Here is a 43,750-nt window from a genome sequence, read left to right on the forward strand (position 1 = left end):
ACCCCGACGACGCCCGCCATGCCCGCCCCGGCCCCCATGCAGGCGCCCAATGCGGCGGCCACGCCGACGCCAGCGGCACCGGCCTCGGCAGCATCACGCTAGCGCCTTACGCTCCATGTAAAAAAGCCCTGCAATGCAGGGCTTTTTCTTTGTACGCGTACAGCAAGGCTGTAGCGGCGTGGCCGCCGGCCGGTCAAGCCGGCATCAGTTGGCCCGCCCCTTGCCCAACCTCCAGCAACGCCGGTGCCGCGAGGAATTCAAAGCGGCGAATCTCGCTCAGCGCTTCGCTGAGCGTCATCTCGCCGGATCGCATCAGGCACCCGGTCAGGTGCTCCGTCAGGCCGGTGTATTGCGCCAGGACAGCCTTGGTTTCGCTGTAAAGCCGTTCGCTCTGGGCCTCCATGATGTTGCGCGTTTCCTCGTCCGGCGGCGCCGTGCCGCCGTCCTTGACCAGCGCGGCATAGTTCAGCCGGGTCTTGCGGTACATGCCCATTTCGGCCACCGCATGGTGCAGCAGCCGGGTCACGCGCGTGATGTCGTTGTGGGCGCCGCCCGTGGTGCCGTCCTCTCCGAAGAAAAGCTCTTCATTGGCCATGCCGCCCAGCAGCACGCGCACTTCATGCTCCATGTCGCCTTTTGTCTTGAGGAGGTTGCTGTCCTGTTTGTGCAGCACAAAGCCCAGTGCGTTGTTGCGCGGATTGGCTTTGAGTGAAATCTTGATGGTGTTCATGTCGGCTTGCAGGGCATCCCAGCTGCCGCCTGCCAGCTTGCGCTGGTGGTGAAAGTCCATCAGGAAGTGGCCCCACTCGTGCACGGCGATGATGCGCCGGTCCCGCTCGCGCTCCTGGGTGGTGTTGTCGTTGACATTGCCGACCAGCACGCGCTCGGCAGCCTGCATCAGGGTGTGCGCGCCTATCATCTGGCCCGACTGCACAGCGAGTATGCCCGCCTGGTTGACCATGGTTTCCAGGTCCGCCGGGCTGCAGCCCTCGGTCAGCTCGACAAAATGGCGCAGGTCCAGGCCCGGCAGGACCTTGTCGGCACGCTGGCGCAGGTAGTGGCCGGTGATGGCCAGGCGCTCCTGCTGGTTGGGCATGCGGAAGTCGACCTTCATCTGGAAGCGGCGCAGCATGGCCTCGTCCATCTGCAGGTTGGCCGAATTGAAGTTGGACGCCACGATCCAGATGATTTCCGCATCTGACTTGGTGCGCACGCCGTCCAGGATGGCCAGCAGCATGTTCTGCGTGTCGTCGTCGTATTTGCGGTTGCCGCCGCGCCGCATGAAGAGGTCTTGCGCCTCGTCGAGGAACACGATGCAGCGCTTGCGCCGCGTGGCCAGCGCGAGAATGCGCGACAGGGTGTTGGAGCCTCCGGCGACATAGCCGGTTTCCAGGTTGGCGGCCGAATGGAAAAGAATTGGCAGGTTCAGCTCCTTGGCGAGGTAGCTGGCCAGCTTGGTCTTGCCGGTGCCCGCCGGGCCGCTGAACATCACGTTGAACGGCTTGTTCACGCCGTAGGCGGCGTATTCAAGGCGGCGCTCGTACTGGTCGCGGATTTGCGCGACCTCGGCCTTGATGTCGTCCATGCCGACCAGGTCGTCGATGTCGCCGCTGATCTGCTGCGGCGAGATGAACTTCAGCGACTTGCGCTGGCCGCCGACCTGGTACCAAAGGAAGGCCAGCAGGCCCAGGGTCAGGGTGGCGGACACCAGCGCGCTGGCGCCGCCTTTCCAGGCGTCCTGCTCGGATTGCGGACGCGCCTCGCCGAAACGCTGCTCAAGCCGCGCCAGCATGTCCTTGCTGGCGCCGTCCAACGCGGCCTGGGGCACAAAGGTCAGCTTGCCGCCCCAGGGCGCCGTCACGGCCTTGTCGGCCAGTATCTTGGTTTCCATGTCCGAGGGGTAATACGCGTACTGCCGGCCTTCCGACTCGACCAGCACAAAGCGCTCGGAAACGGTCCAGAGAATCGGGCGGTAAATAATGGTGATGCGCGCGACCGGATGGGTCTCGAGGAAGCTCAGCACCGAGCCGCTACCGAAGACGACCGGCAGCGCGGTGTTGTAGGCCCAGGCCGCTTCGGCGCCTTGCCCCGCCGCCATTGCCTTGACCTCCAGGCTCAGTTTCTGCTGGCGCTCCAGGGTGGACCAGGCGTAGTACGCGCTGGCGGGAATCATCAGCGCCACACCCAGCACCGCGAGCTTCATGCCCGGCGTCTGGATAGCCAGCCAGTCGCGCAGGCGCGCCGCCAGCGTTTTTAACCAGGCCTGTTTGCCGGAGCCGGCGGCGGGTGCGTCGCCGGTGGAAGCCGCGGCATCGGTCGCGCAGGAGGTGGGGTCGGTCATCGCAATATGTGTCCCAAGTTGCGGACCGCAGTTGCCGGCTGCTGCCGCTGTCATGCGTCCGTTGGGCGCAATGTAGGCACCCATTCCATTTGTAGGAATTGGCGAGGTGCGTGTGTAGGTTTGATCCTACAGAAAAGCCCATTCCCCACACCAAGAATGTTGTAAATGGAGTGCCGACGCACCATGCCAAGGCGTGAAAAACGCACGCTTTTTTTAACAGTTACCTTCGACCGGCCGCGATGGGCTTGGCCGGCGCCCCGACGGCCGCTTTCAAGCAAAATCAGGCGATGCAGCTCAATTACATCGCCAACGCCTCCCTCCCCTCCGTCTCCGGCAAGACCATTCCCGTCATAGACCCGTCGGACGGCCAGGTGTTTGACGAGATCCAGCGCAGCAACGCGCACGACATAGACACCGCCGTGCGCAGCGCGCGCGAATGCCTGGAACTGGTGTGGAGCCGCTTCAACGCCGCCGAGCGCGGGCGCCTCTTGATGCGTCTGTCGGCCAAGGTCGCCGAACATGCCGAAGAGCTGGCCATGATCGAGCAGCGCGACTGCGGCAAGCCCACCAAGCAGGCGCGCGCCGACGCGGCGGCCCTGGCACGTTACTTCGAGTTCTATGCCGGCGCCTGCGACAAGCTGCACGGCGACACCATTCCCTACCTGGACGGTTACAGCGTGATGACCTGGCGCGAGCCGCACGGCGTCACCGGCCATGTGATCCCCTGGAACTACCCCATGCAGATCTTCGGCCGCAGCGTGGGCGGCGCGCTGGCCGCGGGCAATGTCTGCGTGGTCAAGCCGGCTGAGGACGCCTGCCTCTCACTGATCCGCGTGGCGCAGCTCGCCGCCGAAGTCGGCTTTCCGGCCGGTGCCATCAACATCGTGACCGGCTACGGCCATGAAGTGGGCGACGCGCTGGCGCGCCACAAGGGCATAGACCACATCAGCTTCACCGGCAGCCCGGCCGTGGGCACGCTGATTCAGCAGGCGGCGGCCGAGCGCCACTGCCCCGTCACCCTGGAGCTGGGTGGCAAAAGCCCGCAGATCGTTTTTGCCGATGCCGACCTGGACGCCGCGATTCCCGCCATCATCAACGCCATCGTGCAGAACGCCGGGCAGACCTGCTCGGCCGGTTCACGCCTGCTGGTGGAGCAGGCGATTTACGAGCCGCTACTGCTGCGCCTGGGCCATGCCTTTGAAAACCTGCGCGTGGGCCCTGCCGCCATGGACCTCGACGTCGGGCCCCTGATCCGGCAAAGCCAGCAGCAACGCGTGTGGGATTTTTTGAGCGACGCACAGGTCGCCAACATCGCCATGGTGGCCCAGGGCCAGATCGTCGATGAAGCGCCCGACACCGGCTTTTACCAGGCCCCCACCCTGCTGCGCGACGTGCCGACCACGCACCGGCTGGCCCAGGAAGAGGTCTTCGGCCCGGTGCTGTGCGCCATGAGTTTCAAGGACGAGAACCACGCCGTGGAACTCGCTAACGCCACCCAGTTCGGCCTGGTCGCCGGCATCTGGACACGCGACGGCGCGCGCCAGTTCCGTATGGCCAGGCGCGTCAGGAGCGGCCAGGTCTTCATCAACAACTACGGCGCCGGCGGCGGCGTGGAGCTGCCCTTTGGCGGCGTGAAGTCCTCGGGCTACGGCCGTGAAAAAGGCTTTGAGGCCTTGTACGGCTTCACGACGCTGAAGACCGTGGCGGTGCGCCACGGCTGAGCTGCGGCATCACCGCACCGCTTTGCAGCCGATGCTCCTTCTGCCGCCCAGACCCTAGCCAGACCCTAGCCAGACCCTAGCCCTTGATGTGCGCCGTCCGGACAATACTTTCCGCCTTGGGCAGCAGGCGGGGGAAAAACGCTAGCTTGGGCGCCAGGAAGGTGGCGGCAAAGAGTTCGTCCTTGCGCTGGCTGAGCCAGCCCACGCCGTTGAGCTGGACGTCATCGCCCTTTCTCGTCACGGAAAACTCGAAGCGCACACCTTTCTCGCCCGCGAATACCGCGGGCTCGACCTTGGTCATGGTGACCATGGAGCCGTCCGCCGAGTACAGGATCTCAAACAGGTTGACCAGCTGGTCCAGCGGCATGCCGGCTTGATAGGTCGGCACGCGCGGGGCCTTCTGGCCGATGGGCACGCCGCCGGCCGGACGCACCAGCAAGGCCTGGCCCGGCTTGATGGCGGCCCACAGGCGCAGGTGGTCCAGCGTCAGGCCTTCCTGCGTCCACATGTCAAAAGGCTGCTGGGTGCCCGGCGCCGAAACCTTGTTCCAGGCATCGGTCACCTTGACGGCCATGCGGTTGTTGACCACCTGCTCGCCTTCGACCTTGGTGATGGACATGCAACCCGAAAGGAAAGCGAGCGCAAGAATGACCAGGATTTTTTTCATGGGGTAAGTTCCGTTATGTAGTTTTTGATGAGGCCGGCATCGGCGGCCTCGGGGGCCGCCGCAAGGTATTTTTCAAACGCCTGGACTGCGGAGGCACCGTCGGTTCGCTGCTTCTGCACCAGGCCCAGCGCCCTGTAAGCCTCGGCGGGCGGTTGATCGAGTGCCGTGACGCGGGTGAGGTCGTTCAGTGAGTGCTGCAGGTCTTCCTTGCCCGCGCGCAGCCGATAGATCTCACCGCGCGCATACAGTGCCTGGGAATCCTGGGCGTTGCGCGCCAGCAGGCGGTTGAACAGCACCAGGCTTTCCTCGAATTGGCCGCGCCGGATCTCGTCCTGGAGCCAGCCGAGGCGATAGCGCGCGACGGCCTGCTGGTACGGCTCTTCGCCGACGCTGCCCGGCGCATCGCCGGCCAGCTTGAGCAGGTCGTCCCGGCGCGTCTCGACGGGCGGATGGGTCGCCATCATGGGGCTGCGCTTGCCGACGTCCTCACCGCCGGTGATTTTGAGTTCGCCCAGGAGGTTGTCCCAGACCTGGGCGGCCTGCCGGCCGTCGTAACCGGCACGCTTCATCAACCGCATACCGAGGCGGTCGGCGCGTGTTTCATGTTCCCGCGAAAACGCAAAAGCCCCCGCGAGCGCCCCCAGCTGGCCGATCGCTCCCACCAGGCCGAACATCCCTATGAACTGGGCAAAGGCGGCCCGGCTTCGCAGGTCGCGCAAACGCTCAAGGGTGTGCCGCTCGAGGTAGTGGCCGATCTCGTGCCCCAGGACGGCCGCCAGCTGGGCTTCGTTCTCCACGCGCAGCAGCAGCCCGGTCCATATCTGCATCATTCCGTTGGGCGCCATGGTGGCATTGAACAGCGGCGTGCGCACCACATGCACGCGGATGTCCGGGCAGTGGTCCCCCGCCAGCCGGCACACCAGGTCTTGCAGGTACTTGCCCAGTTCGGCATCGCGGACCACAAACGGGCTGCGCCGCAGCCGCGTCTCTTCGCGGTCCATCATCCCCCACAGGCCGCCTTCATCGGTCTCCAGGGCGGGGCGCACGAAACGCTCCGCCGGCAGAGACAAGCCGGCGGCATCAACCGCCGCGCCACTCTGCGCCAGGGCCGGCAACCCCGGCAGCAAGGCGCCCATGCCTAGGCAATGCTTGCAGGCCGAGCGTAAAAATGCCCGGCGCCCGCCCAAAGCCACTCCCATCATTGGGAAACCGGAAAGCCTTTGAGAAGCGCCTCAACCGTTTCCTTCGCGGGCTCCGCTTCCCTCAGATCGCCCGATGCCCGGCGCAAATCATTGAACCAGACGATGCGCCCGTCATTCAGGTCGACCAGCGAGGCGTAGCCGATCTGGGCGCCGCCCGCGATGCCGACGCCCAGCATCGCCATCGCGATCATCGCGGCCTTGCGTTCGTTGCTAGCATAGCTGTCGCGAATCCAGATGAACAGCGCGTAATCGGCGCCGGTCTTGTCCTTCAGCGGCTTGACGGCCTCACCCAGGGACCAGTTCAGCGCACCGTTCTTGGTAGGCAGCTTCAGGACGCCCCCCATCATGTGATGAAGAAAAACCGACTGGGCCACCGCGCCATGCAGCGAATTGATGTCGGCCAGCTCGTCCATGTCTTTTTCTTCGAGTCCCAGCACGTCGGCACCCAGTTTCAGCTTATGCGAGGCAAGCCCGGACTTGACGTTTTTCTGGGCCGCCTGCGTCCAGTCGGCCCTGGGCTCGGGGACACCGCCCGCGCCGATGGAGAACAGTTCCAGGTCGGCCGGCACGACCACCAGCTTCGACGCAGCAGGCCGTTGCGAGAAGCCGGGAGCCAGGTTTTTGGACTGCTGCGCCTGCGCAGGCAGATACACGAGCGCGAGCGCGCACAGCAAAATGCCCGCGCCAGCGCGAGCCAATGGATATGTCATGGATTTCCCCCCGTTCCTTGTGCCCGCATTGTAGTTTGTAACTAAATTGTTTCAATTGTGCCGGCACCTAGGAAAACCCTTGATGCGCCATCAGCAACAATAAGAACCCGGAAACTAAGAAGGCTTACGAATCCACGCCGCCAAAAAGCAAGCCTCTCCCCCTCACCGAAACACCGGCAAAAAGCAAAAAGGATCATGAACATGCGGGTCAAAGACAAGTCCATCATCGTCACCGGCTCCGGAGGCGGTATCGGTGAAGGCATCGCGCGGCGGCTGGCGGCCGAAGGCGCCAAGGTCATCGTCAACGACATCAATGTGGCCCTGGGCGAAAAAGTCGTGGCCGCCATCACCAAGGCCGGCGGCACGGCCTCTTTCTTCGCGGCCGACGTGACGAAGTCCGCCGAGGTCAAGGCCCTGGTCGACGCCGCCGTGCAGCGCTACGGCCGGCTCGACGTGATGGTCAACAACGCCGGCTGGACGCACCGCAACCAGCCTGCACTGGACGTCAGCGAAGCCGATTTCGACAAGTGCTACGCCATCAACGTCAAAAGCATTTACCTGGCCACCCTCCACGCAACGCCGGTGTTCCGCAGCCTGGGCGGCGGCAGCTTCATCAACATCGCCTCCACAGCCGGCGTGCGCCCGCGCCCGGGCCTGACCTGGTACAACGGCTCCAAGGGCGCCGTCATCACCACTTCCAAGTCGCTGGCGGCCGAGCTGGGCCCCGACAACATCCGGGTCAACTGCGTCAACCCGGTGTTCAACCCCGACACCGGGCTTTCGGCCGACTTCGCCGGCGGCCCGCTGGACGAGGAGCGCAAGGCCCGCTTTCGCGCCAGCATCCCGCTGGGGCGCTTTTCGACCGCGCTGGATGTCGCCAACGCCGTCCTTTACCTGGCCAGTGACGAAGCCGACTTCATCAGCGGTATCTGCCTGGAGGTCGACGGCGCACGCTGCGTCTAGCCCCGGCGGTACCCCGGGATGACGTGCATCCCTTGGGGATAAGGCCTCTTTTTAACGCCTTGGAAGGGCCAATGGAGTAAATTCCCTCTTTGGGCCCCTCACGATGACGACCGAAAAAATCATTCCACTGGCAGATATCCGCTACGCAAGCCGCGTGCCGCATATCCCTGACCGGGTCACGGCGCCCACCGGCCTGCTGAGCGACACGCGCGGCCGGCCGCTGCGGGATTTGCGCATCAGCGTGACCGACCGCTGCAATTTCCGTTGCAGCTACTGCATGCCACGCGAGGTGTTCGACAAGGATTACGCCTTCCTGCCGCAAAGCTCGCTGCTGAGTTTTGAGGAAATCACCCGCCTGGCCAAAATCTTCGTGGCGCATGGGGTCGAGAAAATCCGGCTGACCGGCGGCGAGCCGCTGCTGCGCAAGCACCTGGAAGTGCTGATCGAAATGCTGGCCAAGCTGCAGACGCCCCAAGGCAAGCCGCTGGACATCACGCTGACCACCAACGCCTCGCTGCTGGCCAAAAAAGCCCAGTCGCTCAAGGACGCCGGCCTGCAGCGCGTCACCGTGAGCCTGGACGCGCTGGACGATGCCACCTTCCGCCGCATGAATGACGTGGACTTCCCTGTCGCCGACGTGCTCAAGGGCATAGAGGCCGCGCAAAAGGTGGGCCTGGCGCCGCTCAAGGTCAACATGGTGGTCAAGCGCGGTACCAATGACGCGGAAATCCTGCCCATGGCCCGGCATTTCCGCCACACCGGCGCGGTGCTGCGCTTTATCGAATACATGGACGTGGGCGCCACCAACGGCTGGCGCATGGACGAGGTGCTGCCCTCGGCCCAGGTGGTGGAGCGCCTGAACGCTGAATTCCCGCTTACCGCCATCAACCCCAACTACAGCGGCGAAACCGCCGAGCGCTGGCGCTACGCCGACGGCGCCGGCGAGATCGGCGTGATCAGCAGCGTGACCCAGGCTTTTTGCAGTGACTGCAACCGGGCGCGCCTGTCCACCGAAGGCAAGCTCTTTCTCTGCCTGTTCGCCAGCCAGGGCCAGGATTTGCGCGCCCTGCTGCGCGGCGGTTATGCCGACGAGCAGATCGCGGCGGCCGTGGCCCATATCTGGCAGGGGCGCGACGACCGCTACTCGGAGCTGCGTGCCGCGCTGCCGGCCGACACCAGCATGCCCGACAGCAGCGCCAAGCGTGTGGAAATGAGCTACATCGGTGGCTAGCATGACAAGCAACAGCCACAACACCTCGCTGCACGCCGAAGCCATCACCGGCCTGATCCTGGCCGGCGGGCGCGGTTCGCGCATGGGCGGCGTCGACAAGGGGTTGCAGAACTTCAACGGCGTGCCGCTGGCCCTGCACACGCTGATGCGGCTCTCGCCCCAGGTCGGCGAGGTCATGATCAATGCCAACCGCAACCTGGCGGCCTACGAAGCCTTCGGCGTGCCGGTCTGGCCCGACAGCACCGGCCTGGGCGAATTCGCCGGGCCGCTGGCGGGCTTTCTCACGGGCCTGGAGCGCTGCGAGACGCCTTACCTGTTGACCGTACCTTGCGACACGCCGCTGTTCCCCGAGGACCTGGTGGCGCGCATGGCCGAGGCCTATGTGCGCGAAGGCGCCGACTTCGCCGTGGCCGCCGCGCCCGAGGAAGACGGCCAGCTCAGGCCGCAGCCGGTGTTTTGTCTGATGGGCACCCACATGCTGGAAAGCCTGGTGCGCTTCACCCACGGTGGCGGCCGCAAGATAGACGCCTGGACGGCGCAGCACAAAACCGTGTCCGTGCCTTTCGACCGGCCCGGCGACGACGCGCACGGCTTTTTCAACGCCAACACCCTGGCCGAGCTGCACCAGCTCGAATCGCGCCTGCCGTGAAGACGCTGGACCAGATCGCGGCCGAACTGCAGGGTTACGACCCGCAAGCCCTGTCGGCCGGCCAGGTGCTGGATTTCCTCTCGCGCCTGGTGACACCGGTCCAGGACGCCATCAAGCTGCCGCTGTTCGAGGCACTGGGCCGCGTGCTGGCCGAGGACGTGGTCTCGCCCTTTGACGTGCCGCCCCATGACAACTCGGCCATGGACGGCTTTGCCTTTGACGGCAGCCAGCTGGCCGCCGGCACTGCGCTGGAACTGCGGGTCGCGGATGGCACGGCGCTGGCCGGCAAGGCCTGGCAAGGCAGCGTGCAAGCCGGCCAGTGCGTGAAGATCATGACCGGCGCCATCATGCCCGCCGGCCTGGACACCGTGGTGCCACAGGAGTTCGTCAAGCAACATCCAGACGGCAGCATCAGCATCCCGCCCGGCCTGCTGCGCGCCGGCGACAACCGCCGCCTGCGCGGCGAGGACCTGGCGCAAGGGCTCCCGGCGCTGCGCAAGGGCGAAATCCTTACGCCGGCCCGGCTGGGCCTGGCGGCCTCCCTGGGCCTGCCCACCCTGCCCGTCTGGCGGCCGCTGCGTGTGGCTTACTTTTCCACCGGCGATGAAATCCTCTCGCTCGGCGAAGCGCCGCGCGAAGGCGCGGTCTACGACAGCAACCGCTACACCGTCTTCGGCATGCTGAGCCGCCTGGGCTGCGAAGTCATCGACATGGGCGTGGTGCGCGACGAACCGGCCCTGCTGGAGGCGGCCTTCACTGAGGCCGCCGCACGGGCCGATGCCATCATCACCTCGGGCGGCGTCAGCGTGGGTGAGGCCGACTTCACCAAGGCCATGATGAAAAAACTCGGCGACGTGGCCTTCTGGCGCATCGCCATGCGGCCGGGCCGGCCCATGGCGGTGGGGCGCATACCGCCCGCGAGCGGCCAGGGAGGCAATCCCAATGGAGCGATCCTCTTCGGGCTGCCCGGCAACCCGGTCGCGGTGATGGTGACCTTTCTGGCCTTTGTGCGCCCCGCCCTGCTGCAGATGATGGGCGCCGGCGCCGCGCAGCCGCCGCTGCTCAAGGCCCGCAGCCTGGAGCCCATGCGCAAAAAAGCCGGCCGCACCGAATACCAGCGCGGCTGGGTCTCCACCGCGGCCGACGGCTCGCTGCAGGTCAAGACCACAGGCAGCCAGGGCTCGGGCGTGCTGCGCTCCATGGCCGAGGCCAACGGCTTGATCGTGCTGCACCATGCGCAAGGCAATGTGGCCGTGGGTGATGAAGTCGATGTGCTGATGTTTGACGGCGCCCTGTAATCCATCAGATGGGCGGCGCCGGCGGGGCCTAGTCATTGCGCAGCACTGGTAGCGGGGGCAAGTCTTCGTAGCCGAAAAAATAGGGCACAACCCGAAAACCCATCAGCAAGCCGCCGTTTTCCGGCGTGGCGTTCAGGCGCTCATAGTCCTGCACGCTCAGGGGCCGTATTTTTTCGGCGTCGCGGTGCCGGCTGAAAACATCATGACGCCACTGATAGACCTCACTGAGTTTTTCCTGGTAGGAGTAGTGATGGTCGTTGTCGTTGTAATAGTCGTCAAACCGGTTGCCTCCCAGGTAGATGGCGTTGGAACCCTCATACCCCGTTTTCTGGCTGGTGCGCACGTCGGTGTTCAGGAAATACACCCAATCGCCCGGAACAAAGTTGCCGGGGGCAACGCCGCCCACCATGCGCAAGATCTTGCCTGGCCGCTCAAGCTCCAGGGGATCAAAATCTACTTCAAAGCTCCACATGCGGCCGGGCTCCAGGTCAACCAGGGGCTCCCCATCGGCCAGTAAGCGCTGCTCCACGCCGCGTGCCTTGCCGGCAACCCTGTTGACGCGGCGAAAGTAATCCAGCGCGCCTTGCGCAAACACCACCTTGGTCGCGGCGTAGCAGCCTATGTCGTATTTCCCCTGCTCAAAAAACATGTCATTCAGGGCTTTGTGCAAGGGGGTACGGAGCGTGGGCGTTCCATTGACCCAGTAGCGGGCATTCCATTTGGCAGGGCCGCCCTCGGGCCAGCCCCATTCGAGCACCTCGGCCCAGGCCACGGTGTTCTGGCGAATGCCGACATGGTCAGCCAGGGCCTGCACATCGCAGGCCTTTCCCCTGAATTCCGTCAAGCGGCCCGGGTGCAGCAAGGCCAGCAGGATCTCTTTTTGGGAAACCGTCCTGAGCTTGCGCGTCTTGTTGTTTTTCACCGGCATCAGCAGCACCTCGTCCTTGATCGCCAGCTCAGTGCGTTGAGCCAGGAACAGGGTGCTCACGGTCGTGCCTGAACCCAGCAGGGAATAGGTCATGGCACCCCGGGGCTTATCGACGGTCTCCTTCACCAGGCGGGCCGGAATGCCGAGCCGCTGGAGGTAACGAAACATCTTGGGGCTGAGCTGCGCCAGCTGGGACGGTGAGCAGAGGAACTGCACACCATAGGTTCCGGCTTCCGGCGCCTCCTGGGCTTGCGCGGAAGCCATATGGGCTGCTGCAAGCAGGAAAGCAATCAGGAAAGAGGCAGTTGTACGGATTCGGCCCGTGGGGGTTGCGATCAAAACGGCGGTCTCACCACCATGCCAGCAACCCACCCTGGAATACGCGGCGCCTTCCGGTCATTTCGCCACGTACTCCGGATGTTCATGGTGAGCATCCGGCTCTTCTTTTGCGACCGCCTTGTTCGCCCCCGGGATGGCCTTGCGCGCAAACAGGGTGTACATGGTGGGCACCACAAACACGGTGAGCAAGGTACCCAGGGACATGCCGCCGACGATAACCCAGCCGATCTGGATGCGGCTTTCGGCACCCGCGCCCTTGGCCAGGGCCAGCGGCAAGGCACCCAGCACCATGGCGCCGGTGGTCATCATGATCGGGCGCAGGCGCTGGGCCGAAGCCTTGACCAGCGCGTCTATCATCTCCAGCCCCTGGCCGCGCAACTGATTGGTGAACTCGACGATCAGGATGCCGTGCTTGGTGATCAGGCCCACCAGCGTGATCAGGCCGATCTGCGAATACACATTGAGCGAGCCGCCCGACCATTTGAGCGCAAGCAGGGCCCCGATCATGGACAAGGGCACCGAGAGCATGATGACCAGGGGGTCGATAAAGCTCTCGAACTGCGCCGACAGCACCAGGAAAATAAACAGCAGCGCGAGCACAAAAACAATGGCCAGCGCGCCCTGGGAGCTCCTGAACTCGCGCGAGGTGCCGTTGAGGTCGGTGCTGTAGCCGGTCTTCAGCACCTTGTTGGCGGTCTGGTCCATGAATTTGAGCGCCTCACCCAGCGAATAGTCGCTGGCCAGGCTGGCCGTGATGGAGACCGAGCGGCGCTGGCCGAAGTGGTTGAGCTCGCGCGGCGAGACGCTTTCACGCACTTTCACCAGCGCCGACAGCGGAATCATCGCGTCATTGCGGCCGCGCACATAAATGCGGTCTATGTTCTCGGGCGTGATGCGGCCGCTGGCCTCCGTCTGCACGATCACGTCGTACTGCTCGGCATCGCGCTTATAGCGCGTCACATTGCGCCCGCCCAGCAGGGTCTCGATGGCTTTGGCGACGACCTGCACGCTGACGCCCAGGTCGGCCGCCTTGTCGCGCTCGACCTCGATGCGCAGCTCGGGTTTATTGAGCCGCAGGTCCACGTCGGGCGAAACGATGCCGGGGTTTTTGGCGATCTCGTCCAGCATCTGGCGCACCACGGCGTTCAGGTTCTGGTAGCTGTCGGAGGTCTGGATCACAAAATTGAGCGGCCGCTCGCGAAAGCCCTGGCCCAGCGAGGGCGGCGTGATGGGAAAGGCGGTGACGCCCGGCAGCGCGTTGAACTTGGGCTGCAGCTCGCGCGCCATGTCCAGGGTGGAGCGCTCGCGCTTGTCCCAGTCGACCGTGCGGTAGACCACGCTGGCCTGGGCCACCGTGGGATTGCCGACGTTGGCGAAAATCCGGTCGAACTCGGGGAAGGGCTCGCCCATCTTCTCGAGCGCCTTCGCATAACGGTCGGTGTAGTCCAGCGTCGCGCCGTCCGGCGCATTGACGTTGGCCAGGATCACCCCGCGGTCTTCGATCGGCGAGAGCTCCTGCTTCATGCCCGGGAACACCAGCGCGATGGCCAGGGCGCTGAGCAGCATCACGCCGATGACGATCCAGCGCGCCTGCAGCGCCATGCCCTTGAGCCGCTGGGCCAGCGAGGGCCGGCTACCCTCTTCCACCTCTGGCACATAACGCGTGGTGACCACCCAGCGCAGCACCGCGCCGTAACGGTCCGAGATGGCGGTCAAGGCCCGCTCCATGTAGCGGTCAAAACGGTTGGGCTTGGGGTTGTGCTTGAGCAGCTGGGTACACATCATGGGCGTGAGCGTGAGCGCGACAAAGCCCGACACCACCACCGCGCCGGCCAGCGCCAGCGCGAACTCCACAAAAAGCCGGCCGGTGCGGCCCGGCGTGAAGGCCAGCGGCGCGTACACGGCCACCAGCGTGGCCGTCATGGTGACCACGGCAAAACCGATCTCTCGCGCGCCCTTGATGCCGGCCGAGAACGGGTCCATGCCCTCCTCGATGTGGCGGAAGATGTTTTCCAGCATCACGATGGCGTCGTCCACCACCAGGCCGATGGCCAGCACCAGCGCCAGCAGGGTTAGCGTGTTGATGGTGAAGCCCGCCAGGGCCATCATGGCGAAGGTGCCTATCAGGCTCACCGGAATGGTGACGATCGGGATGATGGAGGCGCGCAGCGTGCGCAGGAAGACAAAAATCACCAGGGCCACCAGCACGATGGCCTCGGCGATGGTGTGGTACACGTTGTTGACCGAGCGGTCGATGAACACCGAGTTGTCGTTGGCGACGTCGATCAGCATGTCGGCCGGCAGGTCGGCCTTGAGCTTGGGGAAGACTTCCCGCACGCCCTTGGACAGGTCCAGCGGGTTGGCCGTCGCCTGGCGGATGACGCCGACCGCCACGGCCGAGCGGCCGTTGAGCCTGACCGCCGTACGCTCGTCCGCCGCGCCCTCCTCCACGCGCGCGACGTCGCGCACCTTGACCGAAAAGCCGTTAACGTTCTTGATGACGATCTCGCGGAACTGCGCGGGCCTGACCAGGTCGGTCTGCGAGGTCACACTGAATTCGCGCTGCTGCGACTCGATGCGGCCGGCCGGCAGCTCGAGGTTGCTGCGGCTGATGGCGTCTTCCACGTCCTGCGTGGTCAGCTTGTAGGAGGCAAGCTTGTCGGTGTCCAGCCAGATGCGCATGGCGTACTTGCGCTCGCCGAAGATGCGCACGTCGGCCACGCCGGTCACGGTCTGCAGGCGCGGCTTGACGATGCGGTTGACCAGGTCGTTGATTTGCAGCGGCGTCAGCGAGTCGCTGGAAAACGCCACCTGGATGACCGGGAAGGCGTCGGCCTCCACCTTGGCGATCACCGGCTCTTCAATCGCCTGCGGCAGGCGGTTGCGCACGCGCGAGGTGCGGTCGCGCACCTCGGCGGCGGCCGAGTCGGCGTCTTTTTCAAGGCGAAAGCGCACGCTGATCTGCGCCTGGTCGGCCCGGCTGATGGAAGTGATCACGTCCACCGCGTCGATGCCGGCGATGGAGTCTTCCAGCGGCTTGGTGACCTGCGATTCGATCACCTCGGCCGAAGCGCCCGCGTAGCGCACGCTGACGGTCACCACGGGCTCGTCGATCTTGGGGTACTCGCGCACGGACAGGCGGTTGAAGCTGACCGCCCCTATCAGCACGATCAGCAGGGACAGCACGGTGGCAAAGACCGGGCGGCGTATGGAGACTTCAGCGAGTTGCATGGGAATCTATGAAACCGGGACGGCCGCTCAGGTGGGGTCGCGCGCCGGCGGGCCTGCCGGGCTGCGCTCGGCCGGCGTCACGCTGCGCACCGGCACCAGGCCCCGCGGAGCCTCGGACACCACCACACCGCAGGGGTTGGGACCGGACAGCGGTGCCTGCGCCGCGGGCTCCGCCGCGGCGGCTTTCACCGGGACGGCAGGTACATTGGCGTTGGCGGGCGTGGCAGCTGCGGCCGAAGCGCCCGCGGCCGGAGCGGCGGCTTTTGCATTGCTCGCGCGGGCCAGGTCCACCACAGTCACCAGCGTGCCGTCGCGCTGCACACGCTGCTGGCCGGCCGCGACCACGGTGTCGCCGGCCTCCAGGCCTTCAAGGATCTCGACCTTGCCCGGGCTGCGCAGGCCGACCTTGACCTCCACGCGTTTGGTCGTGCGGGTCTGCTCGTTCGGGCCTTCCAGCAGCTTGATGACGAACTGCCGGCCGCCCTGCGGAACAATGGCTTCCTCGGGTATCACGCGGGCGTTCTCGCGCACGCCGAAGACGGTGTTGACGCGGGCGAACATGCCGGGGCGCAGCTGCAGCTGGCGGTTGTCTATGCAGCCGCGCACGCCTATGGAGCGGCCGTTGGCGTCGATCAGGGGATCTATGGCCTGGATCTGCGCGTTGTACTTGCGGCCAGGCAAGGCGTCGATGTCGAGCACGGCCGTCTGCCCGCGCTTGACCTTGTTCTGGAAGCGCTCGGGCAGGCGGAAGTCGACAAAAATCGCCTCGATGTCCTCGATGTTGACGATGTCCGCGCCGTCCTTGAGGTAGTCGCCCACGTTGACCTGGCGTATGCCGGCGATGCCGTCAAAGGGCGCGACGATTTTCAGACGCGCCGCCGTGGCCTTGGCCAGCGACAGCTTGGCTTCGGCCACCTGCAGGTTGGCCGCGCTTTCATCGAGGGAGCGCTGGCTGATGAAGTTTTGCGCCACCAGTTCCTGGTTGCGCTTCTGGTTGGCCCGGGCGATCGAGAGTTCGGCCTGGCTTTGCTGCACCTGCGCCAACGGCAGCTGGTCGTCAAACTGCACCAGCACCTGGCCTTTGCGCACCCGCTGGCCATCGGTGAAATTGAGCTGGGTGATGCGTCCGCTGACCTCGGGCCGCAACACTACGCCACGGCGTGAACGCAGGCTGCCCACGGCTTGCGTGTCGTCCGACAGCCGGGCCAGTTCCACCTTTGCGGCTTCCACTGTGACCGGTTTCCCCGCATTGGCGCCATTGCCGCTGCCGTTGCCGGAGGCTGAAGGTGTGGCGCCCGCGGCATCCGGCGCCTTCGGTTTCTGGAGCCACCAGGCAGCGCCCGATGCGACCGCAATGCCCGCGACGGCGACAGCTGTGTAGATTGCTTTGGATGCCATGGGGAACGAACTTGTAATACAAAGAGATACAAACTTCCAATGTAGCAGGACACCATGGCGCGCGCAGCTTTTTCTCGCCCTTGCCAGGGGCAAGCGCAGTAGCTTTACAACGGCTTTACCAAAGGCCGGCGGCCACCGTGGGGCGGATGCTACGTACGCTTATGGGTGCATTTATGGTACATGCCGGCGCATGGGCGTTTGCGCTGGCCATCCCTGCTTGGGTCGCGTTTTTTCGCGCATGTTCCCGCCGCAGCCCGCGGCCCACCCAGGCGCCTGTTACAAGCGGCCCAGCGCGCGTTCCACGCCCTTGTTGGCCAGCGCGTCGGCGCGCTCGTTGCCGGGATCGCCGGCATGGCCCTTGACCCAGCGCCAGTCGATCTTGTGGCCGCTGCCGCTGACCAGCGCGTCCAGGCGCTGCCACAGGTCCACGTTCTTGACGGGGGCCTTGGCCGCCGTGCGCCAGCCCCTGGCCTTCCAGCCGTGGATCCATTCGGTAATGCCCTTGCGCACGTACTCGCTGTCGAGGTACAGCGTCACGCTGCAGGGCCGCTTGAGCGCCGCCAGCGCCTCGATGACGGCGGTCATTTCCATGCGGTTGTTGGTGGTGCCCAGCTCGCCGCCGAACAGTTCTTTCTGGGTGCCGCCCTGGGACAGCAGCACGCCCCAGCCGCCGGGCCCGGGATTACCCTTACATGCACCGTCGGTGTAGATCACGACGGGCTGCGGTGCGGCGGTTGGGCTGGAGGATAGATCGGTCATGCGTTGGTGTTGCTTGTGAAGAGCGCCGGGGCCCGTACGACACCCGGCTGTTGAAAATGAAAAGCGAAGAAAGGGAAAGGGGCCGGTTCAGGCCGGTGGCCGCATTCGCGTGGCCGGCTCCTTGTTCGCGACTACCGCCGGCGCCGCAGCCGGCGCCTTGCGCGTCTTCCAGGCCGGCTCGAGCAAACGCACGCCCCGCACCCGCTTGACCGCCGCGAGAAAATACACGGCGCCGAAAATCGGCCACCAGCGCTCACCCGCCGCATCCATCCACTCGAAGCGGTCCAGCCATGCCTGGCTGGTCAGCGCCGGGCGGTAGCAGCCGAAGCGCCCCGACTCTACCTCAAAGTCCAGCAGCCGCAGCCAGTCGCGCAGCCGCCAGTAGCCGATGAACTCTCCCGTCTTGGGCAGGAACAGGCTGTCGTAACCCCATCGCTGGTACAGGTGGCCGCGCCGTTGGCGCAGGCCCCAGAGACTGGTGGGGTTGAGCCCGCTGATCACCACGCGGCCCTCCGGCACCAGCACACGGCTGACCTCGCGCAGTGTGGCGTGCGGATCGCGGCTGAGCTCCAGCGTGTGCGGCAGCACCACCAGGTCCAGGCTGGCCTCCGGAAACGGCAGCGCATCAGAGTCCGTCAGCAAGGCCGCGCGCCGGGAACTTGCGGCCGGGGCGGCAGTCGCCTCCGTAGCCGCTTCGGCCGGAGAAGAGGAAGGCGCCGACCCGAGCGCCAGCCATTTGTGCGGCATGCGATTGGCCTGCAGCGCATCGAGTTCCGGCAGGCCCAACTGCAAGGCGTGGTAGCCGAAGACGTCGCTGACGGCCTGGTCGAAATGCGCGCGCTCCCAGTCCAGCAGGTAAGCGCCAGGCGGCGTCTTCAACCAGTCCGTCAAACCTATAATTTCAGAGTTCATCAGACCACCGCATGTTCATCGAAACCACCGCATGTATTTGATTCCCATCCCTGCCTTCGAAGACAACTACCTCTGGTTGTTGCATGACGGCAAGCGCGCCCTGGTCGTGGACCCGGGAGATGCCGGGCCGGTGCAGCGCGCCCTGGATGAGCACGCATTGCAACTGGAGTCGATTCTAGTCACGCACCACCATGCGGACCACACGGGCGGTGTGGACACCCTTCGCGAAGCAACCGGCGCCCAGGTCTGGGGCCCAGGCGCCGAGCGCATTCCCCAGCCTTATACGCACCTGAAAGGCGGCGACACCGCGCGCGCCCTCGGGCTTGAATTCCAGGTGATGGACGTACCAGGCCACACGGCCGGCCACATCGCCTACTATGCACCCGAGGTGAACGGCAAGCCCCTGCTGTTCTGCGGCGATACGCTGTTTTCGGGCGGCTGCGGGCGTTTGTTTGAAGGCACGCCCGCGCAGATGCTGGCCTCGCTGGGCAAGCTCGCCGCCCTGCCCGGCAACACCGTGGTCTGCTGCACCCATGAATACACGCTGTCCAACCTGCGTTTTGCCATGGCCGTGGAGCCCGGCAATGCGGAACTGGCGGCCTACCAGGCCAAATGCATGCACCTGCGCGAGCAGGGACAACCGACCTTGCCGAGCTCGATCGCGCAGGAACTGCTGGTTAACCCCTTTTTGCGAACCCGGCAAGCCACTATCATGCAGGCTGCCCGGCACTTCGATGCGTCGGCCCATGACGACACCACCGTATTTGCCGCCATCCGGCAGTGGAAAAACCAATTCAAATGACGCCACACCCCCGCACCACTGCAGTTGCCCGCCTTTCGAGCTTTTCCGGCCCTTCGAATCCTTTCTCCTCCCCACTTTTTCGCCTTGCTTCGCTGGCCCTGCTGCTGGCGGCGGTGCTGCTCGCCGGTTGCGCCACGCAGGCGCCCGGCCTGCCCAGTGACCCGGTGCTGACCACCGGGGGCGCGCCGGCCACCAAGCCGCTGCTGCCCAGCGGCCCGCTGCAGGCCATCACGCCCGGCCAGGCCGGCTCGCACCAGATCGCTTCCACCGAGCCGCCCAAGGAGCTCTGGGACCGCATACGCCGCGGCTTTGCGATGCCCGATCTGCAAAACGAGCTCGTGACCGACCGCGAGCAGTGGTATGCCAGCCGGCCCGACTACATCCAGCGCATGACTGAGCGCTCCAGCAAATACCTGTTCCACATCGTTGAGGAACTCGAGCGCCGCCAGATGCCCACCGAACTGGCCCTGCTGCCCTTCATTGAAAGCGCCTTCAACCCGCAGGCCGTCTCCAGCGCCAAGGCCGCCGGCATGTGGCAGTTCATGCCGGCCACCGGCAAGTATTTCGACCTGAAGCAAAACGCCTTCCGCGACGACCGCCGCGACGTGCTGGCCTCCACCCGCGCCGCGCTGGACTACCTGCAAAAACTCTACGGCATGTTCGGCGACTGGCACCTGGCGCTGGCCGCCTACAACTGGGGCGAAGGCAGCGTGGCGCGCGCCATCGCCAAAAACCAGAGGGCCGGCCTGGGCACCAGCTACGCCGACCTCAACATGCCGGCTGAAACCCGGCTCTACGTGCCCAAGCTGCAGGCCGTCAAGAACATCGTCGCCAACCCGCAGGCCTTTCGCACCGAGCTGCCGCTGATCGAAAACCATCCCTACTTCCAGCAGGTGCTGATCACGCGCGACATCGACGTGGCCCTTGCCGCGCGCCTGGCCGACGTCAAGATCGAGGACTTCAAGGCGCTCAACCCCTCGGCGCACCGCCCGGTCATCATCGCCGCCGGCACGCCGCAAATCCTGCTGCCCTGGGACAACGCCACGGTGTTCCAGCGCAACTTCGAGGCCTACAGCCAGGGCCAGTACGCGAGCTGGACGGCCTGGACCGCGCCCAGCACCATGAGCCCGGGCGAAGCGGCGCGCCGCACCGGCATGAGCGAGACCGACCTGCGCGGCGTCAACAACATACCGCCGCGCATGCTGATCAAGGCCGGCTCCACCCTGCTGGTGCCGCGCTCGGCCAAAGTCGAAACGGATGTCGCACCGCATATCGCGGACACGGCCCAGGTATCCTTCGCGCCCGAAGTCGTCACGCGGCGCACCACCGTGAAAGCCCGCAAGGGCGAATCGGTGGCGACCATCGCCAAGCGCTACGGCCTGAGCGCCGCCAACGTGGCCGAGTGGAACCACGTCAGCGCTTCCAGCGCCTTCAAGGTCGGCCACCCGGTGGTGGTCTTCCTGCCGGTCAAAAGCCATGCCGCCTCGGCCAGCCACGGCCGCGGCAAGGCCGGCGTCAAGGCCGTCAAGCGCGGCACGGCCAAGCCTGTCGTGAAAACCAAAAAGCGCTGAGGCGCTTCAGCGCCCGCCGGCTAAAGCTTGAGCGTGCCCACGCCGAACAGGCCGATCAGGCCGATGACGATCAGGTAGATCGCCACGATGTAATTGAGCAGGCGCGGGATGATCAGGATCAGGATGCCGGCGATCAGGGACATCAGCGGCCCTATGCTGAGCGAAAGGTTCATGGCGTTTTCCTTGGAGTTTTGGATGCCGGCTTGCCCGCCGCCCCTGGCGCGGCGGCCAGGGCGTGGAACGGTGCAAGCCCAGCTTGACTCTAAGGAGGGGCGCCGCCGGTCGCTGTAGGACGGCAGGAAGTTTGCGGTACAGGGGAAAACGCCAGGGTTTTCCGTCAGAGCTTTTCCGTCAGAGCTTTTCCGTTTCGCCGCTGCGCGGCTGCCACTTCATGAGGCGTTTTTCAAGCCGGCCCACAATGCCGTCCAGCACCAGCGCAAAGGCCGTCAACACCACGATGCCGGCGAACACCGTGTTGACGTCAAAGGTGCCCTCGGCCTGCAAGATCAGATAGCCCACGCCACGCGCCGAGCCCAGGTACTCCCCCACCACCGCCCCCACAAAAGCCAGGCCCACCGAGGTGTGCAGGCTGGAGAACACCCAGCTGGTGGCGCTGGGCAGGTACACGGTGCGCAGCAGCTGGCGCTGGTTGGCACCCAGCATGCGGGCATTGGCCAGCACCACCGGGCTGACTTCCTTCACGCCCTGGTAGACATTAAAGAACACGATAAAAAACACCAGCGTGACGGCCAGCGCCACCTTGCTCCAGATGCCCAGGCCCAGCCACAGCGAAAAGATGGGCGCGAGGATCACGCGCGGCATCGAATTGGCAGCCTTGATGTAGGGGTCCAGAATGGCGCTGGCCGTGGGCGCTAGCGCCAGCCACAGGCCGCAGGCCAGGCCCAGCACCGTGCCTATGCCGAAGGCCAGCACCGTCTCCAGCAAGGTGGTGCCCAGGTGCAGATAAATGTCGGCATTGCCCGGCAGGCCGTCAGGGAACAGCGCACTGGGGCCGAAGCCGAAAGGCATGAACCAGCTCCAGACCCGGCCCGCCACCTTGATCGGTTCGCCCAGGAAAAACGCAACCTGCTGGTCGCGCGAGGCGGCGTGCCAGACCAGCAGAATGAGGACCAGCAGGCCGACCTGCCAGGCAAGCAGGTTTTTTTCAGAAGGCTTGAAATGCCGCCACATACTCATGCGGCCTTCTTCAATTGCTGTGCATAACCCTTGAGCACCTCGTCGCGCAGCACATTCCAGATCTGCGTGTGCAGCTCGACAAAACGCGGGTGGTGGCGCACCTCGGCCACGTCGCGTGGGCGCGGCAGGTCGATGGCGAACTCGCCTATGGGATGTGTGCCCGGGCCGGCTGACAGCACCACTACGCGGTCGCTCATGGCAATCGCCTCGTCGAGGTCATGGGTGATAAAAAGCACGGCCTTCTTTTTGGCGGCCCAGAGTTCCAGCACTTCGTTTTCCATGAGCTGGCGGGTCTGGATGTCCAGCGCGCTAAAGGGTTCGTCCATCAGGATGATGTCCGGGTCCAGCGCCAGCACCTGGGCCAGTGCGGTTCGCTTGCGCATGCCGCCCGAAAGCTGGTGCGGGTAGCGGTCGCCGAACTCGGCCAGGCCCACACGCTCCAGCCAGCCCTGGGCCTGGCGGCGTGCCTCCGCATCCGGAACCCCGCGGTACTGCAGGCCCATCATCACATTGGCCAGCGCGCTGCGCCAAGGCATCAAGGCCTCGGTCTGGAACATATAACCGGCGCGGGTGTTGATGCCGGCCAGTGGCGCGCCAAAAACTTTGACCTCGCCCGACGAGGCCTGCAGCAGGCCGGCGCCTATATTGAGCAGCGTGGACTTGCCGCAGCCCGTGGGCCCCACGACCGAGACAAACTCGCCCGCTTGAATGCGCAAGGTAGTGTTGCTGACGGCGGTGTAGCGCTGGGCCGCATCGTCGCGTGAGCGGAAGGTGCAGCTGATGTCGATCAGCTCCAGGGCGCAGGCGATATCGAATTCAGGCATGGCGGGAGCTTACAGCAAGCTGCCTGCGCGGAGATAGGCCCCCACGCTTTTCACTTCGCCTTCGGCTTCGTGTAATGCGCTGCCCCCCAAGGGGGCGCTGCGCCTGCGGTCTGGCAAAGCCAGTCCCGCGGCCCCTGCTGGCAAAAGACGGGCCCCAAGCTTTTCGCTTCGTGTATTTTCGACATCAGCACGGGCGGGCTCGACCACCAGCAGGGGCGGTGCTAGGCCTTGAAGCGATCCTTCGCGCGGCGCGCAAACTCGTTGGTATAGGTCTTGGCGATGTCTATCTTGTCGGCCCTGATGCTGGGGTCAAAGCTGGCCAGCGCCTTGAGCGCGGTGCGCGCGCCGTCGTCGGGAATGATGCCGTCCAGCGAAATCGACTCGCGCACCTTGTTGAAGGACGCCAGGTAGAGCGCACGGTCGCCCAGCAGATAACTTTCGGGCACGGTCTTGATGATGTCGCCCGGGCCGGCGGTCTGCAGCCACTTGAGGCCGTGCACGATGGCATTGGCCATGGCCTGGCAGGTGTTGGGATGCTTTTGCACAAACTCCAGCGGCGCGTAGAGGCAGCCCGCGGGCATGGAGCCGCCGAACACCTCCGTCGTGCCTTTGAGGGTGCGCGTGTCGCTGATGATCTTGACCTCGCCTTTTTGCTCCAGCATGGTCATCACCGGGTCGGTGTTGCTCATGGCGTCGATCTGGCCCGAGCGCAGCGCGGTCAGCGCGCCGGCCGCCGTGCCCACGCCGATGAAGCTCACGTCGCTGGGCTTGAGGCCGGCGCGCGAAAGCACCAGGTTGGCCATCATGTTGGTCGACGAGCCCGGCGCCGACACGCCAATCTTCTTTCCCTTGAGGTCGGCCACGCTCTTGTAGTTGGGCATGTTCTTGGTCGAGATGCCGAAGGCGATCTGCGGCGCCCTGCCCTGCAGCACAAAGGCCTGGAACATCTGGTTCTTGGCCTGCAGGTTGATGGTGTGCTCAAACGCACCCGAGCACACGTCGGCCGAGCCGCCCACCACGGCCTGCAGCGCGCGCGCGCCGCCCGCGAAATCACTGATCTCGATGTCCAGGCCCTCGGCCTTGAAGTAGCCCAGCTGTTCGGAAATCGTGAGCGGCAGGTAATAAAACGCGGCCTTGCCGCCGACGGCAATCGCGATCTTGCTTTTTTCGAGTTTGGGCTGGGCACGCAGCGACGGTAATGCCAGCGTCGCCACGGCCAGCGCAGTGCCGCCGGCAAAGCGGCGACGGGAAATCAGGGGGTGGCGGTTCATGCAAAGCCTCGTTTCTTGTGGATGACACAAGCTTATCGAGACGTAAAAAAGCCCGCATCGGGGACATCCCGTGCGGGTTTTCACCAAAAATCGGGCGTTGCGGTTACCAAAGGTTACCGCACGTAGCGCAGATGCTTCAGCGGTAAGCCGAAAGCAGGATCAGGATGTTGACAAAGAGCGCGACGGCCCATACCGCCGAGCGCGCCTTGGCCAGGTCGGCCACATACATCATGATGTAGGCAATGCGCAGAAAGACGAACAGCAGCGCCATGATGTCCAGCCGCGTCTGCGCGGCCTGCAGCATGTGGGCGATGATGACGGCCGCGAAGAAGAACGGCAGCGCCTCAAAGGTGTTCTGCTGCGCAGCGTTGGCGCGAGCGCGCCAGTCAGTCTGCCTGGCCAGCCAGGCGCGCGGGTTGTGGTTGTCAAAGCCGCCGTCGCGCCGGGGCGTCCTCATCATGCCGTACTTGGCGAGCGCCGCGCAGGCGATAGGCAACAGCGCCGCGATCAGCACACACCAGTAGGCAATGGTGAAACGTGCGTATGTCATGTGGGTTTTCCTTCCGTATGTTGTTGTGTCGTCGCGGGCGCCCCTCAGCGCCTGTCCACCAGCGCATGGGCAATCGTGCCCAGGTCCACGTATTCAAGTTCGCTGCCCACCGGCACGCCGCGCGCCAGGCGCGTCACCTGCACGCCGCGGCTTTTGAGCGCCTGGGCGATCACATGCGCCGTGGCCTCGCCCTCGGCCGTGAAGTTGGTCGCCAGGATCACCTCCTGCACCTCGCGTGAGGCCGGCGGCAGCGCTTCGCCGCGCTCGTCCTTGGGCACGACGCGGTCGAACAGCTTTTGCAGGCCTATGTCATTCGGGCCTATGCCGTCCAGCGGGCTCAGCTTGCCCATCAGCACAAAGTACAGGCCCTTGTAGGCCAGCGTGCGCTCCAGCGCCGCCTGGTCGGCCGGGGTTTCGACCACGCAGAGCTTGCTGCGGTCGCGCTGCGGATTCGCGCAGGTGCTGCAAAGCTCCTGCTCGGTCAGCGTGTTGCACAGGCTGCAGTGCCGCACACTGCCCACCGCATGCTCAAGCGCGCGCGCGATCTGCAAGGCGCCGGGCTTGTCGTGCTGCAGCAGGTGAAAAGCCATGCGCGCGGCCGACTTGGCGCCCACGCCCGGCAGCTTGCGCAGCGCCTGGGTCAGGCCTTCAAGGGCATTGGAGTCAGCCATTCAGGGCAGCAGCCCTTAAAAGGGTAATTTCATGCCTGGGGGAAGGCCCGCGGTCAGCTTGCCCATTTTTTCCTGGCTGACTTCCTCGGCCTTGCGCACGGCGGCGTTGAAAGCCGCGGCCACCAGGTCTTCCAGCATGTCCTTGTCGTCGGCCAGCAGGCTGGGGTCGATCTCGATGCGCTTGACGTCGTGCTTGCAGGTCATGGTGACCTTCACCAGGCCGGCGCCGGCCTCGGCCGTCACTTCCACAAAAGCCAGTTCGTCCTGTGCTTTCTTGATGTTGTCCTGCATGGCTTGCGCCTGCTTCATGAGGCCTGCGAGTTGTCCTTTGTTAAACATGGAGTCTTCCTTTTGAATCGTGAAATCGGGGAATGTGGGGTGTTGGAATGCGTGCTGACAAACCGTCTTTGAAACTGTCTTTGATCATATCGACTTGGCCGCCAGCGGCCGTATGCTGCCGGGGACAATTTTCGCCCCCCAGTCGCGCATCATGTCCTGCACCAGCGGGTCGTTCTGGATCATTTCTTCGGCCGCGCGCTGGCGCTCGGCGGCCGCGGCGCCATTGCGGCGCGCCGGGGTGTCGGTGACCGGGCCGACCTCCACCACGAGCTTGAGGCCAGCGTCGCCCACATGGGTTTGCAGCGCGGCCTGCAGCTTTTCACGCGCGGCCGCCTGGTTCAGCGATTCACGTTCCACGCGCAGCGTCCACAGGCTGCCGTCCTGGCTGCGCAGCTCCGACTGCAGGCCCAGCTCGCGCGTCAGCGCCGCCACAGCCTCGGCCGCGACCAGCTGGTTGACCGTCTGGCCCCAGGCTTCGCCCAGTGGCACGGGCACCAGCGGCGGGGGTGTGGTGGAAGGCGCGCTGGCCGGTGGGCGTGGTTGTGGCGCTGGCGTAGCCTGCACCGGCGCAGGCTCGGGCATGGCCGGGGTGCTGGCGCTGAAATGGGGTGCGGGTTGCGCGCGCTCGGCTTGCGCGGCCGGTGCCGGGGCCGCCACAGGCGGCCTTCTTTCGACAGCCGGCGCGGCTGGTGCTGAGGCCGCCACAGGCGACGGGGCCGGCGCGGACGCAACGGCCCGCGTCAGCTCAGGCTGAGGCTTTTTTCCGGGCTCGGCGGCACCCCCCGCATGGCTGGGGGCGGCCGAAGCCGAGGGTTTGAAGGCCAGCAGGCGCAGCAGCACCATGGTCAGGCCCGCGTATTCGTCAGGCGCCAAGCCCAATTCGCCGCGGCCGTGCAGGCACAGGCTGTACAGCAGCTGGGTTTCGTCGGCCGGCAGCGCGCGCGCCAGCCGCGCCGTCTCGGCGATGTCCGGGTCGGCATCGTCGCCGCCCTCGCCCATCTCCGGCACGGCCTGCAGCACCGCCATGCGCTGCAGCACCGTCGTCATTTCTTCGAGCGTGGAGGCCGCGCTCAAGCCGTTAAGCCGCAGCGCCTCCGAGGTTTCCACCACCGTCTTGCCGTCGCCGCGCGCCAGCGCGTCCAGCAGGCGGTAAACATAGCTGCGGTCCACACTGCCCAGCATGGTGCGCACGCTGGCTTCCTCGAGCGAGCCCGAGCCGAAGGCAATCGCCTGGTCGGTCAGCGAGAGCGCGTCGCGCATGGAGCCGCGCGCCGCGCGCGCCAGCAGGCGCAGCGCCTGCGGCTCGGCCGGCACGTTTTCCACGCCCAGCACCTGGGTCAAATGTTCGAGCACCGTCTCGGGCGCCATGGGCCGCAGGTTGAACTGCAGGCAGCGCGACAGCACCGTAGCCGGCACCTTCTGCGGGTCGGTCGTGGCCAGCACAAACTTCAGGTATTCGGGCGGCTCCTCCAGCGTCTTGAGCATGGCGTTAAAGGCCGTGTTCGTGAGCATGTGGACTTCGTCGATCATGAAGACCTTGAAGCGGCCCACGACAGGTTTGTAAACCGCCTGCTCGAGCAGCTGCGCGATTTCATCTACACCGCGGTTGGACGCGGCATCCAGCTCGGTGTAGTCGACAAAACGGCCGCTGTCGATGTCGGTGCAGGCCTGGCACACACCGCAGGGCGTGGCCGTGATGCCACCCTGCCCATCCGGGCCCAGGCAGTTCAGCGACTTGGCCAGGATGCGCGAAATCGTCGTCTTGCCCACGCCCCGCGTGCCGGTAAACAGGTAAGCATGGTGCAAACGCTGCGTCGCCAGCGCATTGCCCAAAGCCTGCACCACATGCGACTGCCCCACCATTTCAGAGAAATTTTTGGGGCGGTATTTGCGGGCGAGAACGAGATAGGACATATCCAGGCATTCTAAATTGCCCACGGCAGTGTTTCGGGGGGCATTTGCCGGACTATGTTCCCCAGGACACAAGGGTCATTCCCAAGTCCCGTACAATTGTGGGTGACGGGCCTTCCCGCATGGTAAAGCGGCCAACCGGGTCAGGTGGGGAACCAAGCAGCCCTAACTGTGGAGCCAGTGCCGGGGTCAAGGCTCGTCACCTTATTCATCTCAGATCCGCTGTTCTTGCGGGTTTCTTGCCTAGAGCGGCTTCTCGCCGTGGTTTTGTGTCACTTGAGTGCGCCACTTCATTAATTGGAGCTGGAATCCGTACTCCCCCTTCCTCGGTGGACTCCGGATTGTGAATCTACCTCAAAGTGCTCCACTATTTTCGGGATTTTGTTGCCCCGCTTACCAGCCAGGCGACCTGGCCTCTCGGCATAGGGATCGAGCTTATTTGAGCTGCCCCGCCTTTGGGTCCGTCCTCAAGTACTTGGGCTCACTTTCTTCAGGTTGCAGGCTCCTCTTCGCCGTGTTGGGAGCCAGGCCTGCACGCGTTGAGAATCTTCCGGATAGACATCTGATCTAGCAATGCCCAACGTCTGATGACATTCAATGCCGACAGATCTATCACTCTTCAGCTCCCCCTGTTTTTAAAACAAGCAGGATAGGCCTGCATGGGTCGAATTTGGATGGAAATTACCGCGCTGATGGTGTCTGTTGAAGATTTAAGCTGGATCAACGATTACACCCCTTTCATTGCGAGCTACCCAACCATCCGGCTCCTTAGTTATCGTGAGTCCCGCTCCGGGCGGAATATCCCAGTTTCCAAGCTCCCCCTTCCATTCGATATTTCCATTGAGAAATTTAGAAGAAAAATCTCTACGCTCGAAGTCGATTTGTGTACCTCTAATATCTTTAACAAAAATCTCTTCAACATAATCCAGTCGCAGACACGAGTCGACTATTGCCGAACGAATTGCGAGATTGTCGGAGCGTCCGGGGTGGCTAACCGAAGGGTATGTCATCCCTCCCACTTCCACATCACTACTTTCGTCGATAGTGCCTTGCATCATCCGCTCAGCAATCGCTGCAGTTATTTTGTACTGGCTGGAATAGGTAGCGTGAATCGGTTGCAGGAACTTGGTTTCGAAGAAAGTCGAGACCATGTCACTCAGGTAATTACCTTCGCCATCCTCAACTTCTGGGGCCATCTGAATGACATAAAAATCCTCGCAGACTGACCATTTGGAAATGTAAAAGCATTCACCGGGTTGAACATTTAGCTCAAAAAAAACGGCCCCTGGATCAGGGCTGCAATAGAAAACTGGCATGCCTGGCGGATTGCATCGTTGAAAGTTAACCACTAGGTGCTCAGGCGGATAGCCAAGTTGGCTTTTGAGGGTTGGCTTCTCTTTATATCTCACGCCGCGATACAAACGAACGTCTTTCCTTGGCATAAAGGCCCGCAGTTGGAGGCCTACAAATAGCTTAGATACCTGCTCTTTTATATAGCCGAAATCTGCCCGCTCCAAGTCCATACGATTTAGCTGTCGTATCAACTCTCTAGCTTTGCTTGCTTGAAGCAGTTTCAACTGAACTCCTTGAGGTATGCGGTTTTAATTCAGTGTCTTACTTCAAGCTACTTGATACCTCGGTCATCTATTAAGCCTTACTCAATTGCTTTTGGTATTGCATTTTCTCTTCAGCGTTTATTACAGCACTGTAGAGTGACATGAGATCCTTTGCCAACACCTCCGGCTCAGACTTCATTCTGACCGTTGAAATGGTTCCAATACCATAGCCTGAGTATTTGATATCCATGAACTGAATCAAGTCGTTCGGTGCGTCCTCGCCAAAATATCGAATGACCTCAGCCACGTTTGAGAACATCTTTTCTTCAAACATAGGCTCACCAGCATCCTCCAAAGTCGCCACGTACATGCCGCTTTCAAATTTCTCGATATGGAGCGTTGGGACCATTGGTTTTTTCTCAGAGTTATCTACCAACAAATGGGATATCGGAAACTAAAACCTCAGCGGCTATTCCTACCTGATTCAGGAGTAACTCGACGGAGTTTCTTCGCTTGAGCTTGTCATGATGCGGGCCCACGATTATTCTTTTAATGGGAAGTTTAGGCAATGCCACACCATTCAGAGGCTCAAACAACGATAGATAAGGCACAAGAACGCCCTGACGCGAGAATGACCTCAAAGGTTTTTTACTCAACGATTTCCCAACTTTCTTTCTGCGCTTTAGTTGGGTGGCGGGCATCATCTACTTGGACTAGATGACGGGAAGACTGGGGTTTTCCTGAGGGCTTATCCCGCTACAGCCGCTGCTCCACATGCCGCATCAGCCCCTCGCAAGCATCCTCCACCAGGTCCAGCACATGCTCAAAGCCGTCCTTGCCGCCGTAGTAGGGATCGGGCACGACCGGGCTGTCATGCCTTAAACAAAACTCGGTGAGCCTGCGCACCTTGCCCAGGTGTTCCGGTGGGCATTCTTCCTGGATCAAAGCCAGGTTGTCCCAGTCCATGGCCAGGATCAGGTCGTGGCGCTCGAAATCCGCCTCCGCAATCTGCCGGGCCCTGAGGCCTGAAAGGTCATAACCCCGCCGGGCCGCATGCGCCTGGGAGCGCTCGTCGGGCGGGTTGCCGGGGTGGTAGTTGTGGGTGCCGGCCGAATCGACCTGCACTTGCTTGCCGAGGCCCCGCTCCAGGACTTTGCGCTGGAACACGCCATGGGCCGTGGGGCTGCGGCAGATATTGCCCATGCAGACAAAGAGGACGGAATAGGGTTTCATGTGAGGGATGTGGGCCGAAAACTGCCCTGTGGGGCCTGCCCAGCCACCTTAATCTACCAGAGCGGTTTCAAGTTTTCCGCCCTGCCCCGCGCTCACCCGAGCCACCGGGCACGCCGAAAGGGCCATAGCCACAGCCACCCCATGCGTATACAGTCCACTGAACAGGGGACAACAATGCCATGCTGATGACCTGCATAGGGGGCCCGCTTCACGGGCTGCAAGTGGGACTTGCCGACAATGCCCGGGTGTATGAGGTGCAGGACGGCAAGCCGCGTGCACGTTATTTGCGGCAGGTGCCGTCGCAGCACTACGACCCGCAAACGGGCAACGCGGGCTCCACGGCCTTCTTTGCGCTAAGTTCGCTGAGCGGGATGGAGGTGACGAACCTGATCATCACCCACCTGGAAAGCTTTCGGCCCCGGGTTTTGCCGGTCGCGTCAAAGCCCGTCTGAAGCACCCACACCCACACCCACACCCACACCCACACCCGCACCCGGCAAGAAAGATCCATCGAGCGCGGCCGGCCGGCTGGCCTGCATCCCCGGCACCGCTGTCGCAGGGTGATCGCGCTCGGCGCGTTCCTGCATCAGCGCCAGGTGCAGCTGGTGCAAGGCGCCCACGCAATCCAGCACGATGGACTGGACCATTTCCGCGGGCTCGCCGGCCTGCGACCTTTGCGGGGCCGCGAGCTTTTCACCGACGCTGAGCATGAGCCTGACCATGACGGCGCGAAACAGCAGGTCCCAGTCGGTGATCACGATATCCAGCGGGTAGTCGGGCAGGCGCGCTTCGAGCTGCCGCGCGGGACGCGAAGCAAGAGGGGCATCGTGGCCGCGCTCGCCGTCGCCCGCGGCCCAGTCGCGCAGGATGTCCAGCACAGCGGCGCTGGCGCCGGGCAACTCGCGCCGGGGCTCCTGGGTGAACTCGGCGGAATTCAGCATGGCCAGGGCCGAGCGTGCCAGCAGCTTGGGGTTGGGGGCCGGAGAGGAAGCAAGTCGGATCATGACAAACCTCGCTAAACAGGGGTGCCGCATGGCGCTGCGGCAAGAAGCGGGTGATGCGACCCGGCCCGGTTGGATTGGGCTGGGCGATCACCTTTGTCCTTTTTAGGAGGTCTAAACCTGCCCGTCGGTGCGCTGCCGCACATGCGGTGCAAAGGTTTTGACGGCCGCGGCGGAAAGTGGCCTTTCTCAGTACAGGCGTCAGTGCAGCAGCTGGGCGTAAGTCTCGCGGTCGGTCGCATAGCAGCTGCAGGTCGCGGCCTCCAGGCCGGGGCGGTCCAGCACCGTCACGTCGCCGCGGTGGTATTCGATGAGGCCGCCGCGCTGCAAGGCGTTGGCGGCGGCCGTGATGCCGACGCGGCGCATGCCCAGCATATAGGCCAGGAACTCGTGCGTCACGTGGAAGTGGTCGGAATGCGCGCGGTCCTGGCTCATCAGCAGCCAGCGGGCCAAGCGCTCGGTGGTCTGGTGAAAGCGCAGGCAGGCGGCCGAGGCGGCCTGCTGCGCCATCAGCACATAGAGGTAACGGTTCATGCCGCGCTGCAACGGCAGGCTGCGCGCCAGCTCGCGCCGGAAGGCCGGCGTGCCGATTCGCCAGGAAGCGCCGGCCCCCTGCACCACCGCATGCAGCGGCGCGGTGACGACACCCAGCGCGAGCTGCGCGCCCAGCATGCCTTCGCGGCCCACCATGCCGACTTCGACGCCGGGGCTGCCTTCGACCAGGGCCACCAGCGAGATGAAGCTGTCGACGGGGAAGTAGACATGGCGCGTGGGTTTGCCGGGCTCACAGAGCACCTCGGCCAGCGCGAGTTTTACAGGCTCGCAGACGGCCAGCAGGCGCAGGCGGTCCTTGCGGGGAAGGAGCTCAATCAGGTGGTTTTCGACAGGGGCCAAGATGGCTCTCCAGGGTAGGACGGCTCCCGGATGTGCCGGGCCAATGACAAGGCCGCGCTACTGTCGTCAGTTCAATTCGGTGTCCCAGTATGCACCATGCCCGCACGCGCCGCCGTGTGCCAGCGCACACAACCTGCAAGCAAGCCGGTTAAGCCGCGAGCTTGTCGGGCAGCAGCCGGTCGTATTCCTTCTTGACCACGGCATAACACTCGCAGGTGCGTTGCTCCAGGCCCGGGCGGTCCAGCACCGTGATGCGGCCGCGCGAATAGCGGATCAGGCCGAGGTTTTGCAGCTTGAGCGCGCCTTCGGTGACGCCCTCGCGGCGCACGCCCAGCATGTTGGCGATGAGCTCCTGCGTCATGACGAGTTCGTTGCCCTGCAGCCGGTCCAGGCTCAGCAGCAGCCAGCGGCACAGCTGCTGGTCCAGCGAATGGTGGCGGTTGCACACGGCCGTCTGCGCCATCTGCGTGATCAGGGCCTGGGTGTAGCGCAGCAGCAGGTGCAGCACCGGCGCGCGCTTGAATTCTTTCTTGATGGTTTCGGCCTTGAGGCGAAAACCCTGGCCGGCGCTTTGCACCACGGCGCGGCTGGGGGTGGATTCGCCGCCCATGAAGAGCGAGATGCCGACCACGCCTTCATGGCCGACCACCGCGATTTCGGCCGAGGCGCCGTTTTCCATCACATAAAGCAGGGAGACGATGGCCGTGGTCGGAAAGTACACATGGGCCAGCGTGCTGCCCGATTCGTAGACCACCTGCCCCAGCGGCATGTCGACCCACTCCAGTTGCGGCGCCCAGCGCTGCCACTCTGCGTCCGGCAAGGCGGCCAGCAGCTCGTTCTTTTTGGGGTCGGGGGAAAGGCTGATTGCGAACTCCGGGCGGATCTGGCTTTGAGTCGGCCTCTGACAGAGGTCTCGCACCGTTTTCGGAGTATAGGCAATAAAGGAGCCCCGGTATGTGCGCTAGCGCACAAACGAAGAAAAACCGGTTCCGGGCTTGCGGGAGGTATCCCAGGCCTACCTGGCCGCCTCTTCAATCGCCTCTGTCGTCTGCAGCGCATGCTGGGCAATCTGCGCCGAGGCCAAGGCCAGCGAGGCGAGTGCATAGGTGCCGCTGATGATGCCCTTGTAGGCGACTTCGGCGCCGATGGCGTCCTGGCCCAGGCCTTCGGTGGCGGCGATGATGCAGGCCTCGACGCTGTCCAGGCCGGCGTCACCATAGAGGTCTTCGCCTTCGTAGCTCACACGGTATTCAAACTCGTCCTGCATCATGGGCTCGATGTGGAAACGGACAATCATGGCTTCCCCTTCTCTTCAGATTTTGGATGACAAACCGAAGTGCGCGAGAACGCCCTGCCCCGCTACGCGGCCGCTGGCAAAACAGGCGGTCAGCAAATAGCCGCCGGTGGGCGCTTCCCAGTCCAGCATCTCGCCGGCGCAGAACACGGGCTGGCCCGGACCTTGGAGGTTTTGCAGCTGCAGTTGCGCGTTCATGGCCTCGAACATCACGCCGCCCGCGGTGCTGATGGCTTCGTCAATCGGCCGGGTGGCCGTCATGCGCACCGGCAGGGCCTTGATGCCGGCAGCCAGGCGCACCGGGTCGGCAATCGCGTCCTTGCCCAGCAGTTCATACAGCATGGCGGCCTTGATGCCGTCGAGATTGAGCCGGCTTTTCAGGTGGCTGGAAAGGGAACGCGAGCCGCGCGGATGGCGCACCTCGACCAGCACCTGTTCGGCTGATTTGTCTGGCAGCAAATCGAGCATGAAGGTGGCGCTGCCGTGGGCGGTGATCTCGTCGCGCAGCAAACTGGACGCGGCATACACCAGGCTGCCTTCGACGCCGGTGGCGGTGGCGATGAACTCGCCCTTGCGGCTGAAGCTGCGGCCGCGCGAATCGGTGAAATGGATGGCGACCGACTTGAAGGGCTGGCCGGCAAAGCGGCTGGCGAAATGTTCGGTCCAGCCGGTGTGGGGCTTGGGGCTTTTGCCTATCAGCTCCTGCAAAAATTCGCGGCGGGTTTCGCCGGGCTCGGCGATCGCCTCCTGCAGTTGCGCGGGGCTGTCGGGCCGGGCTGCCACATCAAAGCCGCAGTTGGAAGGCAGCAGCGGCGCGAGCGCGACGCCGCGCGCGGCCAGCAGCGGTACCCAGGCGCCGTCGGAGCCCAGCCGCGCCCAGCTGCCACCACCCAGCGCCAGCACCACGGCATCTGCCTGTACCAGTACTTCGCCGGCCGGCGTTGCGAATTTCAGCGCGCCGTCTTCGGCCCAGCCCAGCCAGCGGTGCCGCATGGAAAACTTCACGCCAGCCTGGCGCAGGCGCTGCAGCCAGGCGCGCAGCAGCGGCGCGGCTTTCATGTCCTTGGGAAAGACGCGGCCCGAGCTGCCGATAAAGGTTTCCACGCCCAGGGCTTCGGCCCAGGCGCGCAGCTCGGTGGGGCCGAAGGCAGCCAGCAGCGGCTGCAATTGCGCGGCGCGCTCGCCGTAACGACCCACAAAGGCCTGCGGCGCTTCGGAATGCGTGAGGTTGAGCCCGCCTATGCCGGCCAGCAAAAACTTGCGGCCCACCGAGGGCATGGCGTCATAGACCTCTACCCTCAGCGCCGCGCCGGCGCCGGCCAGGGCTTCGGCGGCCATCAGGCCGGCGGGCCCGCCGCCTATGACGGCCACACGCAATGCGGCGGCCGGGGTGGATTCAAGAGGGGATGCGCCAGGTGTCAAGGGGGTTCCGCGTGCGGCGGCCACAGGTTAAACAGGAAAAATCGGAAGGTTCGCGATCACGAACACAAAGCGCCTCAAACGGGCGCGGTTCGGCGGAACAGGATGGCCTGATTATTACAGGGAGAGACAGGGAGAGGCCGCTGGGATAGCGACCGGCCGCCGGTCCTTACATGGGCGGCGCAAAACCATTGCGACCGACGATCACGCGCAGCGCGGTCGGCTTGCCGCCCTGCTCCTGGGCGGTGATCATCACTTTCGCGCCTGGCACCAGCAAGGTGTTTTCATCGGCCTTGCCGGGCTTGAAGGAGACCACGGGCGCATCGGGCGGCACGATGACGGTTTTTTCGCCGTCCTTGTAGCGCAGCGTGAGCTTTTGCCCGCCCGGCACCGTCGAAGGCGCGGCGGCCAGGTCGGCCACGGTGGCATTGGTCATGGTGCTCTCGGGCCGCAAGTCCCAGGGGCGATGGCCTTCGCCGGTGCCGCGCGCGGCTTCGGGAAACACCACGACCTCCAGCGCCAGCTGGCTGCCGTCGGCCTGCGGCATGGCGGCCGTGCCGATGTAGCTGCCGGGCTTGATGTCGGCCAGCGCCAGCGGAAAAACTTCCGACACATCCATCGCGGCGGGCCGTACCAAGGTGATGACTTCGCCGCTGCGCTCCCTGACGGTGAGGCTGGTGGCATCGATTTTTTCAATCGTGGCGCGCAGGCGCACTGTAGGGTTGGCCGGCGCGGGGCTTTGCGCCAGGGCCAGCGGCAAGGTGGCCGCCAGGGCCACAGAGGCGATGAATTGCTTGAACATGGGAATCCTTTCAGCCGGCATGGAATGGAATGAGTGGCGCCGGACAGGCCCGGTGTGATCAGTCCACCAGGACCACAGTTCCCTGCCCCGTCAGAAAAGCCGCTTTGACAGGCGCGCCCGGGTAGATGCGCTGCACCGCCGCGCGGTAGGCCTGCAGCTGCGCGACCAGCGCGGGCTGGCGCTGCGGGGTGGTGGCCGATTTGTAGTCCAGCACCCACCAGTGGCCTTCATGGCCGGCGTCCTTGCGCTGCACCAGGCGGTCCAGCCGCAGCGCCTGGCCGGCGTAGACCAGGTCCACCTCATTGCCTTGCCAGGCCAGCACCTCGGGCCGCCAGGCCCAGGCGCCCTCGCCGGCCAGGATGCGGCCGGCCAGCGCGGCCGACTGCGCGGCCTGGGCCGGGCTCAGACGGAATTCGCGCGCCGTGGCCGCCACCTGTTCGGGTGACAGCGCACCACCCCATTCAAGCAAACGGTGCATGGCCTTGCCTATGCGGGCCTTGAGGGAGTCTTCATCGAGGCTCTCCACGGCGGGTGGCTCGACCAAGGCCTGGGGCAGCTCAGGCAATTCAGGCAGGTAGAACACGCCGGCATCGGCCGCATCCGGGCGCCGGCCCGCTGTTTCCTCGGCCACAGGCGCGGGCAGTTCGCCCAGCAGGCCCTGCAGGCGCTGCCACCAGCTTTCGGTGGTCACGCGGTGCGGCTCAATCGAAGAGATGACCAGGGTGTGGCGCGCGCGCGTGAGCGCCACATAGAGCGCATTGAGCTCCTCGCGCTTGCGGGCGGCCTGCTCGGCGGCCAGGGTGTCGGCGGCGCAGGCGGGCGGGCGGCTTTCGCTGACCAGGAAGACAAACTTGCGCGGCTCGGTGGCCTCGCCAGGCCAGTCGACCAGCACGCCCATGCTGTCGGCATTGCGCTCGACGGTGTCGGTGTCCAGCAGCAGCACGGCCTCGGCCTCCAGGCCCTTGGCGCCGTGAATCGTCAGCAGGCGCACCGCTTCGCCGCTGACAGTGGCCGGGGCCTGCGTGCCACCGGCCTTGAGGGCGCGCACAAAACCATAGGGCGTGGCATAGCGGCCGCCGTCCAGTTCCAGCGAGACGCCCAGCAGCGCGCGCAAATTGGCCAGCACCGCGCCGCGCTGCGCGGTGGGCGCGGCGGCGCCAAAGCGCGCGAGCACGTCGCCGTCGTCGTAAATGCCCTGCAGCGCGTCGTGCGGCGGCAGGCTGTCCAGCCAGCTTTTCCAGCGCGCCAGCGTTGCACCCAGGCCTTGCAGTTCGGGCGCCAACAGTTCTTCCTTTTGCAGCAGCTCATACCAGGGCGCGCCGTGTTCGCGCTGCAGCAAAGCCAGTTGCACCAGGCCGTCATCGGACAGGCCGAACAGCGGCGAGCGCAGCGCGCGCGCCAGCGACAAGTCATGCTGCGGCGAGACCAGCACGTCGAGCAGCGCCACCAGGTCCAGCACCTCGCAGCAGTCAATGAGCTCGGTTTTTTCGCCGACCTGGGCGGGAATGTGCAGCGCGCGCAGCTCGTCCTGCAGCGGCAGCAAGCCGGCGCGTTTACGCGACAGCACCATCACGTCCTGGGGCCGCAGTCCGCCGGCGATCTGCTCGGATATCCAGGCGGCGGCCTGCCGGGCTTCGCGCGTTCTCAGCGTTTCCTCAGGCAGTTCGCGCGGCGTGGTCAGGCTGTCGCGCCAGCCGGCGGCCAGCGGCGAAGCCTCTTCCTCGTCCTTGTTGCGCGGAATCGGCGGCAAACGGCCCACGGCGCCGGCGAGACCCGAGGCCGTGGTGTGCTCGCGAAAGCCGTCATAGGCGTCGGCTTCGCGCGCCGTCACCATGGCGGCGTTGACGGTGTCTATCACGGCCTCAGCATTGCGGCGCGTGTGGTCGCAGCTGAGCAAATCGCCACCCAGGCCGTGCACCACAAAAGCCTGCGCGGCGCGGAAGACCTGCGGCTCGGCGCGGCGGAAGCGGTAAATACTTTGTTTGGGATCGCCCACCAGGAAGACGCTGGGCGCCGTACCCGCGCCCGAATAGCCGATCAGCCACGAATACAAGGCCTGCCACTGCAGTGGGTTGGTGTCCTGGAACTCGTCGATCATCAGGTGGCGTATGCGCGCGTCCAGGCGCTCCTGCACCCAGCCCGAGAGCACGGGGTCAGCCAGCATCAGCAGCGCGGCGCGCTCGACGTCGTTCATGTCGACCCAGCCGCGTTCGCGCTTGAGGGCGGTGAACTGCGCGATCAGCACGCGGCTCAGGCGCGCCATGCGCTGCTGGTGCTGCCAGGCGTCGTGCTGCTGGCGCGCCGCGACCACACGCAGCACCAGGTCCTGGGCAATGCGCACCTGCTCGATGCCGATGATTTTTTCACCGAACTTGCGCGGCGTGCCTTTTTCGGTCAACAGGGCCGCGATGGCCGCCGGGAAGTCGCCGGCGGTCAGCGCCTGTTCCAGCTCCACGCCTTTGGCGGAAAAAGTCGGCGCGCTGGCGCGGCCCAGCGCCATGGCGGCATCCCTGAGGGTCTGCCGGTGAAAGCGATTCGTGCTGAGAAGTTCTTCGGGCTCATCAAGCCCGCCGAATTCAGTGAACTGCGCCGCGAAGGGCTGCACCGAAGCGGCGATCACGCCTTTTTCGTCAGCCAGCGTGAATTCGGTGCGCTTGTCGAGCGCGGCCTGCAAAGCCTTGTCGGCCTGGAAGCGGCCGTGGGTGAGCACCACGGCCTCGAAGTCGGCCTTGAGCGCGGCGTCAGCCGCGACCGCCGCGTAAAAACGCCGCCAGACCAAAGCGCGCGCGGGCGCGTCGTCTTCGAGCAGTTCGTAGTTGACGGGCAGCTCCAGCCGCTGCAGCACCGCGACCGGCGCGCTGCGCAGCAAGGCCGCGAACCAGCTGTGGAAGGTGCGTATCTGCACAGAGCGGCCGCTGGCCAGGATGGAGCGGTACAGATTGGACAGTTGCTCGCGCAGCTGCTGTGCGGCTTGCCGGCCCTTGGCGCCGGCCAGGTCCAGCTGCACGCCGCGCACTTCGAGCTCGCGCTGCAGGGTGGCGTCGTCGGCATGGGCAAAGGTCTTGAGCCAGTCGTCCAGGCGCTCGCGCATTTCGCCGGCGGCTTTTTTGGTGAAGGTGATGGCCAGGATTTCATGCGGCAAGACCTGCTGGCCGGGCGCGGCCGTGGCGCCGTCCAGCAGGGCGCGCACGATGCGCGAGACCAGCATCCAGGTCTTGCCGGCGCCGGCGCAGGCCTCGACCGCGACGCTGCGCCGCGGGTCGCAGGCAATCGCATAAAAGGCTTCGGCCGAGACCGGCTCGCCGTTGCATTCGTAGGCTGCCGCGTGGGCGACCAATTTGCTGGCCGGCGGGGTCATGCGCCCTCCTCCCCGGCTGCGGCGTCCTCGTCCAAACTCCAGAAATCTTTGCGGCATAAACCGCGCGCCGCGCAATAGTCACAGGCCTTGCCTTCACCCAGCGCAGGTAGCGCCGCGCCGCGCGCGATGCGAGCCATGTCGGTGAGGATGCTGTCTATGAGTTCGTCGCGCAGGCCGACGATCTCGGGTTGCTCGTAGGTTTTGGTCGGCTCTTTTTCACCGAGGTTGACATAGGCCGCGGCCAGCGTGTCGTCGCTCATGAGCGCGGCATAGAACGCCAGCTGGGTGTCTTCCTGGCCGCCCTTGATGCGGTCGGCGGTGGTGGCGCGCGGCTCGGTCTTGTAGTCGATCAGCAGCGCGTGGCCGTCGGCCTGGCGGTCTATGCGGTCCAGCTTGCCGAGCAGGGTCAGTTCACCCAGCGGCATTTCGCGCCAGACCTCGGCTTCGTCAAAAGTGGCGCCGCTAGCTTCGTGCCCGGCCAGCCATTCGAGGTAGCCTTCGCGCACGCCGGGCCAGGCGGCGGCAAAGGGCAGGAATTCGCTTTCAGTAAGTGCCAGTTCCTGGGCGGCCCGGTCGGCCGCCGCATTCATCATGGTGGCGCGGACGGCCGGGTCATCGGTGGGCTGCGCCTTGAGCGCCTCATGGAAATGCCGCAGCAGGCCGTGCAGCCAATTGCCAAAGTCGCGTTTGCCGAGTTCGCTTTCAAGCTCTTCGGGCTCCTGCAGCTTGAGCTGGCGCAGCGCAAAAAAGCGGTAGGGGCAGCGGCGCAAATCTTCATAAGCGCTGGCCGACAGGCGTGTGAGGGGCAAGGCCTCGCCGGTCGGAAAGGGGTGCGGCGTGGGCTGGATGTCCACGGCGCGCAGGCTGCGCGGGTCGGCAGCGGGTTGGGTATCCTCGGGGGCGTCGTCCTGCGCCAGCAGCAGTTCCTGCACAAAACCGCTGGGGATCAGGTGCTCGCCGGCTTCGCTGCTGCGCCACAGCACGTCGACCCGCGGCGCCTGCAGGGCGTAATGCCAGGCTTGGCGGGCCGCGGCGGCCAGGGTTTCGCGCGAGGGCAGGCCCAGCAGCTCGCGCTGGGCGGGTGTCCAGGGGCCGGCGGGCTCGGGCGAGACCGGCAGACGGATCTCGTCGCAACCGGGCAGCACCACGGCGCGCATGGGCCGGCCCAGCAGCTGCGGCAGCGGCAGGATCACGACCTGCTCGGCCGACGGATGCGGCGGCGCGAACTTGCCGCCTTCCAGCGCCTGGTTGGCCCATTGCGTGAAATCGTTGAGCCGCATGACCGGCGAGGCCTGGAATTCAATCTCGGCGCCCTCGTGCAGGCGCAGCACCTCGAGCACAACCTGGCCGGCTTCGTCTTCGGCCAGCGCATCCCACTGGCCGGCCGCCTGCAGCGCGGCGCGCAAATCGCGTAGCCACACGGCCAGCGGGCGGGCGCGGGCCAGGGGCGCGCGCAGCGCATTGGCCTGCAAGGCCAGCGGCTGGGTGGCCATAAAGGCCGGCGGCACGATGTCTTCAGCGGCAAATTCGGGCAAATCGCGCCAGGCGCGCACGCCGACGCGGCGCAGCTCGGTCTCGGCGGCGGTCACCAGCATGGGCTCAAAAGCGGGCGCGTTCTTGAGCCAGTCGAGCACGGCGTCTGTCGAAGCATCCCAGGGCAAGGCGCGCAGCAGGCTCATGAGGCCGGCGGCGGCGCGCGTGGTGGACAGCTTCCAGCCGGTTTCGTCGCGCATGGCGATGCCGCGCTCGGCCAGCATGGCGCCCACACGGCGCGTGAGCTGGCGGTCCTGCGCGATCAGCGCGACCGGGCTGCGCCCCTGCGCCAGGTGGGCCAGCACGCAGGCGGCAGCGCGGCCGGCTTCGTCTTCGGCATCCTGGGCGGCATGCAAGGCGGGCGGCGGGCCGGCTTCCAGGGGAATGCACAAGGGAATGGACAGGGACAGCTCGCCGAAATGGGCCTTGAGCGCCTCGGTCAGCGGGTCGGCCTGGAAGCCTTCAAGCACGGCGAACAGCAGGGGCCGGGCCTGGAACAGGCGATCCGTCGGGTAGGCCGAGGCCGCGGCCCAGGCCAGCGCGATGCGGCCCACGGCGGCTTCAAGCGCCAGCACCGGGGAATCCAGGCCCGCGCCCAGGGTCTGGGCCAGCCCTTCGCTCCAGGCGCGGCGCCGCGCCGGCATGACGGCGGCGGCCACGCCGGCCAGGCTCCAGGCGGCCTCGACCAGGCGCCCGGCCAGCGCATCCTGCTGGCTGCCCAGCCCGGCGCGCTCCAGCAGCGAGGCGGCGGTGAGCATGTCGACGGCCACGTCCATGCGCAAATCGTCGCCCGAGGGCGTAAACAGGCCCAGCGTGCCACCCAGGCCGCCGGCCCAGTTCATGGTGGTTTCAAAGCGCGGGACAAAAAAGGTGTCGCCGGCCTGCGCGGCCCAGGCTTGGCGCGCCTGCTGGATCAGCTGCGCATAGGGCAACAGCACGACACATTCGGCCGGGTGCACGCCGCGCGCTTCGATGGCCGCGGCCAGCGCGGCCATGGCCTGGCGCCAGCACCGCGCATCAGGCGGGGCAGCGGTGGCGGCAAGGTCGGCGATGGAGGCAGGTGGCATGAACAGGGTTTGCGACGGGTGACAAGGGGCAACTTGGGACGGACCGCGGGCGGATTGAGCGGATGGCTATCAGGGTGATAGCCCCTGCCTGCCCGACCCGGCCACTTGCTTTCTGCCACAATGACTGCAACTTTAGCCCTACGTATCGTAACCATCCTAACCAAGACAAAGGAGCCGCCATGGCGAGCGAACTGATCAAACATACCACCGATGCCACCTTCGAAGCCGATGTGCTGCAATCCTCCAAACCCGTGCTGGTGGATTACTGGGCCGAATGGTGCGGTCCGTGCAAGATGATCGCTCCCATCCTGGATGAAGTGGCGACCGGCTACGACGGCAAGCTGCAGATCGCCAAGATGAACGTGGACGAAAACCGCGACATCCCCGCCAAGTTCGGCATCCGCGGCATCCCCACGCTGATGCTGTTCAAGGACGGCCAGCTGGCCGCCACCAAGGTCGGCGCCATGAGCAAGGCCCAATTGACCGCCTTCATCGACCAGCAACTGGCCTGAAGCTTCGCGCCGGAAAAGGAAGCACGGCACCCTGCCGCTTCCTGACCGGCGCCCCTCCCCCGGGCACCCGGCCCACACGCATGAGATTCCCCCCGTTTCCCGCCTGAATTTCCTGTCATAATGTGCCTTATTCACCGGTACGGCCCGCGCCGCCCGGTTCGAGTTGCCGGTTTGTAAGCCACCTTCTGCGGCTTCTTTTCAAACCTCCCCCGTTTTCCATCAATGAACTCCGCAAGGAGTAATTCCATGCACTTAAACGAACTCAAGGCACTGCACGTGTCTGAAGTCCTCAAGCAGGCCGAAGCCCTTGAGATCGAAAACGTCGGCCGCATGCGCAAGCAGGAGCTGATGTTCGCCATCATCAAAAAACGTGCAAAAACCGGCGAGACCATCGTCGCCGACGGCGTGCTGGAAGTGCTGCCCGACGGCTTCGGTTTCCTGCGCGCCCCTGATTCGAGCTACACCGCGTCCACCGACGACATCTACATCAGCCCCAGCCAGATTCGCCGCTTCAACCTGCACACCGGCGACATGATCGAAGGCGAAGTGCGCACCCCCAAGGACGGCGAACGCTACTTCGCGCTGAACAAGCTCGACAAGGTCAACGACGGCCTGCCCGAAGACAACAAACACAAGGTCATGTTCGAGAACTTGACCCCGCTGTTCCCGCGCGAGCAGTTCAAGCTCGAGCGCGACATCAAGGGCGAAGAGAACCTGACCAGCCGCATCATCGACATCGTCTCGCCCATCGGCAAAGGCCAGCGCGCCTTGCTGGTGGCGCCGCCCAAGTCCGGCAAGACCGTGATGATGCAAAACATCGCCCACGCCATCACCGCCAACTACCCCGAAGTGGTCATGATGGTGCTGCTGGTGGACGAACGCCCCGAGGAAGTGACCGAAATGCAGCGCAGCGTGCGCGGCGAGGTGATTTCGTCGACCTTCGACGAACCCGCCGCGCGCCACGTGCACGTGGCCGAAATGGTGATCGAGCGCGCCAAGCGCCTGGTCGAGCTCGGCAAGGACGTGGTCATCCTGCTGGATTCCATCACGCGCCTGGCCCGTGCTTACAACAACGTGCTGCCCTCCTCCGGCAAGGTGCTGACCGGCGGCGTGGACGCCAATGCGCTGCAGCGCCCCAAGCGCTTTTTCGGCGCGGCCCGCAATATTGAAGAAGGCGGCAGCCTGACCATCATCGGCACGGCCCTTGTCGACACCGGCAGCCGCATGGACGAGGTGATCTTTGAGGAATTCAAGGGCACCGGCAACTGCGAAATCCACCTGGACCGCCGCCTCTACGAAAAGCGCGTGTTCCCGGCCATCCACCTCAACCGCAGCGGTACCCGTAAGGAAGAACTGCTGCTCGCACCCGAAATCCTCCAAAAATCGCGGATTTTGCGTCAATTCATGTACAACATGGATGAAATCGAGTCCATGGAGCTCATGCTCAAGAACATGAAGGCCACCAAGAACAACCACGAATTCTTCGACATGATGCGGCGGGGGGGGGGGAACACACGACCGCCAAAAATAAGGCCACCGGGAGGCAGGAAGAGAGAGAAGGGCGAGAGAAATGACGCAGCAAGATATAAAGGGAGG

The 43,750-nt window shown here is 64.9% G+C and carries 38 protein-coding genes, 1 other RNA gene and 1 pseudogene (1 of these 40 cut by a window edge); 12 read left to right on the plus strand and 28 right to left on the minus strand.

Features of this window, described 5'->3' with window-relative positions; all coding sequences use genetic code 11:
• On the plus strand, nucleotides 1–102 hold the 3' end of the coding sequence (locus ACEN8I_RS16905) for a sodium-translocating pyrophosphatase (RefSeq protein ID WP_413329717.1). 2,130 nt of this gene lie to the left of the window's left edge; 102 of the gene's 2,232 nt are visible here — the last part of the coding sequence; its start codon lies off the left edge, out of view; the stop codon is at nucleotides 100–102.
• A gap of 91 nt (nucleotides 103–193) precedes the next feature.
• Here ACEN8I_RS16905 and ACEN8I_RS16910 read toward each other — a convergent pair whose 3' ends face one another.
• A complete protein-coding gene (locus ACEN8I_RS16910; protein WP_413329681.1) occupies nucleotides 194–2,341 on the minus strand; it encodes an AAA family ATPase in 2,148 nt (715 codons plus the stop codon).
• A 287-nt stretch (nucleotides 2,342–2,628) separates the two neighbouring features.
• Here ACEN8I_RS16910 and ACEN8I_RS16915 point away from each other — a divergent pair, with 287 nt between their 5' ends.
• Nucleotides 2,629–4,062, plus strand: coding sequence for an aldehyde dehydrogenase family protein (locus tag ACEN8I_RS16915; RefSeq protein WP_413329682.1), 1,434 nt, complete (start codon nucleotides 2,629–2,631; stop codon nucleotides 4,060–4,062).
• A 76-nt stretch (nucleotides 4,063–4,138) separates the two neighbouring features.
• Here the strand turns inward: ACEN8I_RS16915 and ACEN8I_RS16920 are convergent, their stop codons facing one another.
• From ACEN8I_RS16920 to ACEN8I_RS16930, 3 genes are all read right to left on the minus strand, one after another.
• On the minus strand, nucleotides 4,139–4,729 hold the full coding sequence (locus ACEN8I_RS16920) for a hypothetical protein (RefSeq protein WP_413329683.1): 591 nt from the start codon (nucleotides 4,727–4,729) through the stop codon (nucleotides 4,139–4,141).
• Nucleotides 4,726–5,865 (minus strand): M48 family metalloprotease, encoded by a 1,140-nt coding sequence (locus tag ACEN8I_RS16925; protein ID WP_413329684.1) that lies wholly within the window; start codon nucleotides 5,863–5,865, stop codon nucleotides 4,726–4,728. The genes ACEN8I_RS16920 and ACEN8I_RS16925 overlap by 4 nt, the downstream gene beginning before the upstream one ends.
• Before the next feature lie 62 nt (nucleotides 5,866–5,927).
• The gene (locus ACEN8I_RS16930; RefSeq protein ID WP_413329685.1) at nucleotides 5,928–6,641 is read right to left on the minus strand and encodes a hypothetical protein; all 714 of its coding nucleotides are present in this window, start codon (nucleotides 6,639–6,641) and stop codon (nucleotides 5,928–5,930) included.
• Nucleotides 6,642–6,842: 201 nt separating this feature from the next.
• Here ACEN8I_RS16930 and ACEN8I_RS16935 point away from each other — a divergent pair, with 201 nt between their 5' ends.
• From ACEN8I_RS16935 to glp, 4 genes are all read left to right on the plus strand, one after another.
• Entirely contained in the window at nucleotides 6,843–7,604 is a 762-nt protein-coding gene (locus ACEN8I_RS16935; protein WP_413329686.1) for an SDR family oxidoreductase, read from the plus strand.
• Nucleotides 7,605–7,707: 103 nt separating this feature from the next.
• Nucleotides 7,708–8,835, plus strand: a complete 1,128-nt coding sequence (gene moaA, locus ACEN8I_RS16940; protein WP_413329687.1) for a GTP 3',8-cyclase MoaA — start codon at nucleotides 7,708–7,710, stop codon at nucleotides 8,833–8,835.
• Between the two features lies 1 nt (nucleotide 8,836).
• A complete protein-coding gene (gene mobA, locus ACEN8I_RS16945; RefSeq protein ID WP_413329688.1) occupies nucleotides 8,837–9,484 on the plus strand; it encodes a molybdenum cofactor guanylyltransferase MobA in 648 nt (215 codons plus the stop codon).
• Nucleotides 9,481–10,782, plus strand: a complete 1,302-nt coding sequence (gene glp, locus ACEN8I_RS16950; protein ID WP_413329689.1) for a gephyrin-like molybdotransferase Glp — start codon at nucleotides 9,481–9,483, stop codon at nucleotides 10,780–10,782. The genes mobA and glp overlap by 4 nt, the downstream gene beginning before the upstream one ends.
• Nucleotides 10,783–10,810: 28 nt before the next feature.
• On the opposite strand, the gene ACEN8I_RS16955 is transcribed toward glp, so the two are convergent.
• From ACEN8I_RS16955 to ACEN8I_RS16975, 5 genes are all read right to left on the minus strand, one after another.
• Nucleotides 10,811–11,974 (minus strand): hypothetical protein, encoded by a 1,164-nt coding sequence (locus ACEN8I_RS16955; RefSeq protein ID WP_413329690.1) that lies wholly within the window; start codon nucleotides 11,972–11,974, stop codon nucleotides 10,811–10,813.
• Nucleotides 11,975–12,106: 132 nt separating this feature from the next.
• Nucleotides 12,107–15,280: an efflux RND transporter permease subunit gene (locus ACEN8I_RS16960; protein WP_413329691.1), complete on the minus strand. Its 3,174-nt coding sequence runs from the start codon at nucleotides 15,278–15,280 to the stop codon at nucleotides 12,107–12,109.
• 27 nt (nucleotides 15,281–15,307) lie between these two features.
• Nucleotides 15,308–16,678 (minus strand): efflux RND transporter periplasmic adaptor subunit, encoded by a 1,371-nt coding sequence (locus ACEN8I_RS16965; protein WP_413329692.1) that lies wholly within the window; start codon nucleotides 16,676–16,678, stop codon nucleotides 15,308–15,310.
• A gap of 276 nt (nucleotides 16,679–16,954) precedes the next feature.
• Nucleotides 16,955–17,437 carry a ribonuclease HI gene (gene rnhA / locus ACEN8I_RS16970; protein ID WP_413329694.1) on the minus strand — a complete coding sequence of 161 codons (483 nt, stop codon included), beginning with the start codon at nucleotides 17,435–17,437 and terminating at the stop codon, nucleotides 16,955–16,957.
• An 87-nt stretch (nucleotides 17,438–17,524) separates the two neighbouring features.
• A complete protein-coding gene (locus ACEN8I_RS16975; RefSeq protein WP_413329695.1) occupies nucleotides 17,525–18,349 on the minus strand; it encodes a class I SAM-dependent methyltransferase in 825 nt (274 codons plus the stop codon).
• 31 nt (nucleotides 18,350–18,380) lie between these two features.
• Between ACEN8I_RS16975 and gloB the strand changes: the two genes are divergently transcribed.
• Together gloB and ACEN8I_RS16985 are read left to right on the plus strand one after the other, a co-directional pair.
• Nucleotides 18,381–19,151, plus strand: a complete 771-nt coding sequence (gene gloB, locus ACEN8I_RS16980; RefSeq protein WP_413329696.1) for a hydroxyacylglutathione hydrolase — start codon at nucleotides 18,381–18,383, stop codon at nucleotides 19,149–19,151.
• The gene (locus tag ACEN8I_RS16985; protein WP_413329697.1) at nucleotides 19,148–20,722 is read left to right on the plus strand and encodes a transglycosylase SLT domain-containing protein; all 1,575 of its coding nucleotides are present in this window, start codon (nucleotides 19,148–19,150) and stop codon (nucleotides 20,720–20,722) included. Before gloB ends, ACEN8I_RS16985 begins: the two co-directional genes overlap by 4 nt.
• A gap of 20 nt (nucleotides 20,723–20,742) precedes the next feature.
• Here ACEN8I_RS16985 and ACEN8I_RS16990 read toward each other — a convergent pair whose 3' ends face one another.
• The 8 genes from ACEN8I_RS16990 to dnaX form a co-directional block, all read right to left on the minus strand.
• Complete coding sequence (locus ACEN8I_RS16990) at nucleotides 20,743–20,895, minus strand: DUF3096 domain-containing protein (RefSeq protein ID WP_413329698.1); 153 nt, start codon at nucleotides 20,893–20,895, stop codon at nucleotides 20,743–20,745.
• Between the two features lie 178 nt (nucleotides 20,896–21,073).
• Entirely contained in the window at nucleotides 21,074–21,913 is an 840-nt protein-coding gene (locus tag ACEN8I_RS16995; RefSeq protein ID WP_413329720.1) for an ABC transporter permease, read from the minus strand.
• A gap of 2 nt (nucleotides 21,914–21,915) precedes the next feature.
• On the minus strand, nucleotides 21,916–22,743 hold the full coding sequence (locus tag ACEN8I_RS17000; RefSeq protein ID WP_413329699.1) for an ABC transporter ATP-binding protein: 828 nt from the start codon (nucleotides 22,741–22,743) through the stop codon (nucleotides 21,916–21,918).
• 221 nt (nucleotides 22,744–22,964) lie between these two features.
• The gene (locus ACEN8I_RS17005; protein WP_413329700.1) at nucleotides 22,965–24,014 is read right to left on the minus strand and encodes an ABC transporter substrate-binding protein; all 1,050 of its coding nucleotides are present in this window, start codon (nucleotides 24,012–24,014) and stop codon (nucleotides 22,965–22,967) included.
• 136 nt (nucleotides 24,015–24,150) lie between these two features.
• Entirely contained in the window at nucleotides 24,151–24,564 is a 414-nt protein-coding gene (locus ACEN8I_RS17010) for an MAPEG family protein (RefSeq protein ID WP_413329701.1), read from the minus strand.
• A gap of 44 nt (nucleotides 24,565–24,608) precedes the next feature.
• On the minus strand, nucleotides 24,609–25,235 hold the full coding sequence (gene recR, locus ACEN8I_RS17015; RefSeq protein ID WP_413329702.1) for a recombination mediator RecR: 627 nt from the start codon (nucleotides 25,233–25,235) through the stop codon (nucleotides 24,609–24,611).
• Nucleotides 25,236–25,250: 15 nt separating this feature from the next.
• Nucleotides 25,251–25,574: a YbaB/EbfC family nucleoid-associated protein gene (locus tag ACEN8I_RS17020; RefSeq protein WP_007871458.1), complete on the minus strand. Its 324-nt coding sequence runs from the start codon at nucleotides 25,572–25,574 to the stop codon at nucleotides 25,251–25,253.
• A gap of 84 nt (nucleotides 25,575–25,658) precedes the next feature.
• Nucleotides 25,659–27,488: a DNA polymerase III subunit gamma/tau gene (gene dnaX, locus ACEN8I_RS17025; RefSeq protein ID WP_413329703.1), complete on the minus strand. Its 1,830-nt coding sequence runs from the start codon at nucleotides 27,486–27,488 to the stop codon at nucleotides 25,659–25,661.
• 104 nt (nucleotides 27,489–27,592) lie between these two features.
• On the opposite strand from dnaX, the gene ffs reads away from it, so the two are divergent.
• Nucleotides 27,593–27,689: signal recognition particle sRNA small type (gene ffs, locus ACEN8I_RS17030), an RNA gene on the plus strand.
• Between the two features lie 506 nt (nucleotides 27,690–28,195).
• Here ffs and ACEN8I_RS17035 read toward each other — a convergent pair.
• The 3 genes from ACEN8I_RS17035 to ACEN8I_RS17045 all read right to left on the minus strand — a co-directional run bounded on the left by ACEN8I_RS17035 (nucleotide 28,196) and on the right by ACEN8I_RS17045 (nucleotide 30,274).
• The gene (locus ACEN8I_RS17035) at nucleotides 28,196–29,062 is read right to left on the minus strand and encodes an RES domain-containing protein (protein WP_413329704.1); all 867 of its coding nucleotides are present in this window, start codon (nucleotides 29,060–29,062) and stop codon (nucleotides 28,196–28,198) included.
• A 70-nt stretch (nucleotides 29,063–29,132) separates the two neighbouring features.
• Complete coding sequence (locus tag ACEN8I_RS17040; protein WP_413329705.1) at nucleotides 29,133–29,450, minus strand: hypothetical protein; 318 nt, start codon at nucleotides 29,448–29,450, stop codon at nucleotides 29,133–29,135.
• 347 nt (nucleotides 29,451–29,797) lie between these two features.
• Entirely contained in the window at nucleotides 29,798–30,274 is a 477-nt protein-coding gene (locus ACEN8I_RS17045; protein WP_413329706.1) for a low molecular weight protein-tyrosine-phosphatase, read from the minus strand.
• A gap of 179 nt (nucleotides 30,275–30,453) precedes the next feature.
• Here ACEN8I_RS17045 and ACEN8I_RS17050 point away from each other — a divergent pair, with 179 nt between their 5' ends.
• Nucleotides 30,454–30,726, plus strand: a complete 273-nt coding sequence (locus tag ACEN8I_RS17050) for a hypothetical protein (protein WP_413329707.1) — start codon at nucleotides 30,454–30,456, stop codon at nucleotides 30,724–30,726.
• Here the strand turns inward: ACEN8I_RS17050 and ACEN8I_RS17055 are convergent.
• From ACEN8I_RS17055 to ACEN8I_RS17090, 8 genes are all read right to left on the minus strand, one after another.
• Nucleotides 30,712–31,278 (minus strand): hypothetical protein, encoded by a 567-nt coding sequence (locus ACEN8I_RS17055; RefSeq protein WP_413329708.1) that lies wholly within the window; start codon nucleotides 31,276–31,278, stop codon nucleotides 30,712–30,714. The genes ACEN8I_RS17050 and ACEN8I_RS17055 overlap by 15 nt on opposite strands.
• Nucleotides 31,279–31,476: 198 nt before the next feature.
• Nucleotides 31,477–32,169 (minus strand): Crp/Fnr family transcriptional regulator, encoded by a 693-nt coding sequence (locus ACEN8I_RS17060; RefSeq protein ID WP_413329709.1) that lies wholly within the window; start codon nucleotides 32,167–32,169, stop codon nucleotides 31,477–31,479.
• Between the two features lie 148 nt (nucleotides 32,170–32,317).
• The gene (locus ACEN8I_RS17065; RefSeq protein WP_413329721.1) at nucleotides 32,318–33,034 is read right to left on the minus strand and encodes a Crp/Fnr family transcriptional regulator; all 717 of its coding nucleotides are present in this window, start codon (nucleotides 33,032–33,034) and stop codon (nucleotides 32,318–32,320) included.
• A 150-nt stretch (nucleotides 33,035–33,184) separates the two neighbouring features.
• A complete protein-coding gene (locus tag ACEN8I_RS17070) occupies nucleotides 33,185–33,466 on the minus strand; it encodes a hypothetical protein (protein WP_074574703.1) in 282 nt (93 codons plus the stop codon).
• Between the two features lie 15 nt (nucleotides 33,467–33,481).
• Complete coding sequence (locus ACEN8I_RS17075) at nucleotides 33,482–34,885, minus strand: TIGR03862 family flavoprotein (protein WP_413329710.1); 1,404 nt, start codon at nucleotides 34,883–34,885, stop codon at nucleotides 33,482–33,484.
• Between the two features lie 166 nt (nucleotides 34,886–35,051).
• Nucleotides 35,052–35,684 carry a hypothetical protein gene (locus tag ACEN8I_RS17080; RefSeq protein WP_413329711.1) on the minus strand — a complete coding sequence of 211 codons (633 nt, stop codon included), beginning with the start codon at nucleotides 35,682–35,684 and terminating at the stop codon, nucleotides 35,052–35,054.
• A 58-nt stretch (nucleotides 35,685–35,742) separates the two neighbouring features.
• Nucleotides 35,743–39,042, minus strand: a complete 3,300-nt coding sequence (locus ACEN8I_RS17085; protein WP_413329712.1) for a UvrD-helicase domain-containing protein — start codon at nucleotides 39,040–39,042, stop codon at nucleotides 35,743–35,745.
• Complete coding sequence (locus ACEN8I_RS17090; RefSeq protein ID WP_413329713.1) at nucleotides 39,039–41,642, minus strand: PD-(D/E)XK nuclease family protein; 2,604 nt, start codon at nucleotides 41,640–41,642, stop codon at nucleotides 39,039–39,041. Before ACEN8I_RS17090 ends, ACEN8I_RS17085 begins: the two co-directional genes overlap by 4 nt.
• Before the next feature lie 179 nt (nucleotides 41,643–41,821).
• Between ACEN8I_RS17090 and trxA the strand changes: the two genes are divergently transcribed.
• Both trxA and rho read left to right on the plus strand, forming a co-directional pair.
• The gene (gene trxA, locus ACEN8I_RS17095; RefSeq protein ID WP_007875124.1) at nucleotides 41,822–42,154 is read left to right on the plus strand and encodes a thioredoxin TrxA; all 333 of its coding nucleotides are present in this window, start codon (nucleotides 41,822–41,824) and stop codon (nucleotides 42,152–42,154) included.
• Between the two features lie 246 nt (nucleotides 42,155–42,400).
• Nucleotides 42,401–43,660: pseudogene (gene rho, locus ACEN8I_RS17100) on the plus strand (transcription termination factor Rho); the annotation flags it as partial.
• Nucleotides 43,661–43,750: the final 90 nt, after the last annotated feature.

This window comes from Polaromonas sp. CT11-55 (assembly GCF_047303325.1).
In the GTDB taxonomy this organism is placed as follows: domain Bacteria; phylum Pseudomonadota; class Gammaproteobacteria; order Burkholderiales; family Burkholderiaceae_C; genus Polaromonas.

What these genes read in the sequence shown, in the direction of transcription:
- ACEN8I_RS16935 (WP_413329686.1), top strand. Translation starts at nt 6,843, where the DNA reads ATGCGGGTCAAAGACAAGTCCATCATCGTCACCGGCTCCGGAGGCGGT.
- ACEN8I_RS17085 (WP_413329712.1), bottom strand. Translation starts at nt 39,042, where the DNA reads ATGACCCCGCCGGCCAGCAAATTGGTCGCCCACGCGGCAGCCTACGAA.
- ACEN8I_RS17020 (WP_007871458.1), bottom strand. Translation starts at nt 25,574, where the DNA reads ATGTTTAACAAAGGACAACTCGCAGGCCTCATGAAGCAGGCGCAAGCC.
- rnhA (WP_413329694.1), bottom strand. Translation starts at nt 17,437, where the DNA reads ATGACCGATCTATCCTCCAGCCCAACCGCCGCACCGCAGCCCGTCGTG.
- ACEN8I_RS17045 (WP_413329706.1), bottom strand. Translation starts at nt 30,274, where the DNA reads ATGAAACCCTATTCCGTCCTCTTTGTCTGCATGGGCAATATCTGCCGC.
- dnaX (WP_413329703.1), bottom strand. Translation starts at nt 27,488, where the DNA reads ATGTCCTATCTCGTTCTCGCCCGCAAATACCGCCCCAAAAATTTCTCT.
- ACEN8I_RS16990 (WP_413329698.1), bottom strand. Translation starts at nt 20,895, where the DNA reads ATGAACCTTTCGCTCAGCATAGGGCCGCTGATGTCCCTGATCGCCGGC.
- ACEN8I_RS17000 (WP_413329699.1), bottom strand. Translation starts at nt 22,743, where the DNA reads ATGCCTGAATTCGATATCGCCTGCGCCCTGGAGCTGATCGACATCAGC.
- ACEN8I_RS16925 (WP_413329684.1), bottom strand. Translation starts at nt 5,865, where the DNA reads ATGGGCGCCTTGCTGCCGGGGTTGCCGGCCCTGGCGCAGAGTGGCGCG.
- ACEN8I_RS17050 (WP_413329707.1), top strand. Translation starts at nt 30,454, where the DNA reads ATGCTGATGACCTGCATAGGGGGCCCGCTTCACGGGCTGCAAGTGGGA.
- ACEN8I_RS17005 (WP_413329700.1), bottom strand. Translation starts at nt 24,014, where the DNA reads ATGAACCGCCACCCCCTGATTTCCCGTCGCCGCTTTGCCGGCGGCACT.
- trxA (WP_007875124.1), top strand. Translation starts at nt 41,822, where the DNA reads ATGGCGAGCGAACTGATCAAACATACCACCGATGCCACCTTCGAAGCC.
- ACEN8I_RS16975 (WP_413329695.1), bottom strand. Translation starts at nt 18,349, where the DNA reads ATGAACTCTGAAATTATAGGTTTGACGGACTGGTTGAAGACGCCGCCT.
- ACEN8I_RS16930 (WP_413329685.1), bottom strand. Translation starts at nt 6,641, where the DNA reads ATGACATATCCATTGGCTCGCGCTGGCGCGGGCATTTTGCTGTGCGCG.
- ACEN8I_RS16995 (WP_413329720.1), bottom strand. Translation starts at nt 21,913, where the DNA reads ATGTGGCGGCATTTCAAGCCTTCTGAAAAAAACCTGCTTGCCTGGCAG.
- ACEN8I_RS16985 (WP_413329697.1), top strand. Translation starts at nt 19,148, where the DNA reads ATGACGCCACACCCCCGCACCACTGCAGTTGCCCGCCTTTCGAGCTTT.
- gloB (WP_413329696.1), top strand. Translation starts at nt 18,381, where the DNA reads ATGTATTTGATTCCCATCCCTGCCTTCGAAGACAACTACCTCTGGTTG.
- ACEN8I_RS17055 (WP_413329708.1), bottom strand. Translation starts at nt 31,278, where the DNA reads ATGATCCGACTTGCTTCCTCTCCGGCCCCCAACCCCAAGCTGCTGGCA.
- ACEN8I_RS17070 (WP_074574703.1), bottom strand. Translation starts at nt 33,466, where the DNA reads ATGATTGTCCGTTTCCACATCGAGCCCATGATGCAGGACGAGTTTGAA.
- ACEN8I_RS16960 (WP_413329691.1), bottom strand. Translation starts at nt 15,280, where the DNA reads ATGCAACTCGCTGAAGTCTCCATACGCCGCCCGGTCTTTGCCACCGTG.
- ACEN8I_RS17090 (WP_413329713.1), bottom strand. Translation starts at nt 41,642, where the DNA reads ATGCCACCTGCCTCCATCGCCGACCTTGCCGCCACCGCTGCCCCGCCT.
- ACEN8I_RS17010 (WP_413329701.1), bottom strand. Translation starts at nt 24,564, where the DNA reads ATGACATACGCACGTTTCACCATTGCCTACTGGTGTGTGCTGATCGCG.
- ACEN8I_RS17040 (WP_413329705.1), bottom strand. Translation starts at nt 29,450, where the DNA reads ATGGTCCCAACGCTCCATATCGAGAAATTTGAAAGCGGCATGTACGTG.
- ACEN8I_RS16965 (WP_413329692.1), bottom strand. Translation starts at nt 16,678, where the DNA reads ATGGCATCCAAAGCAATCTACACAGCTGTCGCCGTCGCGGGCATTGCG.
- ACEN8I_RS17080 (WP_413329711.1), bottom strand. Translation starts at nt 35,684, where the DNA reads ATGTTCAAGCAATTCATCGCCTCTGTGGCCCTGGCGGCCACCTTGCCG.
- ACEN8I_RS16955 (WP_413329690.1), bottom strand. Translation starts at nt 11,974, where the DNA reads ATGGCTTCCGCGCAAGCCCAGGAGGCGCCGGAAGCCGGAACCTATGGT.
- moaA (WP_413329687.1), top strand. Translation starts at nt 7,708, where the DNA reads ATGACGACCGAAAAAATCATTCCACTGGCAGATATCCGCTACGCAAGC.
- recR (WP_413329702.1), bottom strand. Translation starts at nt 25,235, where the DNA reads ATGGCTGACTCCAATGCCCTTGAAGGCCTGACCCAGGCGCTGCGCAAG.
- ACEN8I_RS16915 (WP_413329682.1), top strand. Translation starts at nt 2,629, where the DNA reads ATGCAGCTCAATTACATCGCCAACGCCTCCCTCCCCTCCGTCTCCGGC.
- ACEN8I_RS16920 (WP_413329683.1), bottom strand. Translation starts at nt 4,729, where the DNA reads ATGAAAAAAATCCTGGTCATTCTTGCGCTCGCTTTCCTTTCGGGTTGC.
- ACEN8I_RS16910 (WP_413329681.1), bottom strand. Translation starts at nt 2,341, where the DNA reads ATGACCGACCCCACCTCCTGCGCGACCGATGCCGCGGCTTCCACCGGC.
- mobA (WP_413329688.1), top strand. Translation starts at nt 8,837, where the DNA reads ATGACAAGCAACAGCCACAACACCTCGCTGCACGCCGAAGCCATCACC.